The following is a 57,671-nucleotide window of genomic DNA, read 5'->3' on the forward strand; positions in this document are numbered from 1 at the left end:
TCTAGCTCTTCGTTGGTGGATTGGAGTTCTTCATAAGCCGTTTCCAGTTCCTGATTGGCGTGTACTAGATCGTTTTGTAACTGTTTAAACCGGGTAACATCGGTAAAGACGATTTTTACGCCTAATAACTCGTCGCTGCTGATATCAATTAGTGGTATGACGTGTACATCAAAATATCTGATTTCTTGTTCTGCAATTGACCACTCTATGTCTTTCAAAATTACAGTGCGACGATTGGTGCTAGCTTGGTCAATACGTGATCGCAACTCTACCGGACGGTAGGAAATTTCTAAATCTTGTAAGGGACGACCCAGATCCCTAGTATTAATATTAAATAAAGTGCGGGCTTGTTCGTTGGCTAGCGCTAGCGAGTTGTGAATATCTACTATTACCTGGGCGATCGGATCGATCTCGAAGGCGGCTTGATTAACGCGGCTCATCTTGTCAACCATATCAAAGCTGGATTGCTGGCTGCTCGTTTGAGTCATACTCAGCAACATATCGCGGCGATTGCCATTTGGCACTTTAGTAAATATACGTCGCCGCAAGTCTAGAGGTGCAAAAGAGTGGTTGCGTGCAAATAGCATTTCTGCTTTGCCTAAAAATAGAAAGCCGCTATCGTGCAGGGCAAAGTGAAAGCGATCAAGAATTCTAGCTTGAGTTTCAGAATTGAAATACATCAGAGTGTTGCGACACACCAGCAGATCAATTCTAGAAATGGGTGCATCCTGAACTAAATCGTGGCGACCAAAAATTACCCCGCGACGCAGTTCTTTTTGTACAGTGTAGCGACCGCCTGTTCGCTCGAAATATTTTTCTTGTAAATCTGGAGGAACGTTTTGGATCTCTTTCGGGGTGTAGTTTGCATGACGGGCGTAGTCCAAAGCCTCCGCATCCACATCGGTAGCAAAAACTTTTACTCGTGCGGTGTACTGTTCCATTCCCAACGCTTCGGCTAGCAACATGGCAATGGTGTACGTTTCTTCTCCAGAAGCGCATCCCGCACTCCATATCCGAATTGGTTGAGTAATAGGCTTGTTAGCAATTATCCGGGGAATGATTTCATTTGCTATGTACTCCCATGCCTCTGTATCACGGAAAAAGGCTGTGACGTTAATGAGGATGGTATTAAAAAGCTCAACAAACTCGTCCGGATGTACCTCTAAATAGTCTAAATATTCATTGTAATTTTCAATACTAAGTGTTTGCATCCGCCTGCGAATTCGACGGCTTAAACTCGTGCGTTTGTAGCCCCTAAAATCAAAACCACGGTTACGCTTGATGTATTCTAAAAGGTTTTCTAGTTCGGGATTGGCATCCGTGGTACTCATACTACTATGTAATAGTTACTCAATCAAATTCTTTTAGTAGAGATGTTAAAAATACTTGACAAATAGAAAATTTTAACAAATTAAATATGCGGCAATGTGAAAAATGGTATAGTTAAAAGTTTTTATAGACAGAATAATTGTATATAAAAAATCAAAATTATTTACTAACCAAGTTAAGTAATGTAGCGGCGATCGCATCCAAAGGCAAAATATAATCTACAACTCCGGTACGAATTGCGGCATCAGGCATACTGAAAAATTCTGAACTTGCCCGATCTTGGGCAATGACTGTACCGCCCATCTCTTTGACTGCCTGTACTCCTGCCGCGCCGTCACTATCTTTACCAGTCAGCACAACAGCGATCACCCCTTCTTGAAAACTTATGGCTGCGGACTTAAATAGCACATCCGCAGCCGGACGGACAAAGCGCACTTTTTGTGTATGAGTAAGAGACAAAGTGCCATCTAAATTGATCAGCAGGTGTTGATCGGGAGGAGCAATATACACTGTACCTGGTTCTAATTTGTCACCTGTTTGTGCCTCCTTGATTATTATCGAGCAGCGCCGACTCAGAATTTCCGCCAACATACTGGGATAATGTGGACTAAGGTGTTGTACTATGACAATGGGCGCGGGAAAATCTGGTGGCAAGCTTGACAAAACCTGACTCAAAGCTTTGAGTCCACCGGAAGATGACGCAAGTACAACTATGTGTTTATAGATCATCTAGATCGTAAATTATTGGTTGGCTTTCTGACTCAGAAGTGAAGCTTCCTTCTACCACGCCATCCTTTTTGCTCAGTACATCTCTAATTACGGCAGCACGTTTTTGGGCTTCATGGGCATCCTTCTCCAGTCGTTTCGCAGATAAATTATAATGGCGATCGCGCATTAGTTGAGCCATGCGAAGTGCCAAAGAGGATTTTTCCTCCAGCGCCCTCAAAGCACTCCATAAAGCATCTTCCAAAGCATCAGATTGCTCTGCCAAAAGGCTTTCAGAAGAGAAAGCATGTCCCGTGCGACAGCGAAATCGTAACAAATCTCCATCTTGAATTTCCCAGAGAGTACCACCGCATGACGGACAGGAAAAACTTGATGGTTCACCAGGTCTATTGCCATTTTCTACCGCGTCCATATCCAACTCCACTATGTCAGATTCATATTCCATTTCATCTGGTACAGAGTTATTTACTTCCTCTTCTACAGGGATCTCAGCTAGCTCTACCAAAGTAGATGGTATGTCCGCTAAGGGCAGAATATAGTCAATGTTGTCTACATTTTCAATCGCACTGCGTGGCATCCCGCTATACATAGCATCATCGGGATGTTGAACTACCGCCACACCACCACGCATTTTTACCGCCATTAGTCCTGCCGTACCATCGTCAAGTACACCCGTTAGTATGACACCAACCACTCGCCGTCCGTAGATTCGCGCTGCTGTACGAAACAACGGATCAACAGCCGGGCGATGGCTGTTCTCTGTTGCTCCTCGTGATAAGCTCAAGTATCCAGGCTTTACTAATAAGTGGTAGTTTGGCGGAGCAACATAAATTCGTCCTTGAACAATTGCGTCGCCATCTTGAGCATGAGATACTGGCAAACTTCCGGCTCTACTTAAGATGCGGGGTAAAACGCTCGTACCGTGAGCTGGAACATGAAGAACAATAAATATAGCAGCTTTGATATTTGCAGGTAAGTTTTTTACCAGATGAGTAAGCGCTTCAACTCCACCTGCTGATGCTCCGACAACGATGATATCGTGTCCAGCCATGTATTTCTCTTGATAAATTGTAAAGCAGCGCAAGTTAAAACACTGCTAATTTAAACCTAGCAAAATACAGACATTTACTTATATAACTTGGGAAGGGGAAAGAAGATATAAAGGGAACGGGGGTTAGGGACTAGGGGCTAGGGACTAGGGACTAGGGGCTAGGGGCTAGGGACGCTTGAAGAGGAGGGGGAGAGTGAGGGAGCGAGGGAGCGTGGGAGCGAGAGAATAAGAGTAAATACCCTCGTACCTTCCCTCTTTCATACCCTCACTCCTTCTGGGTGTCCCCTTGTCCTCTTCCCAATTTTGAATTTTGTAGACGTGGAGAGGCTTCCGCGTCTACGTTTTTTGTTATTGCTGCGTAATACCAATTTGAAAAAAGAATGCGACAAATAGACATTGTAGAGACGTGCCATGGCACGTCTCTACATCAGGATGTGTTGCAAACATTTTTTGAATCGGTATAAGTCCTATAACATAAGAAAAATGTGTAGAGACGCGAAATTTCGTGTCTCTACTTTATTTATCAACTAAATATTATTTCTGGTAACAGCATGGCAAATAAAAAATTGATATGGTGGCGAACAGCCTTTCAACTGAAAGGTTCAGTCATCACAGCTATTTATAAACGCGTCATTGGATGCGGTTGTTTTGGTGTTTTGGTTTCTTTACTATACTATTTTAAAATTCCTGTCTCGCAACCAATTTTAGGAAGTGTAATTCCCAGTATTGTTTTAGGTTTATTGCTTGTCTTTCGTACAAATACAGCTTATGAACGCTTTTGGGAAGGTAGAAAAAGTTGGGGTAGTATCGTCAACACCGTTCGGAATTTAGCGCGGCAGATTTGGGTATCAATTGAAGAAATATCTCCAGAAGACAAAAAAGATAAAATCGCAGCATTAAACTTATTGGTGGCATTTGCTGTAGCAACTAAATTACATCTACGTAGCGAACCTGTAAATCCAGAATTAGAAGACTTAATGCAGCATTCTAAATACACCAAATTAAAAATGATGAACAATCCACCCTTAGAGGTAGCTTTTTGGATTGATGATTATCTACAACAGCAGTACAACCGCAATTGTTTAAATAGTTATCAATTAACAGCAATGCGAGAATTATTAAATATGCTGGTAGATAATTTAGGTGCTTGCGAACGCATTTTAAAAACACCAATACCCCTTGCTTATGCAATTCATTTAAAGCAACTATTACTACTTTATTGTCTGTTACTACCTTTTCAAATTGTAGAAGAACTTGGTTGGTGGACAGGTGTAATTGTGGCTTTAATTAGTTTTACTTTATTTGGGATTGAAGCAATTGGTTTAGAAATAGAAAATCCCTTTGGTTACGATGCCAATGACTTACCTCTAGATACTATTTGTCATACAATGAAACGTAATATTAATGATTTAACAAGCTTAATCCCCAGTACGCGATCGCATCGAGAATCACAAAACTAATGCAAACACCAATTAAACCCCTCACACTAGCTGAATTTCTCAAACTTCCTATTCTCACAACCGCCGAATTCCAGTTTCCAAACCCTGACAAACACCCGTCAAAAAATCTAAATCCAAAGTCGCAATTGTATCGCTAGGTTTGTGATAGTTAGGATTCCGCATAAATGCCGTATCTGTCACCATGATTGCCGGGTAACCTGCATCCCAAAATGGCGCATGATCGCTGAGTCGTGTCTGGGGCACTATATGCCCTTGATTTGGTACTGGCAGCCACTGGCTGGGTACGCCGGCTTTGCGAATGCTGCGACTAATAGAAATTAAATCCCGTAATGTTCGCCAATTGCCAATTAAACCGATAAAATTGCCGCGATCAGGGTAAATGTACTGTAAAGGAGACGGGTAAGTTTGGGAACCAGGAGTAGAATCGCAATAACCCAACATTTCGAGCGACATCATTAAACGCAACGCTTGTTGTTCTTGCCGGAACTTAGTCACATATTCCGTACTACCCAACAAGCCGTATTCTTCCATATCGAAAGCCACCAATCGGAGCGGATATCTGATTGGTTGTGCAGCAAATATTCTTGCTAATTCCAACAACACCGCCACACCAGTGGCATTATCATCAGCGCCTGGCGTTCCTGGTACAGCATCATAATGGGCACCAATTAAAATTAACGGCAAATCTTCCTTTTGCGACTCAGCAGCAGGTAAATTTAAAATGAGATTTTTACAAGCTTTAGCACCTACGTAGAAGGTGTGGATATCCACACTCCCCCATTGTGCAAATGAAGCGCGAATGTATTCTTGGACAAAAAAATGTCCGCCACTTGCCAGATAAGGATCGCGATCGCGAGCTATTTGAGTAAGATGAGTTTCCAGTTGCGTCTTTAACACAATATTCTAACAGCTAACATTGGTTCACCGTGTATTTATCAAGTGCAAGATACAATAAATCAAGCATAAGTTCTAAACAAATAATTTATAAGACCAGTAGGAGAACAGCAACGCATGGGCAAGGTAGTCGGCATCGACTTGGGTACAACTAACTCTGTAGTCGCCGTCATGGAGGGAGGCAAGCCGGTGGTGATTGCCAATGCAGAAGGTATGCGCACAACTCCCTCCGTAGTTGGCTTCAGCAAAGACGGCGAACGCTTAGTCGGACAAATGGCGCGGCGGCAAACTGTGCTTAACCCCCAAAATACTTTTTTTGCAGTCAAACGCTTTATTGGGCGCAAGTATGCCGAACTTAGTCCAGAATCGAAGCGAATACCTTACACCATCCGTAAAGATGAAATAGGCAATATTAAAATAGTATGTCCTCGTTTAAATAAAGAGTTCGCCCCCGAAGAAATTTCGGCAATGGTTCTTAAAAAATTAGCAGAAGATGCCAGCAAATATCTAAATGAACCAGTTACGGGGGCAGTAATTACCGTTCCCGCTTATTTTAATGATTCCCAGCGACAGGCAACGCGGGATGCTGGCAGAATCGCTGGTTTAGAAGTGTTACGAATTCTCAATGAACCTACAGCCGCATCTTTGGCTTATGGTTTAGATCGCTCTGACAACCAAACCATTTTGGTATTTGATTTGGGCGGTGGCACCTTTGATGTATCAATCCTAGATATTGGTGATGGTGTGTTTGAAGTTAGAGCCACCAGCGGCGATACCCAATTAGGTGGAAATGAATTTGATAAAAAAATTGTCGATTGGTTGGCAGAAAAATTTTTAGAACAAGAAGGAGTAGATTTAAGACGTGAACGACAATCTTTACAGCGTCTGATGGAAGCTGCCGAAAAGGCAAAAATTGAACTTTCTTCAGTTAGCGTTACTGATATTAATTTACCCTTTATCGCTGCCACAGAAGAAGGGCCAGTACACCTGGAAACTCGTCTGACTCGTTCTCAATTTGAAGGGTTATGCGATGATTTGTTAGGGCGATTGCGCGTACCTGTGAAACGAGCGCTCAAAGATGCTGGCTTGACTCCTGCAGATATCGATGAAGTTGTGTTGGTAGGCGGTTCTACACGTATGCCAATGGTACAGCAACTTGTACGAGCGATGATTGGTAGAGAACCTAACCAGAATGTCAATCCCGATGAAGTTGTAGCAGTAGGTGCAGCCATTCAAGCGGGTATTCTCGCAGGCGAGATGAAAGATGTTTTGCTGCTAGATGTTACGCCTCTTTCTTTAGGATTGGAAACCATTGGTGGCGTGAGAAAAGTACTTATCCCTCGTAACACCACAATCCCCGTACGCCGTTCTGATATTTTTTCTACATCAGAAAATAACCAAAATACTGTAGAAATTCATGTAGTTCAAGGTGAACGGGAAATGGCGGCAGATAATAAATCTTTGGGGCGCTTTAAGCTATATGGTATTCCCCCCGCTCCTCGTGGTATACCGCAAATACAAGTATCATTTGATATTGATGCTAACGGGATTTTACAGGTAACAGCTCTGGATAGAACCACAGGCAGAGAGCAAAGTATCACTATTCAAGGTGCTTCTACCTTAAGTGAGGGAGAAATTCAGCAGGCAATTCGAGATGCAGAAAAATATGCAGATGTAGACAGACAGCGCAAAGAAAAAATAGAAAAACGTACTCGCTCTGAGGCTTTGATTTTACAAGCCGAAAGACAGCTTAGAGAAGTAGCGCTAGAATTTGGCATGGGATTTGCCCGCACTCGACGCCAACAAATTGATAACATCTGCCGAGAATTACGCGAAAGTTTACAGCAAAATGACGATCGCGGCATCGATCAAGCATACGCCGATCTGCAAGATGCTTTATCTGATCTCAGCCGGGAAGTGCGCCAGTATTACGCCGACGAGGAAGACGATGACTTGTTTGGTGCAATCAAGGACATCTTCACTGGCGGAGACAAAGAACGCGAATCTCCCAGGGAAACATTTCGCGATCGCGATTACTACGATAGAGACTATGACAGAGGCTATGGCAGAGACTACGACAGAGATAGAAGCTATGGCAGAGACTACGACAGGGATAGAAGCTATGGCAGAGACAGTCGTTCTCCCTACGAAGGCGGTGGTTCTTCACGCAGAAGTCGCCCCAGCTACCAGGATAATTGGGATGACGACGATGATTGGCTCTAAAGTGGGGACGGGTGCGTTCCCGTCCTTTAACTGTAAGAATAAATATATGTAGTTTGAAACAAGATCATGAAATAGATTCAGAATGTAGCTGTTGTTATTAGTAATTTGGGAATAAGGAAAAAGTTATTAGTTAGTAGAGGACGGGTTTTGTCGATTATCTTTGGGCTGAAACAGACAATTTATCTTCAAAACCGCACGGCAGTCGCTACAACGCTCTTAACCCGACGCCAGGTGCTACAACGGGGAGAACCCCCAAGGGCGCGCTGCCTCCCGTACTGGTGAGCTTGGTTAATTGCCGCTCGCAAAAGAAATACCCGGAAAAATCGGCTTACACGTTTAGTACTGGGAAAGAACTAACAAATAACCACCAACAAAATATATCTTCAAAAAATATCAAATCTAAAATCTAAAGTTAAACGACGGAACTTATGCAAAATTTGCGGAATTTTCGCGATTACTACGAAATTTTGGGAGTATCCAAAGAAGCCACTAATGAAGAAATTAAAAAGAATTATCGGCGTTTAGCAAGGCAGTATCATCCAGATTTAAACCCTGGAAATAAAGCTGCTGAGGAAAAATTTAAGGACATCGGTGAGGCTTATGAAATCCTTTCCGATTCAGAAAAGCGAGTTAAATACGACGAGTTTAGCCGTTACTGGAACCAACAAGGCTTTGGCAGCAAACAAGGGCAACGGACAAAACCCTGGGGAGGAGATAACCGTTCCAACGGGCGCACCACACAGGATGTTAATCCTGGTAACTATCCTGATTTTACTAGCTTTATCAATGAAGTTATCGGTGTAAAAACTAGCAGAAACGGCACTGCTGGGGCTACCAACACCACAACCGCCGATCCATTTCGTACACCTAGAACAAAAGTTTCATATTCGCCCAGCCAACGCCCCTCCCGTCGCGATATCGAAGCGAGATTATCCCTACCCTTGGAAAAAGCTTATCAAGGTGGATTGGAGAGGATTCGCTTGGAAGACGGGCGATCGCTAGAAGTAGGTATGCCCCCAGGTATGGTAACAGGACAAACCATCCGACTGCGAAATCAAGGCATTAATGGTGGCGATTTATACCTAAAGATTACTGTTGAACCTCATCCTATCTTTAAAATCGAAGGCACCGATGTTCAATGCCAAGTCCCCATTACTCCCAGTGAAGCAGTATTGGGAGGACAAGTAGAAGCACCTACCCTAGATGGCTTGGTAAAAATGACAATACCCCCCGGAGTTAGATCTGGGCAAAAATTGCGCCTCGTTGGCAAAGGCTATCCTAACGACAAAGGTAAACGCGGCGATCAATTAGTAGAAATTCAAATAGTTACTCCCAAAAATATTAGTCAAGAAGAAAGGGAACTGTACGAAAAAATCCGTCTGCTTGAAACATTTAAACCTCGTGCGGATTTATTTTCATAAATAGTTAATAGTTAGGAAAAGGGGATAAAAAGACACGGAGAGGGGGAGAGTGGGGACAAAGGGACAAGGGGAGTATTGAAGAAGAATACAGAATTCAGAATATTCTGGCTTCTGGCTTCTGGCTCCTGGCTTCTGTAGACGCGGAGCGGTGAGCCAGTCCGGTGGACGGGTTCCCCGGCATAAAGGAACTGGCGAACCCGGAGGGCTTCCCGCAGGGTATTCTATTTAAATAAACCACCAACCACTAACCAATGACAAATGATAAATAACCAATGACTACCTTTAAGGTTAGTAAGTTTAAAATATTAGAGGTTAGAGAAAAAGTTTGTCGCTAGGTGAACAAGACAGCCGTGAATCAGAACGGGGCAATGCCACAAAGCAGTGAATCCACCTCCACCTATTACACCCTGCTAGGACTGCATCCCGCAGCATCGCCAATCGAAATCCGTCGCGCTTATCGGGAATTGAGCAAACGCTATCATCCGGACACTACAAGTTTACCTACTGCTGTTGCCACTGCTAAATTTCAGCAACTCAACGAAGCCTACGCCACCTTAAGCAACCCCGAACGACGCTTAAGCTACGACTTGAAAATAGGCTATTCCCGCTTTGGAGTCATTCAAGCACCCCCCGATTTAAACCATCCTGTTTCTTATTCCTACGATTGGTCTAAATCAGCTTACCTTGACGCTAGCGATCGCCCTCTTTCGGCAGGCGAAATCTTTGCTTTGTTTATTTTAGGCTTAACATTTTTGGGTTGCTTGCTGCTTGCGATCGCCATTGGCTTAACTCGTGGTGAAGCTGCTTTCCAAACTCAGCTAGTGGAACCAACTCCTGTGATTGTGCAGCCACAAAATAACAAGCCCTCCCAACCTTCCCCTCAACAAGAGTGGGAGCAGAGGAGCACCAGGAAAACAACCAGCTACTAACCCTAACTACTGTACGGGCGGGTTTAGAAGATAAATTCTCGGTTTGAACGGTAAGATTATCAGCAAAACCCGCACGGCAGTCGCACTCGACGCGCTTAACCCGCAAGGGCGCGCTGCCTCCCCTACTAACCAATGACTAATAACTAATTAAAAATTAAAATTTAAAAATAATACTTAATAAAAGTTGACTTTTGACTTTTAACTTACTTATGTCGTTTCCTTCTGCTGATACACCGCTATACAACCATCCACTCCCTGATATAGAACAATGGCTAAAAGAACAAGGCTGTCAACAAGACGAAAACCAATTACACTGCTGGCACGTGCAGCGACCTAAATGGGAAGCTGAACTTTTACTTGATGTTGAGCAAATCATAGTCAGATATATTAATGCCGGTGAGAATGGGCAAGATATCCAAAGAGCATTTAAATATTCTCTTAGCCGACAAGATATTGAACAAGCAGTATTTTCTGGGCCGTAAATTAGGGACTAGGGACTAGCAAGACGAGGGGGGGAGGGGGAGAGGAGCCAGCGCCGTGGGCGGGTTCCCCGACTTGGGGCGACTGGCGTGGGGAGACAAGGGGAAAACCTTTCTCCTTGTCCCCACCTCCCTTCTTCCCAATCCCCGATACCGTTCGGCTGGCGCTCACGGCGGAAGCCCAATCCCCAATCCCCAGTCCCCAGTACCCAGCCCCTAATCTACACTTTCCCAAATCGCCGTTCTCGCTGTTGATAATCACACAACGCACGGTGAAATTCACTGCGATCAAAATCAGGCCAGAGAGTATCAGTAATGTAAATTTCTGAATAAGCTATTTGCCAGAGCAGGAAATTGGAAATTCGCATTTCCCCACTGGTACGAATTAACAAATCTGGATCGGAGATTCCAGTAGTATAAAGGTGGCGCTCAAAGGTTGCCTCATCTATTTCATCTGGCTGGAGTAATCCCTGCTGTACTTCAACAGCGATCGCTCGGCAAGCTTGGACTATTTCCTGTCTACCCCCATAATTGGTCGCCACTGTAAACCTAATGCTACGATTATTTTTAGTTTCTTCTACCGAACGGGAAATTTCTGCTTGTAGCGCCCGTGGCAAACTACTCAAATTCCCGACAAATCGAATTTGTACATTCTCCTCGACCATTTCCCGCAGTTCTTGACGCAAAACCCGCTGGAATAGAGTCATTAAGAAATCTACTTCTTCTTGGGGTCTGCCCCAATTTTCTGTTGAAAAAGCATAAGCAGTTAATGCTTCAATTCCCCAATCTTTACAACAACGGAGTAAATCCTTCAAAGCATCTACTCCCCTTTTATGACCCATAATTCGGGGTAATCCTTGACGCTTTGCCCATCGACCATTGCCATCCATAATTACTGCAACGTGCTTGGGCAGTAGTTCTCGTTTCAAGTCAGGGGGCAAATATTCAAGTTGAGTTTGTTGTGCTGTCATTTTTTGTCTCGCGAAGCGGTCGATGGTAGTCCGAGTAAACGTGAAACCAATGCTAATGCCTGACTGCGAATCCGACGACCCAAACTTAGCAAACCAGGAGCAACTGCTTCCCGATCTACAGTCGGCGAAAATCTAGCTTCCAGAGACTCTTTGAGCTTTGTGATGGTCAGCGGTCTGTTTAGGGTTCCCCTTTCCGCTAAAGAAATAGAACCTGTTTCTTCAGATACAACGACACAAATACAATTCTCAACCCGTTCAGTTATTCCCATCGCCGCCCGGTGGCGTGTTCCCAACTGACGCGAGGCTGTGCGTCCTGAAAGCGGTAAAATTATACCAGATGCTACAATCCGCGAACCTCGTATCAATGTAGCACCATCGTGTAAAAGAGTTTTTGGCTGAAAAATTGTCTGGATCAGTTCTTTGGATACTTCAGCGTTCAGTTTGACTCCTGGTACCGAAAAATCCCGCTCGTCAATCGGGCCGGAGGTTTCCAAAATTAATAGCGCACCAATCCGGTTTTTCGATAATTCTTTAACTGCTTCGACAATTTCATCAATTACACTATCAGACTTGGGAACCGCCAGACGGGATGGTTGAAACAACTGCCGGAACTCTCCACGTCCCAGTTGTTCTAAAAATCGGCGAAACTCTGACTGAAGAGCAACCGCCATTGCCACAGCACAGCCAATCACCAACTTTTCCAGCACAAAGTTTAGCAATTGCAGTTGCAATTTGCCACTAATCGCTGATGCCAGCATCAAGATAATAAATCCTCGCACCATCCAAAGTGTCCGGCGCTCACTGATAATAACTAGTATCATGTACGTCAGCGCCAGTACCAAAACAATATCCAGAGTCTCAAGCAGCAAGGGCCGAGACCATCCTTGGTTTATCAGCCATTGCCTCCATAAATTTCTCATGACATCTGGACTAAACCTTCTGCCTCTAAATCAAGTAAGTCAATAGTCAACAATTGACAGTCAATAGTCAATAGTTTTGAGCTAGCTAGTGGAAACCAGAGCCACCCTTACAGGAGGCAGCCCCGCTCTCCATTGAAGACGCTTTGAGGGCGTCTTTCGGGCGTTTACAAATCGAGTTGGTGTCGAGCCGATTAAGTGTGGGGTTTTTCTCCCCGTTGTGGACGCAAAAGACTTCTTTTGGTATAAACCTGGCATGAAAACCACCAATACTGGACTCGCTCGCCACAGCACTGCCTGCTAACGATTACTGACTAAGAAATGACTAACTCTTTAGTCTTTCTGGTAGGCAATCTTGTCGAATTACATCTTCATAAGTTTCGCGTTGCAAAATTAAATTTGCTTCGCCATTCGCCACTACAACAGCTGCCGGTCGGGGCAAGCGATTATAGTTAGATGCCATACTGTAATTGTAAGCACCAGTTGCCATGACTACGAGAATATCTCCAGGTTCTGTTTTAGGCAGCTGGGCATTTTTAATTAATATGTCTCCTGATTCACAATGCTTTCCAGCAATTGTAACTGTTTCTGTACAAGGAACCGACATTCGGTTGGCAACGACTGTACGATACACTGATTGATAAGTAATTGGGCGGGGATTATCAGACATACCCCCATCAACGGCAACGTAGGTACGAATATCGGGAATCACTTTGGATGAGCCGATAGTATAAGCTGTGACGCAAGCAGAAGCAATTAGCGATCGCCCAGGTTCGCACAGTAATTTTGGCAAAGGTAAGTTTTCTTGGGCACAAGCGGTTTGGATCACTTCACAAATCGGCTTTACCCATTCTTCAATGCTGGGAGGATCGTCTGATTCTATATACTTAACTCCTAAACCACCGCCGACATTTAATTCTGTAATCGACAGCCCATAGCCAGCAGCTTTACTCAACCACTGCACCATCACCGCAGCTAAATCCTGATGCGGTTGACGTTCAAAAATCTGGGAACCAATATGAGCGTGCAAACCTACGCAATTAAGGGCTGATTGATTACTGACAAAAGTAAACAATTCATCTAAATCGCCGGGATCAAAACCAAATTTACTATCTAAGTGTCCGGTACGAATATATTCGTGAGTGTGGCACTCAATTCCTGGAGTCAATCGCAGCATGATGCGAATAGGAGAACAAGAGTGGGAGAGTGGGAGAGTAAGGAAAAATTCTTCTCCTTGTCTGGTTGTCTCCTTGTCCCCTTCCCCAGCTAACTCCACCAGAGTCCGCAATTCATACCAGTTATCCACGACAATCGTGCAACCAGACTGAATTGCTAAAAGTAATTCTTGGCGTGATTTGTTATTTCCGTGGAAGTAAATCTTCTCTGGACTCAAGCCTGCACTCAGGGCAGTATAAAGCTCGCCTCCCGATACAACATCAATTCCCAAACCTTCTGATGCGACGATCGCACAAACGGCTAAACAACTCCATGCTTTGGAAGCATATAGTACCTGAGCTTCACCCTGATAGTAACGCTGGAAACTTTCCCGATACTGACGGCAAGCGGTTCGCAGGGTTTCTTCATCCAAAATATATAAGGGTGAGCCAAACTTTTGTACTAAAGTTGTTACATCGCAACCCCCTATTTCTAGATGGTCTTGATGATTAATTTTGGCACTCAGCGGTAACAGTCCTTGATTGGGTGAAAGATTTACTTTGTTAGTGCTTGTTTGCAATAAATACTGGCGACCAGAAAGTTGAACTCCAGCAGGCTGAGTCGATACCATAACTATTAAGAGTTGTCCTTGTTGTTTTAATTACAGGCTTAAGCGGGTCTCGTGATTCCCAGTTTACCGAATAACGTGCTTTTTCGCCCCTGCCTTTCGGCATTGAATAGGGGTATAGGTGAATTCATCTTTCTTACCCTTTAAACCCTTATCCCCTTATTCCTCATTATTTCCTTAAACCCTTACACCTTTTTTCGATTCTGTAGACTTAACCAAAAAGTGTGAGCAAATTCAAATTAGAACTGAAATCTTTAACAACAGCAGATTTAAGTGCTGTAATGGAACTCGACAAAGCCTGTTTTGGTGGTCTTTGGACATTGGAAGCATATCAAAGAGAGTTAGACAGCCCCAATAGCATTCTACTCGGTTTGTTTTCGCCTTTGTTTCCTCAGAAATTGCTGGCAATGGGGTGTTTTTGGTCAATTTTAGAGGAAGCCCACATTACAATCTTGGCAGTCCATCCCCAATACCAAAGCAAAGGTTTGGGGCAAGCTATGCTCTATTTTCTCCTCAAGTCAGCTTGTGATGGTGGAAGCGAGCGAGCTACCCTTGAAGTGAGAGCTTCTAACCAAGCTGCAATTGCTCTCTATCATAAATTTGGCTTCAAAACTGCTGGACGGCGGCGACGTTACTACAAAGATAACGATGAAGATGCGCTGATTCTGTGGCTGGGAGGTATGCAACTTCCGGAGTTTCAAGACGCTTTGCACAACTTACGCGCTCTGATTAGCGATCGCCTCAACAATTTTTCTTGGGATTTAGTCAATCTTTGGTAGAGATGCAACTAATCGTGTCCAGATCGCCGACAATAGTCAATAGGAATTAGTTACTATTAACTATGGACTGTTAATAAAAACCATAAAACATTGACCTACTATTCCAATGCTTTGCGGTTTAACAGTGAGTTATGAACTTTTTAACTCCACTTAAACTCTACTTAATTGTTATTTGTCCCCCTATGTCTTATAAAAAATTATAATAGTGTTCAAAAAGTGATTGACAAATGCAATTTTTTGTAGTATATACTTTTCTTTGGGATTGATTTTGCAGTCTCGCAAATCCAGAATTTTTGTTTGTAATTCATTTCCCGAAACACGGTAAATTCAAGCTCCTCAGTACACAGTTCACAAAAAATAATAAAAGCTAGCAGTTCCCATAAACCTGGGCGATCCCTGATTGAATGTCTATTTCTTTATACAGACATCCAATCGGTTTTGCTGTGCTAAAATCAGCGTACCGGCACGACGCAGGTGATGGGAAACAATGCCATGTTTGAACGCTTCACAGAAAAAGCCATTAAGGTAATCATGCTAGCCCAGGAAGAGGCACGCCGCCTGGGACACAATTTTGTGGGTACCGAGCAGATCCTCCTGGGTCTGATTGGAGAAGGTACCGGAGTGGCGGCCAAGGTGCTGAAATCTATGGGCGTTAATCTCAAAGACGCTCGGATTGAAGTAGAAAAAATCATAGGCCGGGGTTCAGGCTTTGTAGCCGTGGAAATTCCGTTTACGCCACGGGCAAAGCGAGTTCTGGAACTATCCTTGGAAGAAGCGCGCCAATTAGGGCATAACTATATAGGTACCGAGCATCTGCTGTTGGGCCTGATCCGAGAAGGGGAAGGTGTGGCAGCCAGGGTACTAGAAAACCTGGGCGTGGATCTCTCTAAGGTAAGGACTCAAGTGATTCGGATGTTGGGAGAAACCGCTGAGGTGAGTGCCGGTGGGCAACCTCGTGGCAACAAGACCCCGACATTGGATGAATTTGGCTCGAATTTGACCCAAATGGCCTTGGATGGCAAGCTCGATCCAGTGGTGGGACGAGCCAAAGAAATTGAGCGGGTGATTCAGATTTTGGGTCGCCGCACAAAAAATAATCCCGTATTAATTGGGGAACCAGGGGTTGGTAAGACCGCGATCGCTGAAGGTTTAGCACAGCGTATTGCCAACAAAGATGTCCCTGACATCCTGGAAGAGAAGCGCGTAGTTACTTTAGATATTGGTTTACTCGTAGCAGGAACAAAATATCGAGGTGAATTTGAAGAACGCCTGAAGAAAATCATGGATGAAATTCGGCAGGCGGGAAATGTAATTTTAGTAATAGACGAGGTACACACCCTAATTGGTGCGGGTGCGGCAGAAGGCGCGATTGATGCAGCAAATATCCTCAAGCCAGCTTTGGCAAGAGGCGAGTTGCAGTGTATCGGTGCCACAACCCTAGATGAATACCGCAAACATATTGAGCGGGATGCAGCACTAGAACGCCGTTTCCAACCAGTAATGGTCGGTGAACCTACGGTGGATGAAACTATAGAAATTTTACGCGGACTGCGCGATCGCTACGAGCAACACCACAAGCTGAAGATTTCCGACGAAGCTTTGATTGCAGCGGCGAAATTATCTGACCGTTACATCAGCGATCGCTATCTGCCAGATAAAGCGATCGACTTGATTGACGAAGCCGGAAGCCGGGTACGTTTGATTAACTCCCAACTGCCACCCGCAGCTAAGGAATTGGATAAAGAACTGCGCCAGATATTAAAGGAAAAAGACGATGCAGTTCGTGCCCAAGACTTTGACCGAGCCGGAGAACTGCGGGATCGGGAAATGGAAATCAAAGCCGAAATTCGGGCGATCGCTCAAAGCAAGTCTAATGGTGGTCGCAATGATGGTGATGAACCTGTCGTTAACGAAGAAGACATTGCCCACATTGTCGCTTCTTGGACAGGAGTCCCGGTAAACAAACTCACCGAATCCGAGTCCGAAAAGCTGCTGCACATGGAAGAAACCTTGCACCAGCGCCTAATTGGTCAAGAAGATGCAGTGAAGGCAGTTTCGCGGGCAATTCGTCGCGCTCGTGTCGGCTTGAAGAACCCCAACCGACCCATCGCTAGCTTTGTCTTCTCCGGGCCTACTGGTGTGGGTAAAACCGAATTAGCAAAAGCATTGGCATCTTACTTCTTCGGTTCTGAAGAAGCGATGATCCGCCTGGATATGTCCGAATACATGGAGCGTCACACCGTTTCCAAGTTAATTGGTTCGCCTCCAGGTTACGTCGGTTACAACGAAGGCGGTCAATTGACAGAAGCAGTACGCCGCCGTCCTTACACCGTGGTGCTGTTCGATGAAATCGAAAAAGCGCACCCCGATGTATTCAATATGCTGCTGCAAATTCTGGAAGACGGTCGCTTAACTGATGCCAAAGGTCGCACGGTAGACTTTAAGAACACCTTGCTGATTTTGACATCTAACATCGGTTCTAAGGTGATTGAAAAAGGTGGCGGCGGTATCGGCTTCGAGTTTGCTGAAGACCAAAGCGAACAGCAATACAACCGCATTAAGTCTTTGGTGAACGAAGAACTGAAACAGTACTTCCGTCCAGAATTCCTCAACCGTCTGGATGAAATTATCGTCTTCCGTCAACTGAGCAAGGAAGAGGTAATGCAAATTGCCGACATCATGCTCAAAGAAGTATTCGGTCGCCTCACCGAAAAAGGCATTACTCTGGAAGTGAGCGATCGCTTCAAGGAACGCCTGCTGCAAGAGGGTTATAACCCCAGCTACGGTGCAAGACCTTTACGTCGGGCAATTATGCGCTTGCTCGAAGATAGCTTGGCAGAAGAAATTCTCTCCGGTCGTGTTAAGGAAGGGGATACTGCTATTGTTGACGTGGATGAAAGCGGTACTGTGACGGTAAGGCCAGAACAGCGTCGAGAATTGATGACTCCAGGTGTGGAGTAAATTTTAGATTTTAAAATCTAGAATTTAAAATTTGAAAGCGGTAGAGGGTGAAAATCTTCTACCGTTTTTGTCATTCCTGGCGGGATGTAAAACTAATTGGCTTAAAAACTATTCGCGAATCGTCATCACCGATTTGCTGCAACTTTATCAAACTACATCCGCGACAGAACAGCAACCTTGGAAAGCTTGTCTTGATCCAGCCCTTTGAGTTCGTTCAGAGATAACCAGCCTTCCTTAATCAATTCAGCAAAGATAAAGAGCAGAACGGAGTATTGGTAGTCGTACTTACCCTCAATTTCATGCCTTTTTGCACTCAAGAAATCGTGTAATCGCCAGATATCATTCAAGTCCACGAGGGTACTTGCTTCTTTTTGAACTTGTTTAAGCAAAGCATCAATTTCTCTTTTGTAGGCTTGTTCAAAGGCAGTTCTAGCTATTTTCTTTTCGATATCCGTCCACTCAGTTTCACTTGCTTGCATTATTCAACCTGAAATTTTTGCGGTAGTTATTTGGTTAGAGTTATTCCGTTTTTTCCCAGAGCAATTGAGCGCTCTGTTAACCAAAAGCGCTCAATACGATCATCGGTAATTTACTTAATTTCTATTGTCTGCCTAGCGAACTAGGTTTAGAAGTTCTTTGGGAGAAGCCAACAAGTCAATGGCTACAAAAAATATCTTGCCTTCAGGATTGAGCAAGAACCGCCAAGCCATGTTCATGCCCACTGCTGCGCCAAACCAAGGGGTTTGAACTTTGCCCGTCACTTTCACTTGAGTATAGCCATCTTCCGCGGGTTCAGAGATACCCCGCTCTGGGAGCAAATTGAGGTTTTGGCATTCTTCTCGGAAGAACCGCAAGATCGCATCTTTGCCCACGATCGGTCTTTGAAAGGGAGGCTGCAAAGCACCGTCTGGTACGAACAGCTTGATCAGTTCATCAAAGTCATTTGCATTCAAGTTGTTCATGTAGCTCAACACAGTTGGGTTGTTGATACCTTGAATAGTGACTTGAGTACGTTGAGACTTTTCTTTAGGCGGAACTACAGGTTCAGAAATTTTGGTGTAGCTGCCTAGTTTATTTACATCAAACCCCATGTCCACAACGGAGTTCCGCAAGACAGTGATCTGTTGTCCTTGATCCAAAGCTTTGAGAGTTTCCAATACAGCTTTAGCATTAGCTGATAACTGATAGCCAGCTGGAATTGGCGCAACAATGCCTTGCTCCATCCATTCCCCAAGCTGATTCCAGAAACCTAGCTTAATATTAGGTGACCAAGTAGCATAGGTACGGCAAATGGGCGTATCTGCATGGTTTGCTAGATCGCACATAACCTGAGTTTGTTCAGGAAAAGTCATTTGCTTGATTTGGTTCAGGATTCCTTCTGCAAACTGCATACTAGCTGCACCAGGAGCCGCAACCGTGATGGTTTTACCCATTTCCAAGAAAGCGAACCATGTCCATGCCAGTTGATCTTCGGCGCTGAGTTGGTTGAATCGAGCAGTTAGAGCTGGTACGGCATCCGCCGACAGTGTGTTGGGGAAAATGCCACGGGCAGAGTCGATAGTAATTGCCATATAGAAAACTACCTCACTAATTTTTCAACTGACCCAACGTGGAGCGAGACATCTGTAGCTCACAGTTGTGCTCTCCAATCAAAATATCACAAATGTTTACAAAAAAATAAATTTCTTTACATTTGGCTCAGAAATCTAGTGCCATTGGAGGCTGCAATACCTAAAAAGTCTGCCAGAAACAAGGATTTGAGCTTAGAATCCTACGACTTCAATTCATGAGAGTATATCAATGTAAATATCAAGTCTTCTCAAAGAAATTAGTCTGAAGAGAGGTGTGCTTATTATTGAATTGTTACTAAATTTTAAGTATTTTCTAAGTAAACTACTATGTTTGATTTGCTAGTTCTGCTTGCTCAACAAACTACTACTGTTCAGGTAGGTATTAATATTAATGGCATCGTTGCTTTAATAGCAGGGATACTAATTCTCATACTTCCCAGGCTGCTTAACTACATTGTGGCGATATATTTAATAATTATTGGATTAGTACAGATTTTTAATTTTCGTATTTAAACTGGGTGAGTCAAATCAAAAATCAGATTGAAATAGCACTTAATATTACATATAAATACAAAAACAGCACAATCAATCATCGTATCTGCAACAGTCTGCAATAGATGCGATCGCTAAACTAAAGACTAGATAATGTGTTTATAGGCGTGTTTTCTGCAAAAACATACTACTCATACACTAAAAGCAAATTTCAAAACTTAATATGAAAAGTCCTTGGCGTCTCAGAGACTATGTATTTGCTGCCTTCATGACGATTGGCATGGTAATTGCTGTATTTATTGTCGGCCCATTCGCACCCCCTGGACTACAGCTTTTGTTTTGGGCACCTTTGGGAGGGATTTTCCTGACTTTGGGAATGGCACGTTTACAGCGTCGCGGCAGTGTAGCTTTGATGATTCTTCCTTTGGCAGTGCTACTAGGGCTGATTTCACCGATTATTTCTCTGTACCTAGCTGTCACTGTTTTAGTAACCGAATTAGTGATGTTCTTTTTGGGGAACTATCGACGCAAAATCAACCGTTTATGGGGAAATGTCCTCTTTTTTGCCAGCGCCAACTTAGGTGGTTTACTTCTTGGTGCCTATCTGATTAAAGGTTCGAGGGCAGATCCATTTGTGAAAATCGCGACGCAGCCTGGAGTACTTATCTTACTCACAGTACTGGCAGGCATAGCTGGTGTTGTTGGCTGGTGGTTAGGAGAGTCAGCAGTTAAACAATTACAAAGAGCGGGGAAAATGGATGTTGATGTTTAAAACTACGTCTGAGGTGAATGAAAACAGCAGGCAAAAATTATCTTTCTAAAATCGACCACAGATAAACACAGATGCACACCGATAAATTATCTGTGTTTATCTGTGTCCATCTGTGTTCGTTATACGTAAATTTATTTTCCACATGAGGAAGCGTAATTTCCTTACTCAGATTAATCCCCTACTCAAAATTATTGTTTGTATTACCATCCTGTTTGTAGCTCTGCTTTTGCACGATATCAAGGCAATTAGTGTCTTAGTAATTACCTTATTGACATTACTGCTAGTTTCCGTGCGAATCAACCTGAAAATTTTTGCGTATGTGGCGATCGCTCTACTTATATTCATGGCTATTTCCACCTGGTTGAGGGATTTCCACACTTCCGTTATTAGCAGCTTGCGTCTGATCGCGATTCTGTTGCCAACCCCACTCCTTGCTAGTACTACCTCACCATCCGATTTAGTGAGAGCAATTCAAGCCGCACGCTTACCCAATTTTATTGTTTTGAGTCTGATGCTGATTTGGAGATTTTTGCCTGTTATTCAGCAAGAAGCCCAGCGAATTATTGAAGCTAATTGGTTGCGGGGTGTAAATGTAGCACGTCAGCCAAGACAATGGTTTTCTGGCTTGTTAATGCCGTTGATTTTTCGGATTGTTGCCTACGCAGATGATGTTACCGTAGGCTTAGAAACCAGAGGTTACGATCCCCAGGCTCCACGCAGTAATAGCCAACCTTTGCGATGGCAATCAAAAGATACTATCTTTGCCGTCAGTGCTGCTGCAATTATGACAGTTGTGGGATATCTGGAATGGGTAGCTTGAGGAAACATGGCATCCAACCAACCGCTCGTTAAAGTAACAAACCTAACATTTACACATCCAGGAAAATCCCAGGCGACGATAGAGGATGTAAATTTTAATCTCTATCCTGGCGAGATTGTCTTAATTGCTGGAGCAACCGGAAGTGGCAAAAGTACTTTGTTAAATTGCTTGGCTGGAATTGCCCCCAGTCACACGGGTGGAAAATTAGATGGTAGTATTTTTTACCAAGGAATTGACTTAGCCGAGTGGTCAGTTCGGCAGCGATCGCAATATTTCTGTGTACTCCTGCAAAACGTAGAAACGCAAATCTTTACAGAGCGAGTTTGGGAAGAATTTGTATTCGGATTGGAAAACTGGAACGTACCGCCAAACCAAATACTGCAATTAGCTGATAATTCCCTACAAGAATTTGGTTTAGAAGTACAACGAAATTGGTTCATCCGCCAACTCTCAGCAGGGCAGAAGCAACGTCTGCTGATTGCCTGTCTTTTGGCAATTAGCCAACCCGTGATGCTGTTAGATGAACCTTTGGCTTACCTAGATGCTAAAGGCGTTGAACTGTTGCTGCAATTATTGAAGTCAAGAGCAGAAAAAGGTCAGTCTGTAATTATCGTTGAACATCGGATAGATGTAGTCAAAAAGATATGCGATCGCTCCTACTACTTTCAAAACGGTAAACTCATTGAATTGGAGAAATCTCTTCCCTCTCCCATTCTCCCACTCTCCCCTTCACCCACTCCCCTACTCCTCCCTTCTCCCATTCTCCTGAACACTCACGGGCTGAGTTGGGGCGGATATCCTCCCTTTCCGGATTTGCAAGTAGCGGCAGGGGAGACAATTTTACTCAAAGGAAATAATGGCTGTGGCAAGACGACGCTTTTGAAACTTTTGTGTGGTTTACTCAAGCCAGCGACAGGAAAACTGGAAATTTTGGGCAGAGATACAAGCAAACGCAGCGTTGTGCAAATTGCTAAAGATGTTGGTTTTGTACTTCAAAATCCCAATCACCAGTTATTTGCTGACAGTGTAAGAGCAGAAATTGAGCAACCAGGAGTCACAAAAGCGATCGCTGATTTGCTATTAGAACAACTGAATTTAAGCGATCGCGCCAACGAGCACCCCCAAGCACTTTCTCAGGGGCAAAAAAGGCGATTAGCGCTGGGTGCAGTCTTAGCTAGACAACCGAAGATTTGCCTTTTGGATGAAATTATGGTGGGACAAGATCCTAACTCTTTATCTTTAATGCTAAATGTTCTAAGCAACTTTACTCGGCAGGGAGGGGCGTTGATTCTTACCTCTCATGTTCCTTTGTCAGCAGAAGTACTGAATTCTCAAATTTTAGAACTCTAACATCTTTAAAAATTACTGATGTTTGTATGGATAGCAAATCCGGCTTGCTTGGAAATATACTTTTAGCGTCAAAATAATCAAGGTATGTGTTTCACTTCATTCTTAACTGGTTCTAAAATTCTATGATCCCTCGCGAAAGTGATGCAAAACAAGTGCCAGCTTCATCAAAGGGATGGCAAAGTTGGCGAGAAAATCTGACTCTAGTATTGATCGCCTTAGTTTTGGCGTTTTTAATTAGGACTTTTATTGCCGAACCTCGCTACATCCCCTCAGATTCAATGGTGCCAACCTTACATACAGGCGATCGCTTGGTAGTGGAAAAAGTTTCCTACTATTTCAATCCGCCACGCTTGGGTGATATAGTTGTTTTCCAGCCTCCCGATGAACTACAGCGACGGGGATATCCAAAAGACCAAGCTTTTATCAAGCGTGTGATTGGTGAACCAGGTAAGATAGTTACTATTAATTCAGGCAAAGTTTACATCAACGGACAACCTTTGCAAGAAAACTATATTGCCGAACCACCAAATCAGCCATTTGCGCCAGTGGTAGTTCCTGAAGAAGAGTTTTTTGTTATGGGAGATAACCGCAACGATAGTAATGATTCCCGTTACTGGGGCTTTTTACCAAGAAAAAATATTATCGGCAGAGCTGTGTTTCGCTTTTGGCCGCTTGAGCGAATAGGATTTATCTAAAGGGGATTGGGGATCGGGGAAGTTTTTCTCCTCAGCTCACGCCACGTGCTACAACGGAACGCCAGGTGCTACAACGCGCTTAACCCGCAAGGGCGCACTGGCTCCCCTGCTTTTTCCTAGTCCCTAGTCCCTAGTCCCTAGTCCCTAATCCCTAGCCCCTAGTCTCTAAATTTCTTGTAAAAACCAAAACTGCTTGTTCGCGAATCGCAAAATTATGTTAATTTATTATGAATAATCATAACAATCTCAAATAAATAAACTTTTAACTAGCCACTCTAGGGTATTTTTTTCTTCTTAATACCATTGATAGATATCTAGGCAGGGTAAGCGCGTTCTAAACAGCGTTTGTACGGGATTTTTCAAGCTTATAAGCCTGAGAAAGAGCAGAAATGGTATTAGCCACACTCTGGACACTATAGAGCGACAACTTCCTTTTATTTTTCTATCCACACACTTCCCGTCATGAACACAGCGGTGACCCTACCAACACAACAAGAGGATCAAACAGTAGAATCTCTGGGACAAATCAATCGCCAGATGATTGTGATTCTCGATTTTGGCTCTCAGTATTCGGAACTGATTGCCCGCAGAATTCGAGAAACCCAAGTTTATTCAGAAGTTCTTTCTTACAGAACTACAATCGAGCAATTAAGGCAACTCAATCCGAAAGGAATTATCCTTTCTGGTGGTCCCAATTCAGTTTACGACAAAGGTGCTCCTAAATGCGATCCAGAAATTTGGCATTTGGGAATTCCGATCCTGGGCGTATGCTACGGTATGCAGCTGATGGTACAGCAGCTAGGTGGGGAAGTAGCAAGAGCTGAACGGGGTGAATATGGTAAAGCGTCGCTATACATAGACGATCCTACAGATTTGCTCACCAATGTCGAGGATGGCACGACGATGTGGATGAGTCATGGTGACTCTGTCACGTCAATGCCACCTGGATTTGAATTACTGGCACACACAGAAAATACTCCCTGTGCTGCGATCGGCGATCACGAGCGGAAACTTTATGGCGTTCAGTTCCATCCCGAAGTAGTACATTCTGTTGGCGGTTTAGCATTAATCCGCAATTTTGTCTACCACATTTGTGAATGCGAACCCACTTGGACAACAGCTGCCTTTGTTGAAGACGCAATTCGCGAAATTCGCGCCAAAGTTGGTAACAAGCGCGTGTTGTTGGCGCTATCTGGAGGAGTGGATTCTTCTACTCTGGCTTTCTTACTACACAAAGCGATCGGTGATCAGTTGACTTGTGTCTTTATTGACCAAGGCTTTATGCGCAAGTATGAGCCAGAACGGTTGCTGAAGTTGTTCCAAGAACAGTTTCACATTCCTGTGGAATATGTCAATGCTCGCGATCGCTTTCTTACTGCTCTGGCTGGTGTCACCGATCCTGAAGAAAAACGACGTATTATTGGGCACGAATTCATCCGTGTATTTGAGGAAGAATCAAAACGTCTTGGGCCTTTTGATTATCTAGCACAAGGCACACTTTATCCAGATGTGATTGAATCCGCCGATACCAACGTCGATCCGCAAACGGGCGAAAGGGTAGCGGTGAAAATCAAAAGCCATCACAATGTTGGTGGTTTGCCTAAAGATTTGCGATTTAAATTGGTAGAACCACTGCGGAAGCTTTTTAAGGACGAAGTTCGCAAAGTCGGGCGTTCTATTGGTTTGCCAGAAGAAATTGTACAACGCCATCCGTTCCCCGGCCCTGGTTTGGCAATTCGGATTTTAGGTGAAATTACCGCCGAAAGGTTAAAGATTTTGCGAGATGCGGATTTGATTGTGCGGCAGGAAATTAATCAACGTGGCTTATATCACCAATACTGGCAAGCCTTTGCTGTATTGTTACCAATCAAGAGCGTTGGCGTCATGGGCGATCAGCGCACCTATGCTTACCCCATAGTTTTACGTATTATCACCAGTGAAGATGGCATGACTGCCGATTGGGCACGCGTACCTTATGATGTACTGGAAGTAATTTCCAACCGGATTGTCAATGAAGTTAAAGGTGTGAACCGTGTGGTTTACGATATCACCTCGAAGCCACCTGGAACTATAGAGTGGGAATAGAGGAAATTGTTAATGGCTAATAGCTAATAGCTATTAGCTGTTAATATTATTATCAGTAATTAGGATAGTTGTTTGTTGGGTTATAACCACCTAGTGATGTATCAGGAAGAACTACAATATCCAACCAATAAGTTAGGAAGCTGTGAAATGTTTGTTTTAACCTGTTAATGTCAATAGGCTTGATAATATAACTAGCAACACTACAGCGATAACATATCTCTACATCTCTAGGATTGGAAGAAGTAGTAAAAACTACAACAGGAATTTTCTTGAGATTCTGATCCTGCTTAATTTGTTCTAACACTTCTCGTCCATCAGTTCCTGGTAAATTCAAATCGAGAAGAATGAATGATGGGCGGGGGGCAAATTGAGGCTCTTGGTAAGCACCTGTGTGATAAAGAAAGTCGAGTGCATCATCGCCATCAGTACAGCGAAAGATAGGATTTACCACTTGTTGATGGCGCATCATTCGCTGCAAGGCTTCAAAATCTTCATCGCTATCTTCAATTACGAGTATGGGTTGAGTATTTTTGCCAATCATTTCAATTTACTTTTTGCAAGGTGAAATAAAATGTACTACCTTCACCGTAGGTTGACTCAACCCAAATTTTACCGCCATGTCGCTCCACAATCTTTTTGGCGATCGTTAATCCTGCACCAGTACCACCGCCATATTTGTTGGGGCTGTGCAGTCGTTTAAAAATCCGAAAAATTGCTTCAAAATGTTTTTCCCGAATACCAATGCCATTATCTTTGACATAAAATGTCACTGTTTCTGATGCTTCCGTATAGCCAATTTCAACCAATTTTTCGACTTTGTCGTTGTATTTAATGGCATTAGTAATCAAGTTACTAAATACTTCGCCTATTTGGATGCGATCGCAGTAAACTATTGGTAGCGGTCTATGTATATTAATTACTGCACCTGTCTCTTCAATACGGGCACTCAACAAATCTAAGATTCGCTGCAAAACAATATTCAAGTCAATTTGCTGTAATAGTAGATCCACCCTTCCTAATCGGGAAAATCGTAACAAAGAATCAATTAAATCTTCCATACGCTGGGTGAGGCGAATCAGCGTTCTGAGCTTTGCTTTGCCCTCCTCATTCAAAATTTCGCCATAATCTTCAATTAAGAAATTAGAGTAATTATGAATACCACGTAAAGGTTCTTTTAAATCGTGCGACGCAATATAAGCAAAAGCATCCAACTCTTGATTGCTGCGTTCTAATTCAATGTTGAGCTTTGCCAGCTCATCTATTTTTCGCAACACAACACTAATAATGGCACTGCGCAAATCCAGTGCCGCATTCACTTCCCAAGGTTGCCAAGGCAAAGACTTAAGGTGAACAGTTTGTTTCCATAGTTCAAAAGATTTGCGAGGCGACAGGCGCAAACTGCCATCTTCATTTACTTTTACAGATTCACTCGGATCGCCACCCCAATTAACAGTTTGCACTTCCTCTGGACGAAACCACAAAACATAGTTATTATGAGTTTTGGAAATAGAAAGTGCAATTAAACCACTAGCAACGTCTTTCAATTTTTCTGCTTCGGGATATATGCTTGATAAAGAGTCTGTGTAAAAAATTTCTTCGTTACAATTTTGGTTAATCCATTTGATTAAATTCTGAATTTGTTGTTTGTTTGGAGTGTTACCAACGAAATAAAATTCGTCTTCAAAACAAACTACAGCACCCTGAGCATTAACTAAATTGAGTATATTTGGTTGGTAGTTGATTAACCCATAAATAAAATTTTCCTCTGCCGACATATACTCCACTAACTTTGTCTGGACAGATTTAATTGTTATTTTGTATTTAGAGTCTTCATTCTCTTCTTTTGACACTAGTTCTAAAGATGTCATCTGTCCTAAAAATTCACAAGCATGACGAATTTCGTAAGGTACATATTTGGGTGTGTAATGATGGCAGGCAATTAATCCCCATAATTTATTGTTTCTAATCAGAGATATTGTCATTGTTGCCTTTACACCCATATTATGCAGATACTCAATATGACAAGGAGATACGCTCCTCAACACGGAGCGACTCAAATCTAGGGGTTCATTGGTTAACGGATGATGGGTGGGAATAATTGCAGCAGGTTGGTAATCAATATTCGGGATGAAACGAAGCCAGTTTTGGCTAAAAACCTTTCTAGCTAGTGGCGGAATATCTAAAGACGGGTAGTGCAAACCCAAATAGGAAGTGAGGTTTTCTGCTTTATCTTCTGCAATAACTATGCCATTGTTATCCTCATCAAATTTATATACCATTACTCTATCAAACTTGATAATTTTCCTTACTTCTTTGGCAATAATCTCACTGATTGAAGTGAAACTATTTGCTGTTTGCAGTTTTGATAAAGCTTGTTTTACTAAATTATAAAATTTAAAGTAAACATTATTTTTTTCTGGATTTGTTGGTTCTAATTCCAGAATTAGCACTTCCATTTGGCGATTAATTATACCATCAAAACTTAGATTTGCAGCGCTTTCAGACGATTGTAAAGTCAGTTCGATCGGATTAGCAATCTCTATGGTTTCTTGATGCAGACAATCAACCAAAAATTCTATCTGTTCAGAATCGAACAGTTTACTTAGTGGTTGATTTAGTAATTTTTCAGGAGAAAACCCTAGAAGATGTTGCGTATTATCACTAACTTGTAAAATTGTTAGTTCAGGTTCTTTTAGTGTTAAAAGTATCCCATGCGATTGAATAGAGCCAGGGACATGAATTGGCTCTTGCTCATGTTTGTTTAAATCTAATTGCAATAAATTGTAATTTTTACTGATGTTCACGTTCTAAAGAGTTAGGTAGAAGATATCAAATTCCGTATTGATAATAGATAGTAAAAGCTATATTGAGTGTACTTTGATTTGGTTGTGTTTTTGTCAAATAAGTTTTTATATCTTAGCAATATGCAAAATTTTTGATTGTAATTGCTTTAGATATTTTTAATAGATGGTAATATATCTAAAAGAATTCAGTTAAGTGAGTTTACATAATTCAACACAAAAATTATGGAAATTTTTAGTAGTTATAGTTCAAAAGTGTTTAGTAAAAAAATAGGACTAGGTGAGCATTTCAATAATTGGTGAAATATGAGTTATTTGCAAGGTATAAAAAAATACTATAGCGGGATGTTTGTCGTGTTTATCATGTCTATATAGAATGCCAAAAATGCTGCTAGGACTGTCTTTAATTAAGCATAATGAAGTTGTCAACTCTGTAATAAGATTTACGCAAAATATTTCTCCGCGCTTATTTACTAGCGTCTGAAGTGGTTTTATTCCTTCGTAACTCGTGCGTGATTTCTATGCAATTCTGTTCTGATGTTGCGGTGCTGCTTTTGAACGATCGCAAATTTGTGAATAAATATTACGACTAACTGGATGTACTGCGCAAGCCTTCTCAAAGTTAACCTAGCAAAGCCCTGTTTTATGAGCAGCCGTAGGAACTTTTTGTCACTTTTGTTGACAGTATGGTTTGACTGCATCACCTCTACACTAACACAGTAAAATTACTCAAGGAAACAGAGAACAAATGAGGGACAAGATCATGAAGGATTTTTCTCTTTCTTCCAATATTGACGGAGACTCTAGCCAGCCTTCTCTCCCTCTTACTAATTTTAAAATCCTCGTGGTAGATGATGATGAAGATAGCCGTTTTTATGTCTCTACTGTTTTAGAAGCAGATGGAGCTATTGTTACGACAGTTAAATCGGCAGCCCAAGCGCTAGAGGTGCTAACGCAATTACAACCTGATATCTTGGTTTGTGATATTGGTATGCCTGATGAGGATGGCTATAGTTTGATCCAGAAAGTGCGTGCTTTAGAGACAGAGAATTTAGCAAATGTACCTGCAGTTGCATTAACCGCCTATGCCGACAGTGAAGATCGGATACGTGCTCTCGAAGCTGGCTTTCAAAGTCATGTGACAAAACCCGTAGATCCAGCAGATTTAGTTGTGGCTGTAGTTAATTTATTAGCTTCCAGTCAGAGTTAATAATGTGGAGGTATGAATATAAAAATCCTAAACGATTTAAAAACAAAAGCATTTAACAGCTAATAGCTATTAGCCGTTAGCAGTCAAAACATTTTCACATTTTTAAAATGCAAAAAAATAAGACTAGATGTCGGCGAACTTCGATCGTTCTGATAGAGAGTTTAATCTCTCGTTGCTCGCAGCAAAGTGGAGGAAGCGACAAAAACTCCACAACCATCTAGGTATATTTGTTATTTTGCACTGTCTGCCTCTGTGACGTCGCTCTCCTTCTAGAGGCAGCAAAGGAACACAACGATAAAACTTCCTGCCAGTACTTTTTGTTATGAATTCAATTTACAAATTAATCTGATTGTCAAGCACCTATCTGAAGTGATAAAAAACATCTAACTAAAGATAGAAATTTAATTAATAGTTCATTCAATCAATTCATGACTTTGAATCAAGCCCAAAGCTAATTTGCTCAGACTGGTATTGTAATGGCTCAACGTGAATTACAATTCGGACAGGGTTAAAACGTTCCTCTAGTCGCATCTCAACCTCTTCGGTAATGCGATGAGCTGTTTCTAGATCTTGAGCATCTACTATTAAATGCATTTCAATGAAAACTTGCCGACCAACAATACCACGAGAAGCAATGTCATGGCAATTAATCACTCCAGGCACAGAAACAGCGATCGCATGAATTACTTCTGGAGCGATCGCCATTTGATCTACAAGCCAAGGCAAGTTTTCTTTTAAAACTGTCCACCCACTCCAAAATACCAACACAGCTACAGGGAAAGCTAACACTACATCTAACCACTGATAACCCAACCATACGCCAATCAAACCGCCAATCACAGAAATTGTTACCCAGATGTCGCTCATCGTGTGTTTGGCATCGGCAATCAAGATTGGGCTACCTACTTTCATACCTACGTGCCGTTCGTAAAACGCTACGAAAATATTCACACCCAATACAATCAATAACAACCATAACTCTGATGGTGAGATTTTGACTGGTTCACCACCATTGAGAATCCGCTCAATTGCTCCTTGGAGAATTTCAAAGCAGGCTATGCCCAGAAAAGCAGCTATTCCCAAGGCTCCGACTGCTTCAAATTTCAAATGTCCATAGGGATGTTCGCGATCGGGTTGTGGCGAAGAAAAGCTACTGGCAATTAATCCCAAAATATTGTTAGCACTGTCTGTCACGCTGTGCAATGCATCAGCTAGCAAACTAAGAGAACCTGTTAATTTTCCTACAACTGCCTTTAATCCCATCACGAATATATTTAGCAGTAGCGTAATAATTAAAACCTTTCTAACTTGACCACGATTATCCAAAGTCATAGATTTTTAAATAGTATGTTCTATGACTCTAAGTGTAGAAGTAAACACACCAATCAAATATATAAAACTCTTACACTGTGGGATTCTATCTTGCTAGAATCTCAAATATTATCCTAAATTATTGAAATATTTTTTAATTAATAACTGCTATAAACCTAATGCGAGCAAGATATGTATATTCTGAGGTAAAAAGATTTATTATCATTAGATAAAAAAACGGAACGTTATAACCTATCACCAGGAAAATAGTATTTGTACCAAAATGTTTTAACACTGTGCTCATGTCCGCAAATAACCTGACATTGAACCTAACAGAAGGTTCTATCTCCTTTAGCTTTTCACCCCAAGCAGCACGAGAATTAAAAGCAGCACTGGATCAATTGATGAATAGCCTCAAAGCTGTTGCCGCAAAAACCAGTGCAGGTGGCACTAAAGTTAGTCCCCAGCGCCCAATAGAATATCGTCATACAGGAGAAGTATTTTTAGAGATTTTCTGTAATCCTAATATCTGGGCGACTCCTTTTGCTGCAAAAGTTCTACTTACTGTCCGTGACGATAAAATTCGCTTAAGCACAGAAGCTGAACTGACTCGTGTGATTGAAGATGTCAACTTGTATTTAGAGCAAGTGGGGTAATGTTGTTTGTTGTCAGTTACTGAAAACCGATTTATCAAATCTCGATCTGGTGGGTTACAGCGCAAAAATCACATCAAACATCCCAAATACAGCTAACCCACCCAACTACTACAGAACAAAAAATTACCGGAGCAGTTACCAATGTTAAGCTACTCCGGCAAAATCAATAGTCTTGCTCAAAAAATGAAAGTTTCAGCCCCTATGCAAACAAATTTTAAAAATGACGTACAAACAACTGCAATACGCCTCATAATTCAAAAAATAGAGCATTAAAGATTTCAGATCGGGAAAAATCTATCAAAAGCAGAGATTATCCATGAGATTGAGTGTTGAATCTTTTGTTGTCACATTCAATACATCTAAATAAATAAGTTCCCAATCCAAAATCTAAAATCATCAATTTATTAGTCGTTTTCCCATTCTTCCCGACCAATCAGATCACCAATCCGATCGCGTAATAAAAAGTCACACTTTTCTAATTCACATTCAATACATACCCACTCCCGTGCGGGGATGTATTGACATAGTGTATATATTGGCTGTTGTCTGCTGACCACTCCTTTTTGTACTAGTCGTCGTGCTTCGTCTTGAATTATGTCCAAAGAGTAGTAGCTAATAGAAGGCACCGTATTCACACTCATGATCTTTGCTCACAAATTTATACGTAGATGACGTTCCCAAAAATAGCGATCAGGAACAAATATGGTAAGGAACAGGACTATCGCTGACAATTTGTAATTTCGTATACGGAACTATTTTCATTTTGACGCTACACATCCTCAAAAAATGTAAATAAATATTAAGAATATCAAAAAATCCTGACATTTTGTTTTAAGTCTATCAAACAACGAGACAGAATTGCTGATTGATAGCTAATATCGTTGTTTAATCTAACTCTGTTTACTCTCAAACCTAACGTTAACGACCTTCAGCTTGGTTTTAAGGAGAAAGATGGGTGAAAATCCAGAAAGTACATAAAGTACTTTCTTGAACTGCGGACACCTGTCTATAAGAAAACATCAAAGAAATAGCTCTTGGAATAAAAGGTATAAACTACTGCAAGTCATAGAGGCTACAATACAACACTTAGGATTGTAGAAACTTATTCGTTAACAATTTCTTAAATAAAGTTTCAGCTACTTGTGAAAGTCTAGCAATGCTGCATAAATGAAATCTTCTCAGGAATTATGTATGAGAATGTTGATACAAGCGATCTACCTCTAGATTAATTGCAAAGCTGATTTGAGGATTCCGCATTTGACTCGTATAATTACTGTATTTATCAGTATCATAATATTACCTTATAAGAATTTATAAACCCCAAACTTTGGTATGTATATTGTCTATACTTTTGTTTGTATTTCAATTGTTAAGTTTTGTTTAAATCATATTCTCTACTCATGCCCTTCCTTTGTCCTTCTATGTGCGATCTGCTCTTTGGGTACTCTACTTTGAAGCCACACTTTGCATGTCTATGACGAAAACCGCCTTTGGTGGGGGCTGCCTCACCATCTGCCATTTGCCTTTTTCAAATTCAGATATCAGTTATTAAGTCATATTGAAACAGACGCGATAACATCGCGTCTGTCACAGCCTTGTCTGATTTAATGGAGTTAATTGTTGTTGAAGTTACTTATTTGTCAAATTCATCATCCTCATAAGTACTGTTGTCTTCATTCTGATCTAGGTTTCCTGGTTGACGCTCTTGTTGGATTTGGTTCAATAGCGACAATACCTTATTACCACGTTCTATAGAACGATCCTCAATAAACATTACCTCTGGTGTGCGACGCAGGCGTACCCGTGCACCAAGCTCACTGCGGACATAACCCGTCGCCGACTTTAAGCCTGCCATTGTTTCTGCCTTGGCTTCTTCTGTGCCATAGATTGATACATAAATTTTGGCGTGTTGCAAATCACCAGAAACATCGACATCGGTAACGCTTACCATGCCAGTACCCACACGATCATCTTTAATACCGTTGAGCAACATTTGGCTAACTTCCCGTTTAATCAATTCAGCAACACGGGAAACACGGCGACTTGTAGCCATAAAAACCATGCCTCCTGACAGAGGTTGTACTATTTGAATGTGCCACAGCTGCAAGCCGTGGATTTTTTGATACAGACACTTCCCAGTCTAGCTGGATTCTTTGATTTCTCGAAATACTTTTTTGATTGTTGCAGCACAAAACTATTTTAGTCTCCAAGCTGTTAGCTGAATTTCAATCAAAAAATTTTAACTGCGACACACTTTGGGCATTTTTAATCATCCAGATTATACCATGGCTTTTTTAAAGCAAAGAGTACGATACTCCGCAAAATAGGGGCTAGGGACTAGAGAAGTTGTGAGTTTATTAAATGAACGTCTAGTTTAAGTTTAAATTGTACTTAAGCCCAGCATCGCACGCAGGGTGAGGCTAATAAACACTAGCCCGCCTACCAACAGCCCCAAAAGGGCGACTAAGGTAACAGGACGTTTTAATAACGGTGCCAATGGAGCAAATAGGCTTATCAAAGCACCCAGCAGGGTGGTAATGAAGTAGCGTTGGTAGCGAAAGACGTTATCCCAAAATCCATCAAACATCTGGTTTTAAACCGTTTAGTTATCAACTGTATGTTATTTATTCTGCCAGATTAATTCAATAGTATCTAATTTCAGCAGCGAGTAAATTAGTAAATTGATATAAAATATGTGTCACTAGCCTCTGTTTATATATTTAGTAGCTTAGTTTTAGTAAATGTTAAGTCAACTACCAAAGCAGATTTGCCCGCGCCCATTTTTAAAATGGGCTGGTGGTAAAAGTAAATTAATTCCTCAATATGTTCCCTTTTTCCCCACTAATTATAAGAATTATTATGAGCCGTTTTTGGGTGGCGGTGCTGTTTTCTTCTATCTTCAATACCTTCAACCTACTCCAGCTATTTTAACTGATATTAATGCAGAATTAATCACTACTTATCGTTGCGTACAGGAGAAAGTTGATGACTTAATTATTCTACTTAAAGAGCATCAACGCCAACACAATCGAGATTATTACTATAATATTAGGGCTAATCCTGTTCATTCTGAATTGGAGCAAGCCGCTCGTTTAATTTATTTAAATAGAACTTGTTTTAATGGACTTTATCGAGTTAACTCTCAAGGTAAATTTAACGTTCCTTTAGGTAGATACGATAATCCCAAGATTTGCCAAGAAGATTTGCTGCGTTTAGCTTCTGCCACTCTTGTTAAATCTGAAATTAAACAAGCAGATTTTGCAGATGTACTAAATTATGCCACAACTACTGAGGATTTTGTATTTTTTGATCCACCTTATTATCCTATCAGTAATACTAGCTATTTCACAGCTTATAGCCGTAATTCTTTTACTGAAAAAGACCAAAAACGTCTTAGAGACATTTGTGCAGAATTAGCCACTCGTGGTGTTAAAGTGATGGTATGCAACTCTGATTGTGAGTTTATTAAACAAATTTATATAGAAATAGGTTTTAATATACACCGTATAGAAGCAGCACGGTCTATTAACTCAAATACAAAAAAACGCGGCATAATTTATGAGTTGTTAATAACATCTTATTAAAGATGTTTGTTTGCCCAAGCAATAAATCTATCTAAGCTATGAACTGCTAGTAAATTGTGGTTATCAGTTTCTCTTTCTTTGAGCCAGTCTATAGCACCTTCTCTCATACCTTCACCACCAATAACGATAATAGTAGGTGCTGGATATGAGTATTGAATATTTAAGTTCAAGTAAGGAAACTTCTCATCTACAGAACCTTCACTTTCTTGCCATTTACATTCAATAATTAATCCAGATGGCATTGTTGATAAACCAACAACATAAAAATCAACATAAATATCTGTTTGATAAATGCCAGTTCCTATATAAACCTGTTTGGCATAACGTTTTGGTAATAAAGTAGAAGTTAAAATAAATTCTCGTCTCTGCTTTTTGGGAACATGAGAACAAACTTGAAAATATCCATGTGCCCTTAATGTAGTTTCCACATGATTTTCTAATATTTCACCAGACTTATTAGCCCGTGCGCCTTGAGTTCTAATCATCTGAATTCCTTTAGCTGCCATCCGCGCTTATTCTAGGATTTCATGGAAGTAGCAGTAAAGAGTCAGTTACTTAATATGAATTTTCAATAGGGAATAGGTGAGTGATTATAATCGTTATACTGGTACATTTGTATCCATTATTTAAATACATTTGTATTAAAAAGAAAAGCTGACAACAGTGTAATTATTATGAGGTGATTGAGAATAAAATTACCTCACGCTTTAGTTAATCTGAACTTTAGTAGTGGCATTGCGGATTTCCCATGCCAGTTCTAAAATTTGAGTCCAGCGTTTTTGTACTTGTTTAGGAGTGCATTTGAGGATTTTGGCGATCGCTTGATCGTTCACTTTAGCAATTTTCAGTTGCAATATTTGTCGTTGCGCTGCGGAAAGCTGACTCCAAAAATGTTTCCACTGCCCGGAAGAAAGTCCCAGCTTTTGGTCTAGACTAATACCCAACCATTGATGTACCAATTGCCACTGGTGAGTGCGAGCAAACTTTTCTACGTGGTACTTAAAACGCTGTTGCAGATAATCGCGTTGGCGGTTAGTTAAACCGAGAATTTGGTCAATTTCTAGTGGGGAAAGGTCTTGGAGCTTTAATACTAGATATTCTACACAGTCATGTTGACCTTGAGATTCCAAATATTTGACCAATTCAGAAATTACGCGATCGCGCTCGCTATCTTCAGCTAGATCGAAAGTTTGTTGGGCAATCATTTGCGATCGCAGCTGTTGTACAGCTGAGTGACGCAGATAAGATTCAGCTTCTTCAGTCTTGGCAGATTCTATTGCCATTTCAAAATCAACGCTGGTTTCTTGAGGTTGACGACGGGCAAAAGTTTGGGCACGCAATATAATTAACTGCTGATTTGCACCACCATGTAAATTAATACGACGTTTGGCATACTGTTCGGTGAACGCCATATATTCAGCTAGTTGCAATTGCGTGCGTGGCGTATAGTCTTCAGGCAATTCATTTTCCCGCCGAAAAACCTTAATAGCTTCGATATAGAATGCTTGCAGAAAATCTTCAATCAAGCTGTAACGAGCCTGAAACCCAACCTCAGAACCAGAAATGGAAATGTAACGATAAACCATAGCACCCAAACAGCTATGTAATTCCACACGCCCTTGTTTAGAACCTAGTTGATAGTAACGCAGGCATTTGTGCCAACGATGACGTGCTAAAGTAACTTGCCAGGAAATAATTTGTCCGGAGTTTTGAATGCGTTGGCTTTTATGGCAAATGCGTTCTACTTCTGTAGCTATACGCTTTGCTACAGCTTGTACACAGCCAGGCGCTGCTTTTACTTGTGCTTGTATTTCTTGACACAATAGCTCGATTAAAGTATCTGTGTGGGCGACAGAGGATTTGGCACTGACAAGGTGAGGATCGAAAGCGGTAGCGAGTTTCATGACTTTCCGTGTGAGTGGTTTTTGCACCTAAACTTTCATAGCAACAGATGCAAGCGTAAATCTCTCGATTTGCATATCTCAGGAGCGATCGCTTCTCTGCTGATATTTAAGAATGTAAGAAATTTCCTCTAGTTCCAGGGAAAGCTATGTGTCGGTTTTTCTAAAAGCATCCTGGCAAGGGGTAACACATGGATGTTTGCTCTCATCCCCAAGTAGACAAAATCCTTATGCTGTCAAGATTTAACTATAGCTTTGTCATAACTGCTTCTCGGCTTGCAACTATGACGATCGTTAAACTGGAGTGTTTTGATTTTTAATTTCCGAAATTCAAAGGCTAACTCGTGAAGTTATAGTGTTATACCCACACGGCTGCTTTTTCCCAACCCAAACCCTGCCTGAGGATATTTGGTTCATCCCCCGTTAAGTCCAAAATCGTAGACACTTCATAACTTGGTTCTTCACCAGTGTCTACAATCACATCAACTAAATTATCTAGGCGATCAAACAACTCCACTCGCGACACCATAGGTTCTGTTTCCATTCCCACAAATCCATCACCCGTCTCATCGGGTGGCAAATGGGCAGAAGTCGAAATAATCGGATTCCCCAGTGCTGCCAACAACGCCAAACACACAGTATGATCTGGTACTCTGATGCCAGTAGTTTTTCGCTTCGGATTTTGCACTAGACGCGGTACTAGTTTAGTAGCAGGTAGTAAAAAGGTGTATGGCCCCGGAATTAAATGTTTCATAATCCGATAGGCGCTGTCGCTGACAATCGCATAAGTTGCCACATTAGAAAGCGATGAACACAAAAACGTCAGTGGTTTATCATTAGCTAGTTGCTTGATGTTCCGTACTCGTTCTACTGCCGACTTCGCGTTTAGATCGCAGCCGATCGCATAGACTGTATCAGTAGGATAGAGCATGACTGCACCATCACAGAGTGCCGCCTTAATTTCTTCTATTCGGCGAGTTTGGGGATTATCAGGATGAATTGAGAAAATTTTTGCCATAGCTCGAAATGGGAAAAGTGGTTAATGGTTAATTGTTAATGGCTAATGGCTAGTGACGATTAACCATTAGTAATTAGCAATTAGCAACTAACTACTAAAACTATTGTATTTCGTATGAGTCAGCTTGCTTATCTTCAATGCCCAACAGGTATTTCCGGTGATATGTGCTTGGGAACATTGGTAAGTCTGGGTGTTCCGGTGGAATTTTTAATAGAAAAGCTCAATGGTTTGGGAATTGAGCATGAATATAAGTTATGGGCAGAACTTGTCTTGCATAACGGGCAGCAAGCAACAAAGGTTCATGTAGAGCTATTGCACAACCGCGATCGCCAACACAGTCACCATCACCATCACCCTCACCACCGTCACTTGGGCGAAATTGAAGAGATGATTCTTAAGGCAGAGTTGCCAGAAAGAGCAGAAACTTGGAGTTTGGCTGTATTTCGGCAATTAGCAATTGCAGAAGGAGCTGTGCATGGTATTGCTCCAGAAAAAGTTCACTTTCATGAGGTGGGTGCAGTTGATGCAATTGTAGACATTGTTGGTACTTGCTTGGGGTTAGATTGGTTGGGTATTGATAGTAATGAACAAGGATTGCCGTTACTTTACTGCTCCGCATTTCCGACTGGTGGAGGAACAGTGCGTGCAGCCCACGGACAAATGCCTGTACCAGTACCAGCAGTGTTGAAGTTATGGGAAATGCGCGGCTGTCCAGTTTATAGTAACGGTATCGAACGGGAACTAGTCACACCCACAGGAGCAGCGATCGCCACAACTCTAGCTCAAAGCTTTGGTGCGCCACCCCCGATGACGATTAAAAAAGTTGGGTTGGGAGCAGGTTCTTTGAGTTTACCAATTCCTAATATATTACGTCTGTGGTTGGGTGAAGCAGTTAAGCACGAACAGGTAAAAGGGAACAGGGAACGGGGAACGGGGAACAGGGATACATTGCCTCTAAACCCAACACATAAATTATCCGCTACAAACATCAATCCGACATTAGAAACTATTTCGGTACTGGAAACCCAAATAGATGATTTAAATCCCCAAGCGTTCGGTTATGTATTTGAAGCATTATTTGCTGCTGGGGCGGTGGATGTTTTTACTCAATCTATTGGCATGAAAAAATCTCGTCCAGGAATTTTGGTGACTGTAATTTGCCATCCAGAAAATTTACCTAATTGTGAAGCTGTTTTATTTCGCGAAACTACTACTTTAGGAATTCGGCGCTTTACTCAACAGCGGGCAATTTTAGAGCGAGAAATTCAATCAGTGGCAACAGAATATGGTGTGGTGCGTGTCAAAGTGGCATGGACGCAACAAGCAGAAAAGAGAATTATAAATAACGTACAGCCAGAGTACGAAGATTGTGCAGAATTAGCAAGAAAACATCAGATTTCTTTACGGGAGATTCAGCGGGTAGCGCTACAGAATTGGTATTTACAAAAGAGTTAACACTCAATAGTCATTATTCACTTATACTTTGATACTATATGTGCATGACTAAATTAAAGAAATTAGTAGAGCAATTTCTCAAGCACCCAACAGAAGTGCAGTTTGAGGATGTGCGCTATCTGCTCTAAGCTTTTTGGCTTTGAAGAAAAAAGGTCTAAAGGTAGCCATCATAGCTTTCGAGATTCACTCGGTAGAAAGATTACTATACCCAAAAAAGGCGGACAGAAAGTTAAAGGAGTATACGTACAGCAAATTGTAGAGCTATTAAATTTGGAAGAGTGGAGTGATGAAGACACTGAACCAGAAGAACAAGCAGATTAAGAAGCCGTCCTTAGAATATTATTTAAATCTTCAGTATCCAGTCACAATTTATCCCGATCTAGAAAGTGGATATGTAGCTCACATTAAAGACTTGCCAGGATGTCTCATCCAAGGCGAAACAATAGAAGAGACGATGGCAAACATTAATGAGGCGCGAGAATTGTGGATTGAGACAGCTTACGAAGCAGGAGATAATATTCCTCTACCCAGCACAGATGATAATTACAGTGGAAAATTACTTTTGCGAATGCCAAAATCTCTGCATCGAAGTTTGGCTGAAGCCGCAGAACAAGAAAATGTAAGTCTTAATCAGTATATTGTTTATTTGTTAAGTGCATCAATGTAGATGATATTTTAAGTAGGCGATCGCATTTTTACTGTTGCTAACGCCAAAATAAAAATAGATTGCTAAATATATATTGGAGGCACGACGAATACCTCTCTAATTGTCATTTGAAGTCAGGTATTGTCTGCCCTTGAAAACTTATGACTCAAGAATTTTTTCGTAACAAAAAACAACTATTTGACCACTGGGCACCAAGCTACGACTGGCTCTTTCCTTCAGTATTTTACCAAGCTATTCACAAGCGGCTACTGGAATATGTCAATTTACCACCCCAAGCAAATGTACTCGATTTAGGCTGTGGTACTGGACGTCTGCTAAATCGTCTGGCAGATCGCTTCCCAGACTTGCGTGGTACGGGATTGGATCTATCTTCCCAGATGTTGCGGGTTGCACGACGTAGTAACCGCCACCATCCGCGTTTAATTTACATTGAAGGCAAAGCCGAATCTCTTCCTTTTGCTGACGGGCAGTTTGATGCTGTTTTCAATACCATAAGCTTCTTGCATTATCCCGAACCAAAACAGGTTTTTGCTGAAGTAGCGCGGGTACTCAAAGAAGGTGGAAGCTTTTACTTAGCAGATACCAGCATCCCAAATCAAGCAGAACTCCAATTCAAACAAATAATTGGTGGTATTAGATTGTACAGCCAAAACAACCGCGAGCTTTTAGGCTCTTCTTGCGAACTTAAATGCGTAGCTCACCATTATTTACTTGGCCCTGTTTTACTTACAATTTTTACTAAATCCGTCTGATAAAGGTTACAGGTTACAGGTTACAGTTTTTACTATTCCCCCAACCCTGTTTCCTGTTCCTTATGCTGCATAAAAACCACAGGAACAACACGCAGCTTTCTCCCTAATTCCGATATTCTGAACTTATTTTGAAGCGATCGCGGTAAATCTCCCCAACAGACAGGTACAAAACCAAAGCGACTGTAAAACTTTGCCAGTCGCTTACCTAAACATTCCAGATACAGTGGTTGAGTGGCAGAGCTAATTAGATGCTGCGTCAGATAACTCCCCAAACCACCATTCTGCCAAGCTGGTGCTACAACTAAACTACCTAGTTCCTGGGCAGCAGTAAAATTACGTAGCTGCCCGCACGCTACTACTTTTCCGTTACACTCAATCACCCAAAATTGTTGCCAACGTATTTGTGTCGGATCGAGTTTTGCTGACAGCACTAACCAGCGAATTGACCAAATATCAGCAGATGTTGCTTTGCGGATTATACAAGCATCTGGCAGACATAAATTGTTATTTTTCATACAAGTTTTAGCCTGCTTTAGCTACTGAAGAGCCTTGTTTGAGAGGCTTTCTGTTATATCAAGTCCGTCTAATTAGTTATAATCAACACTCGTAAAAAATCTCTGCGCCTGGTGCGCCTTTGCGTGAGCTTTAATCATAACATCAACTTCCTAAAAGTTAGAGAATCCATTCTGCTGCCCTTTCACCTAAATCTAGAGGAATACTAACAGCTTTACCAAGGCGTGGGCGTTCCCGTGTTTGTTGGATATATTTTTGCACTTGAGTTGTTCCACCCAAGTAATTTAAATAACTCGCGATGCTATCTAGATGTTCTTGGTATTCTGCCTCATTGAGGGGAAAAGAAGCTTGCTCCAAGTATTTCCACATAATTTGTACAAATATCTTTCCCTGCGTCCGTCGTAGCTGGACATCATAAGAACGTCCCCACTTCTCAAGCAACAGCTGGCGTAATTCCTGTCCTGTCATGGCTCTTCTCAATTATATTTTACATTTGGTGATGATGTTAAGTTCGGTAACTCAAGTATGATAGGAATATAAAGAAATGTAATGCTATATAGATGAAAGATGCGAGACATTTCTTTGAAGAGATAATCTGGCATCTTCAACAGAGGCATCGGCATCTCGCCTCAGACAAGAGTTTCTCAGATACTAGAACTCAAGTCAAAAAAGTTAACAAAATACCCAAGAACGCGTAGATTATGGCTCAATTTTCGGAATCAATGGACGTGCCCGATATGGGGCGTCGTCAGTTCATGAATCTTCTCACTTTTGGGACTGTAACCGGAGTAGCCCTGGGGGCGTTGTATCCTGTTGTCAAATATTTCATTCCTCCTTCTGCGGGTGGAGTCGGTGGTGGTACAACTGCAAAAGACGAACTGGGTAACAATGTTAGCGTCAGTAAGTTTTTAGACAGCCATAATGTGGGCGATCGCGTTCTAGTTCAAGGACTTAAGGGCGATCCTACCTATATTGTGGTAGAAAGCAAAGAGGCAATTCGCGATTACGGTATTAACGCCGTTTGTACTCACTTAGGTTGTGTTGTACCTTGGAACGCTGCCGAGAACAAGTTTAAGTGCCCCTGTCATGGTTCCCAGTACGACGAGACAGGTAAGGTTGTTAGGGGGCCAGCACCGCTTTCTTTAGCTTTGTCTCATACAGCAGTACAAGACGACAATATTGTCCTCACCCCTTGGACTGAAACCGACTTCCGTACTGGCGAAGAACCCTGGTGGGCTTAAAAGTTTTGTCATTTGTGCTTTGTCATTTGTCTTTTGATAATGACCAATGACCGCTGACTAATGACTAATGACCAATGACCAAATTTATCAGAGAATCTTAGTCCTTAAGAGATGAGAAATTCTTGTACAACAGCGAGATTAAATAGCACTGCTAGAGCAATTGTAAAAACATTGCTCGTAGCGATCGCTACGATGACATTTTTCTTCACTAGCGATGTAGCTCTTCCCCAATCAGCCGCAGCTTATCCGTTTTGGGCACAGCAAACCTATCCAGAAACACCCCGCGAACCGACTGGAAGGATTGTGTGTGCTAACTGTCACCTAGCAGCAAAGCCTGCTGAGGTAGAAGTTCCCCAATCAGTTTTGCCTGACACGGTATTTAAAGCCGTGGTGAAAATTCCCTACGATACCAGCTTGCAGCAAGTAGGCGCTGATGGCTCCAAAGTTGGTTTGAACGTTGGCGCTGTATTAATGCTGCCAGAAGGCTTCAAGATTGCTCCTGAGGATCGCATTTCTGAAGAACTCAAGGAAGAAGTTGGTGATGTTTACTTCCAGCCTTACAAAGAAGGACAAGACAACGTCCTGCTTGTGGGGCCAATTCCTGGCGAACAATATCAAGAAATCGTCTTCCCAGTTCTTTCTCCCAGCCCCGCCACCGACAAGAACATTCACTTCGGCAAATATGCTGTTCACTTAGGTGCAAACCGGGGACGCGGACAAATTTATCCCACTGGTGAAAAGAGCAACAACGGTGTTTTTACCGCTTCTGCTGCTGGCACAATTACCAAGATTGCCAAAGAAGAAGATGAATACGGTAACGCCAAATATCAAGTCAGTATCCAAACTGACTCTGGAGAAACAGTTGTTGATACAATTCCAGCTGGCCCAGAATTAATTGTCTCTGAAGGACAAGCAGTTAAAGCTGGCGACGCTTTAACCAACAACCCTAACGTTGGTGGCTTTGGTCAAGACGATACAGAAATCGTACTACAAGATCCTAACAGAGTTGTATGGATGATTGCGTTCGTCTGTTTGGTGATGTTAGCTCAAGTGATGCTGATTCTGAAGAAGAAGCAAGTTGAGAAAGTCCAAGAAGCCGAGATGAATTTTTAAATTTTCTTTGGAATTATCAACTGATTTCGGGACAGGTATATCGCCTGTCTTTTTTTATTATTGGTAACTTATACCAATTCAAAATACCCTACGGGAAGCTGCCACTCTCCGAGAAGCCGCTCCGCGTCTACCGGACGTCTACAAAATTCAAAAAGTCAGATGCCATCTGGGTTTTAAGGTTTGCATCTGTTGTTTGATTTTAGCGAATTGGTATTGGCTGCAAAATTTTAAAGTACTTAAATAAAATGTAATACTGCTTATATGAATAATTTTTTATTTTAATGTTATAACTTATATTATAATATCATGCTAAGTTGTCAGGAATAATTTATATGGCTGGCAAAATTTATCCAATAGCTCATGCCAAGATAGGTACTCAAGACGGCTTTCGCTTACCGAGGGCATTTTCTAAAGACTACCCTCATTTAGTTAATCAGTCTGGTTACATTGAAGTATTATCTGACAATACTTTCTTAGTTCGGTTAAACACGGAAGAGACTGAGGACGCAGATGAAGCTGAATCACTAATGATGAGTTTATTCCTTGACTTTTTAATGAAGGATGCAATTCAAAATCCTTCCAAGCTAGTTCCTTATACACAGGAAATGAGCGATGAAATGGATAATTTACTAGCTGATGTAAATTTGGATTCATGAGTTCCTTCACTTGCAATGAATGGACAATCTTTTTCTATCCATTGTTTAATAAGCAATGGGTAGAATTATCTAATCGTGTTTATATTTTACAAACAAAGCTAGCTAAAGAAGAATTTATTAAACATCCAGATGTTAAGTTATTAAAGGCATTGGATATAGGAATAAAAGAAAAAATACCTCAAGATCCTTTTGCTTCTCACTTTGTTTTACAAAAGCCTTTACAAAAGTATGGCCGTCTCAAAAAAATGGGACTACCTGAGCGTTATCGGCTTTTCTTTAGAGCATTCAAACAAAAAAAAGTTATTATTATTCTTTGGTTAGGATTTCCTAGAAAAGAAGGAGATAAAAGCGATTGTTATCAAATTTTTTATAAAAGAGTTACTAATGGTGATTTTCCTGAAAGTTTAGATGAACTGATTGCTGAATGTGAAGTAGAAGATTCTGATGCTTTCCAACAAGATTAACTATAGTGAATGTTAATTGCTATAAAATTGTTTATGAATATGATTTTATTCTGTCAAAATTCAAATTGTTATCAGGATAATTTCAATGCAAAAACTATTAATATTAGTATTAACCATGTTCTTGCTGTTAACAAGTATTTTTACCCCAAGTGCTAGTGCAGCAGATACAACTAATGGCGCACAAATTTTTAGTATTCACTGTGCTGGTTGTCATATCAACGGTGGCAATATCATCAGGCGGGGTAAGACATTGAAAGCAAAAGCACTTAAGAAAAATGGTATGGATTCAATTGAGGCGATCGCATCCATTGTTACTAATGGTAAAAATAATATGTCAGCCTACAAAGACCGTCTCACTGCCCAAGAAATTCAAGATGTTTCTGCTTACGTTCTAGAACAAGCTCAAAAAGGCTGGCAGTAAACAATTAAAAATTAAAAATTAAAAATGGTTTTACCAAAAACAAGCTATCTACAATTCACCCCTGATTTAAACATTTGCCGGATATTAAACGGAATGTGGCAAGTTTCTGGTGGACACGGACGTATAGATCCTAAAGCCGCGATTGAGTCCATGTTCAAATATGTCGATGCAGGCTTTACTACTTGGGATTTAGCAGATCATTATGGTTCCGCAGAAGATTTGATTGGTGAGTTTCGCCGTCAACTTCTGGCTACCCGCGGCAAAGAAGCTTTATCTAACATCCAAGCCTTTACAAAATGGGTGCCTCGTCCCGGTAAAATGACTAGAAAAATTGTCGAGGAAAATATTAATATCTCCCTGAGAAGAATGGATGTAGAATCCTTGGATTTGATGCAATTTCATTGGTGGGAATATCGAGATAAAAACTACCTAGATGCCCTCAAATATATGGCAGAACTTCAAACTGAGGGTAAAATCAAACATTTAGCTTTGACAAATTTTGATACCGAACACTTGGAAATCATTATTAAAGCAGGTATCAATATAATTTCTAACCAAGTGCAATTTTCTCTGGTTGATCGCCGTCCGGAAGTTAATATGATTCAGTTTTGCCAACAGCACAACATCAAACTTTTTACTTACGGCACCCTATGCGGCGGTTTTTTATCAGAAAAGTATTTGGGCAAACCCGAACCACGAGGCTTTGATTTGGCTACCGTGAGTCTCAGAAAATATAAAAATATGATTGATGCTTGGGGTGGTTGGGGATTATTTCAACAGTTGCTTTCTACCCTCAAACAAATAGCAGATAAGCATGGAGTAAGTATCTCTAATGTCGCGGTACGTTACATTTTAGATAAACCCGCCGTAGGTGGTGTAATTGTTGGTGCCAGGCTTGGCATATCTGAACATCTAGAAGATAACGCCAAAGTATTTGATTTGACTCTTGATACTGAAGATTTGCAGTTGATAGATAGCGTATCTCGACAGTCAAGAGATTTATACCAGTTAATCGGCGACTGTGGTGATGAATATCGTCGATGACAGATAATTGTTTACGCTCCCCAAAGTGAGCGATCGCATTTTTAGGTTGATTATCTTTCGCGATTGGAAACTTAGTGTTTATGCACCTAAACTATCTAAAATTTTGTTGAATTGGTAAACTGAATTTTCTAGCTCATCTGTTTTTCTGGCTTCAGGGAAAGGTTGAAAGCATGAGTTAATTCCATCTCTAACTTCTGCTTCACACGTGGTTAAAGGCAGTCCAAAATCTAATTGTGCTGCGGCAAGTTGTGCCTGTTGTTCGTAGAATTCTTTAATATCAGAGCTATTCTGCATTGTCCTTCCCCAATGGTTACACAGTTTATACCAACCTAGTTGGGTGAAAAGAGTGATTATTTGGCTAATCAACTCATTTTCAGATATAGAACGAGTTCACTATGTAGTCTACTACACAAATTTTTGCTATCTTTGGTAATCTTCCCAATTTAATTTTTCTTTACTAATACCGATTCAAAAAATGTTTGCAACACATCTTGACGTAGAGACGTGCCATGGCACGTCTCTACAATGTCTCATGCCACCAGGAACTTCAGAGATTAGACACTATCATCAGCGATCGCGTCAGTTTTTCTTTGTTTTATCCGGTGAAGCCACCATAGAAATTGCTGGCAAGCGTCAAGTTTTACGCCAACATGAAGGGGTGGAAGTTTCACCAGGTATTCCCCATCAGATATTTAATAAATCAGGACAGGATTTGGAATTTCTAGTGGCGTGACCAGGCTAATTTGATGTAATGATTTTTGTAGGTTGGGTCGAAGCATGAGACCCAACAAGCTTATCAATTAGCTCAACTTGATTTTGATAGAGTCATCTCATTTAACTCTGCATCACGCCGTCTGGGTATTTCATAAATCATAAAATCATAAGCCATATTTGTATTGGGAAAGATAGCACGGGCTTCTTGAAGTAGATCCCCTAACTCTATAGAATTTCCAGGAGCATAGCGGGGGCTAAAATGAGTCATAAGTAAATGATGCGCCCCAGCAGCTAAAGCTGTTTGCGCTGCCATTGTAGATGTAGAGTGCAGCCGTTGAAAAGCCAGTTCTGCATCTTGATGAGAAAAAGTTGCTTCGTGAATTAACACATCTGCATCCCGTGCTAATTCCACTGCATTCTCACAATAAATGGTGTCCGTGCAATAAGCAATTTTGCGCCCAATTTCTGTCGGGCCGCAAAATTGAGCGCCATGAAAAACTCGCCCATCTGGTAGCGTTACCGTTTCACCACGTTTGAGTTGACCGTAAACACGACCTGGTGGAATTTGCATTTCCTTTGCTTTCTCGATATCAAAGCGTCCTGGCCGATCTTTTTCAGCTACGCGATAACCGAAGGTTGTAATGCGGTGATGCAAGGGAGCGCAGGTAACAATAAATTCATCGTCTTCGTAAATTACCCCAGGACGAATAGCATGAACTTTGACAGGGTAGGAAAAATGGGTGTGAGAATAACGCAGGGCTGACTGTAGGTATTCGTTTAATCCAGGTGGCCCGTAAATATCAATACGTTCCACATTGCCTGCCAAGCCACAACTAGCAAGCAAACCCATCAAGCCAAAGATATGATCGCCGTGCATGTGGGTGATAAAAATTCGGGAGAGTTGGCTACTTTTAAGATCGCTTCGTAAAAGTTGGTGCTGAGTACCTTCACCACAGTCAAACAACCACACCTCTGCTCTTTGTGGTAATCTCAGGGCGACACTAGAAACATTGCGCGATCGCGTTGGTACACCGGAACTCGTCCCTAAGAATGTTATCTGCACAGTGTTAAGTTTGCCTCCGTCTTGCTGAAAATTTTGCGCTCTATTTTATATAGTGGCACGGAAGCCAGAAAAATACTCTCTCAGCAATATTCACCTGAAAATAGGGGCTAGAGACGCTTAGGCTAGGGGTTAGAGAAAAGAGATTTTCATTCCCTTGTTGTGGGCTATTGCCCGCGGGTGTCTAATATGAAATTGTGTTTCACTAGTCTTTAGTGAAACCAATGATTTCATCGCTCGGTTCATCAAGCATTTCCGGTACCACAGCCTGATTATTTTTAAGTTCCTCTGGCGGCAAATCCCTTAATACATCGTCCATTTTTGGAGGATGCTTAATCTTGTCCAGCATTTCGGGACTAAGCTGAGTTTCATCGCCTTGTGGGTTCGTCTTTTCGGCTTGATTAGGAACAGTTTCTTTATTCATGGCTATTTCTCCAACTGACAAGCCAAGCTTAAAAAATACTATTCTTTGCTACACACTATCTGAGGACTGAGATTACTATTCTCGCGAGTGAAAAGCCTGGAGACAGCAGCCCACAAATCCTCGTTACCAGGTTGAACCTGGTAACGAAAATGGGCTTTAAACCCATTTACTTCTCGGCACGACCACTAATCAATTCCTGCGCCCTAATCCATGCTCGTGTTGCAACTTGACGACCAAGATTTCTGCCCCTCAAGTCTCCATCGGCAAAATGAATTCCACCGTAGCGACGTGAGATGCCTGCTTCGTCGGCAGCATCTGTGAAGGTAGACCAAAACAAGGTGATATCTTGTGTGGGTGCAGGGGGATTTTGCGGTTGTACACGAAATGGCACACCAGCCTTCTGGGTAACAGAGGAGTTAAAAGTGTCTGTACCAGTAAACCGCTTCAAGATTTCTGCACCAGCCGCACTAAATGTACTATGACCAGAAACAAACTCTGGGAATGGGGGTGTCACTACCGTATCTTTTTGATAAGGTAGCCACTCTTCTCCTCGTACAGAACCTCGCCAATCTGCAATTACTTGTCCCTTGTATAAATACCGAATAGCGGTAATTGGACGTACATAATCGTAGTTCCTCTTTGCATCCCAAGCAGCAACGCTAGCATCAAACAGTGCATTGGATAAGGCAAAGAACATTTTCACGTCATCATCTAGGATATGGCGATCGCGCTTAGAAACACATTGCCCAAACAGATGCCAGTGTCCTGGAGGAAGTTCAGAACCTGGGCCGTCTGCCCAGTATTCGGTAATCATTTTTTGCTGAGGGGTTAACCTAGCTGCTAAACCAATCAATTCATCAGCCTGAGACTTGTAGCCTGGTGTTTCAAAATCATGAGTTTTGCCAACCGAAGAGCGAAATTCCGATGCTGTTTTGAGTGCAAAGGGAATTACTAAATACCAATGAGGTGTGGCAAATTTCTGAGGGGAAGTTTTACTACCTTGCCCGTCAGAGACAATCAGAGGCTGCCAACGGTTGGGATCGAGCACAGTGGAGTAAATGCTGTTGGGATCGAATACATCAAGAGGAAGGTTAGTTGGTTTGTAACCTGTATAGTCAGAGTAAGCTCCTGGTGCTAGATTGCCTAACTGGTTCGCTCCGTCTTGATGGCGGAATTTTAGTAGAGCTTGGGAGGTAACGTTACCAATACCAATGGCAGTTTTAGTATTTGTTGAAGTGTTGTTGGCATCATACCCCAACGTAACCATCAAATCATCAAAGATGGATTTCTGCGTTGGAAATAGATCTACCAAAACTCGATAAGCAGCATAACTAACTGCTGTGTTTTTGTTAGCCAAAGTTTGTTCTGAGCCTGGACGACGCAGTTTGTCGCCAAACCGAGTTCCGTCGGCTACTGGATCGTAGGCTGACCAAGCATCATAAATCGCTGTGTTTAAGATGGCAAGCGATCGCGCCACTACCGTCGGGGCTGGCTTGCTATTCCTAATTGCTAGCAATGCAGCATTATTCCACTGAATCAAGTAGTTGTCTGTTGGAGAGGGTTGAATATCTCCTAGCCCAGCACAGTTAAATTCATACTCTTCCCTTGCTTGAGCAATTACTTTTGGCTGTATGGTTACAAATGGAGTAATTGTAGTTAGTCCAAGCACTATACTTGTTTGAATTGTAAAAATACGCAAACTAAGTTTCATTGATTTAATTTTTGAAGAATTATTAATTGAGGAAAAATGTTAGTCACCAAAGGCTCAAGTTTTTTCACAAAGGCAATCAAGAATAAAAACTCTGATTATCTCCTTGAAATAGGGTGAAGCTTTATTCGTTTTGTGAAAAAGAAAATAGCTATACTGCTAAACTTCGGTTTTCCAGAACCTATCTACAAAGTCTTTGAACTAAACAGGCATGAAGATATGAGTACTAGATAAAATCAAGTACTCAATATATTTATTATTCAGGCCAATTAATTAGCTCAAAGTCTCCCAATATAAATGAGAAAAACTTTTACCTTTGCTTAATTCCTTAATTTTTCTGACTTTTTCCCCTATCCAAAAAAGCCAGTTAGATAAATATGCAATTATTTAAATTCGGTTTTCTAAGCTTATGATTTTATCGCTAGTTCTTCTCAAGATTTCAAAACAATTGAGAATGAACTACTACAGGTAAGCAAATTTGAGACGTATCGATAAATATCAAATCGGTAGTATCTCTTAAATTTCAGTTTTAGAGATAGACTAATGATACACTGCTTTAAGAAATATTTGTATATCTATCTTTAGATAGATTTGTGATATATTCTGCTAGTTCTCTGCAAATCTTTAAGTATATTAACGTAGGGGCTTTCTAGATATTCTGGGCGGCAGAGAAGTCCAGATATAATTCTCACCCTCTAAGCGAAGCGTAATTGGTAGAGTAATTGAATATTTTAAATGCAACACTTTTTCATAAATGAGCAAAATGAAAGAATATCTGCAAGTAACTGAAGTGATTGACTGGCAACATAGTACAGTTTTGGAACTTGCGAAAAAAATTGCATTCAAACATCAAACATTGGAAGCGATCGCCAAAGCGTGTTTTGAGTGGGTGCGAGATGAAATTTATCATAGCAGCGACTATCAAATGAATCCTGTAACTTGTCGAGCGTCAGATGTACTCAAATACAAAACAGGTTATTGCTATGCAAAAAGTCATTTGCTAGCGGCACTACTCAGAGCCAATAACATTCCAACAGGCTTTTGCTATCAAAGATTGAGCATTAATGACAACGGTGAACCATATTGCTTACATGGTTTGAATGCAGTTTACTTACCTGAAATAGGTTGGTATCGTGTTGATGCCAGGGGAAATCGTAGCGGCATTGATGCTCAATTTGTTCCTCCAAAAGAACAATTGGCTTATAAAATTCAATTGCCAGGAGAAGCCGATTTTCAAAATATTTTATCTGAGCCACTTCTACTAGTTGTAGAGGCTTTAAAAGCTTCCAGCACATGGGATAGTTTGCTTTTAAATCTTCCAGATATTTCTTTAGAATTATTTGACAGTATGGTCTAATTTTGTGATTTAAGAAATGTTTCTCTTAAAATTATTAACTGAATTTTTGCTAGTTATTTATCACCTCTTAAACAATAACTTATTACAAGAGATTTATTAGCTATTTTTGTTTCGGTAGTGGATAAAAGTTTAGACTTTTCATGGTCAGCCAGAAAAGGACAGGATGTGCTAAAATCATAACAAATTATGGCAATTATTCAGGCTTATTTAGGAATAATTTTGCTTGTTTTCGCTTTAATTGCTGAAACTAATCGTTCTTGGAGTTTTTTAGGTTATGGCAACCTCTCAGGAGAGGATTATCCCCACGGATCTACGGAACGAAATGTCCAGGTCTTACCTGGAATACGCGATGAGCGTAATTGTGGGTCGGGCGCTGCCAGATGCCAGGGATGGTCTGAAACCTGTACATAGGCGGATTCTCTACGCTATGCACGAGTTGGGGTTGACCTCAGATCGCCCCTTCCGTAAATGTGCGCGTGTGGTGGGGGAGGTTCTCGGTAAATATCACCCCCACGGCGATACGGCTGTGTACGATGCCTTGGTGCGGATGGCGCAGAATTTTTCCATGCGATCGCCCTTAATCGCGGGGCATGGTAACTTCGGCTCTGTGGATAACGATCCGCCTGCGGCAATGCGTTACACCGAATGTCGCTTAGAAGCTTTGACTAGCGACGCTCTTTTGCAAGATATCGAGTCAGAAACCGTAGATTTTGTTAACAACTTCGACGGTTCCCAGCAAGAACCAACTGTGCTGCCAGCAAGGATTCCGCAGTTATTGTTAAACGGTTCTTCTGGAATTGCTGTGGGGATGGCAACCAACATTCCACCCCACAATTTAGGCGAATTAATTGATGGGTTGGTAGCACTGATTGGAAACCCGGAAATAACCGATACCCAATTAATGCAGTATGTTCACGGCCCAGACTTTCCCACGGGAGGTCAAGTTCTCGGTACTGCGGCAATTAGAGAAGCTTTCACCACAGGGCGCGGCTCCATCACCATGCGTGGTGTCGCAAACATTGAAACAATCCAACAACGAGGACGCCCGGAACGAGAAGCGATCATAATTACCGAATTACCTTATCAAACTAACAAGGCAGCGTTGATTGAGAAAATTGCCGAGTTAGTAAATGAAAAGAGAATCGAAGGTATAGCTGATATTCGGGATGAAAGCGATCGCGATGGGATGCGAATAGTCATTGAACTCAAGCGCGATGCCTATCCCAAAGTAGTGCTCAATAACCTTTACAAACAAACACCACTACAAGCCAACTTTGGGGCGAATATGCTGGCGTTGGTAAATGGCGAACCCCAAATACTAACGCTGAAAAACTTTTTACAAGTGTTTCTGGATTTTCGGATCGAATCGATTACCAGACGCACTCAGTATGAGTTGCGTAAAGCCGAGGAACGCGATCATATTCTGCAAGGATTATTGATTGCCCTTGCCCATCTTGATGCAATTATTGCCCTCATTCGTCATGCCGCCGATACACCCTCGGCAAAGGGAGAATTAATCACGACTTATGGACTTTCGGAAGCACAAGCCGATGCCATCTTACAGATGCAACTGCGACGGTTAACTGCCCTAGAAGCTGATAAAATTCGTCAGGAACACGAGGAATTGCAAGCGCAGATTGCTGACTTGAACGATATATTGGCACGGCGGGAACGGATACTGGAAATTATTGAAACCGAAGTTAAGCAAATTAAAGCAAAATTTGCTACTCCACGCCGCACGATCATTCTGCACGGAGAAGGAGAATTAGGAGACACAGACTTAATTGCCAATGAAAAAGCTGTAATTTTGTTAACTGAGCAAGGTTACATTAAGCGTATGCCAGTTAACACCTTTGAGGCGCAAAGCCGTGCGACTAGAGGTAAAGCCGCAGCTAAGGTAAAAGAAGATGATGGTGTTGAGCATTTCTTAACTTGCTGCGATCACGACAGCCTGCTATTTTTTAGCGAACGTGGTGTTGTCTACTGTCTGAAAGCTTATCAACTTCCTGTGGGTTCCCGTACCAGTCGCGGCACACCAATTGTACAGATGCTGCCCATTCCTAAAGAGGAAAAAATCACTTCGATCGTACCTGTGAGTGAGTTTACTAGCGATGAATATCTAGTTATGCTCACAAAAGGCGGTAATATCAAGAAAACTGACTTAACAGCGTTTAGTCACATTCGTGCCAATGGTTTAATTGCCATTTCTTTAGAAGAAGGCGATCAATTGCGCTGGGTACGACGGGCAAGAGTGGAAGATAGTGTGCTTATTGGTTCCCGGCAAGGCATGGCAATTCATTTTCGCTGCGATCATGAGCAATTGCGTCCTTTAGGACGTGCTACCCGTGGTGTGAAAGCTATGAAACTGCGGGCTGGCGATGAACTAGTAGGTATGGATATTCTCCCCGCTGCGATTCTTGATAATTTGACCCCAATTTCAGAAGCGGAAATCGAAGAAATTGAAACCGAAGATATCGAGAATGAGGAATCAACAGAAGTACCGGGCAACGGTCATCACGGCCCTTGGGTGCTGGTGATTACAATGGGAGGATACGGTAAGCGCGTACCAGTAGCTCAGTTCCGCTTGCAAAATCGTGCTGGTCAAGGTTTAATGGCAACCAAATTCAAAAACAGAAAAATTAAAGACCAACTAGCAACTTTGCACATCGTCAACAACGATGACGAGATCATGATGGTCACTAGCCGCGGTATTATCATTCGGCAGGCAGTCAATGCTATTTCTGTTCAATCGCGTTCTGCAACTGGGGTACGCGTACAACGCTTAGACGAAGATGACGTAATTACAGGAGTTGCCATAGTTCCTCCTGATTCTGGTGATGCGGCAGAAGCAGAGTAAAAAAGGACAGGGGGAAATAAGAGGACGCGGGAACGCGGAGACAAACAGACGCGGAGACTTCTTTCTCCGCGCCATGATTGCCTTGGGAAGCGGTATTTTGATGGGGCTTACCGTTGCACCAGTAAACGCCTGGTTTCTTGCTTGGTTTGCCCTTGCTCCCCTGTGGATTCTAATAATAAAGAATGAAAAATTAAAAATTAGAAATAACAGAGAAAATCCTTTATTTTTAATTTTTAATTCTCAATTTTTAATTGGCGTAGCCTGGGGTATTGGTTATCACGGCATAGCCTTATCTTGGATTACGGGCATTCACCCCATGACGTGGATGGGAGTACCTTGGCTGGCAAGTCTAGGAATTGCCCTTTTCTGCTGGATATTTATTACTCTTTGGGGAGCGGCACTAGTTGCTATTTGGGCTACTTGTTTTTCATGGATTGTGTCGCAAGAAGGCAGAAGGGATGTTCTGAATTCTCCTCTAACTCGCGTTCTTATTGGCACAGCCCTTTGGTGCGGTTTAGAAACTCTTTGGAGTACTGGCCCCTTATGGTGGAGTTCTCTTTCTTACACTCAAACTCCGCATAATCTCGTAATTTTACACCTCGGCCAACTTTCCGGGTCTAGTGCTGTCACAGCAGCAATTGTAGCAGTTAATGGCTTGATTGCAGAAGCTTGGATAAACCGCCAAGAAGTGAAGTACACAAAGAATTCTTCGCGTCCTTTGTGTCCTTTGTGGTTCGTTTATTTAGGATCTGCCACTGCACTACTAATTTCCTTACACCTCATTGGTTTTAGCTTATACACTCGCCCTCTAACTCAACCACCACAAGCAGCATTGCAAGTGGGAATTATTCAAGGCAATATTCCTAACCAAATCAAGCTTTATCCAGAAGGATTGCGTCGCGCGATCGCAGGTTACACTAGCGGATATCTAACTCTAGTAGATAAAGGTGTGGATGCAGTACTAACACCAGAAGGAGCCTTGCCTTTTTTCCAGCGTGACATTATGCGTGGCTCTTTGGTAGCAGCAGTACGAGAAAAAGGTGTTGTGGCTTGGATCGGCGGTTTTGGAGAAAAAGGGCGCAGCTATACCAATAGTTTGTTTACCGTTACAGGTGACGGTAATATTTTTAGCCGTTATGACAAGTCAAAGTTAGTGCCAATTGGCGAGTATGTTCCCTTTGAGGAATTTTTAGGCGGTATCATTAGCCGATTGTCACCCTTAGATGAACATCAGGTTCCAGGTTCACCAAATCAAGTATTTGACACGCCTTTTGGTAGAGCGATCGTTGGTATTTGTTATGAATCTGCTTTTTCTGATTTATTTCGCCGTCAAGCAGCAGCGGGTGGACAGTTTATACTCAGTGCCTCTAACGATGCTCATTACAGTGCATCCATGCCAGCCCAGCACCATGCTCAGGATATCATGCGAGCAATTGAAACTGATAGATGGGCAGTTCGAGCAACAAATACAGGATATTCAGCTTTTGTAGATCCCCACGGCAGAACTTTGTGGATATCTGGACATAATACCTACGAAATTCATGCCGAAACCATTTACCGACGCCAAACGCAAACTTTGTACGTGCGTTGGGGTGACTGGCTGACACCATTACTGTTGATATTTGCTGGAGGAATTTGGTTAGTTAATTTACGAAGATGACTTTGGATCTCTCACACAAGAAGTAGGGCCGCCAGAATCAGGGTAAATTGCTAAAGTGTGATAATCAGGAATACCATCACTATAGAGAATTCGGAAGGTATACAATTTGTTTTGCCCTTGCCGTTCAGTAACTACTGTTAAAAGTGTATTTTCAGCGTTAGGGATGCCAGGGATTTTTAGCTTTTTAATGCGTCTAAGTTGAATGACATTTGCTCCTGAGTTCTTGCAATCTCCAACATTAGCGTTAGGCTGTGAACCGAACTGCATACACATCGGCCCGTCAAAGTCCATAATTACTTGTGTTGGATCGTTTAACCAAACTTTTTTAATTATTTCTCCAGCCGGAATAAAGCTTAAGTTTGTCCCTTGCTGATAGGAAACAGTGATAGTAGGCACTGCTCCTCCTAAGCCCTGTGCTTGACAGGAAAACATGGAACGCAAAACAGCGTTATTGGCTAAAGCACGACTTGCTAGTAGTAAGATGGCTGCCGAGAAACTCAAGGAAGCAAAATGCTGGAAATGAGAGCTACCTAAAGTACGAGCTATGAAGTTGATTTTGTGTTTCATGAGGGCAGACTACTTCTATAACTGCAGGGATTGATTGATGTACACTTCAACTTCTGTACCTGCTGGTAAAAACCAAACATTAGTGCGTTGCATCATTTGGGAGATTGCTTGTTGATTGCGCTGGGTAATTTGGGGAACCACTGTTCTCACACCGCCTTCTAAAATTCCAGCCCAAATGTTGCGTCGGGGATTTCGATTAGAAACAACAGTGCCTGTGGCAGTTGTAATCACTTCTGATTCTGTGCGATTAAATAATTCTGCTGCTTTCCCAATGCCTCCCAAAACAAATTGTCCGGCATCCCTACTCATAAGAGATCCTTTTTTGGAGAATTGATTGGCAACTAGAGGTTTACCTTGAGAACCGTTAATCAGCATGGCACTTTCTGGTAAGCTTCTCTCCGTCAGGTTGCCATCCTTTTGAATAATCGCTTTTACTACATTGAGCTGCAACAAACCTTGATCGGAAAGAGAACGAATTTCAGTTAATAACTCAGTTTTTGCAGGCAATACAACAGAACCATCTGCTGCTTTTAATGGTTCTTTCAAACGCACCACAAATACGTTTTTCCTACTTTCGTTCCTGCTGCTATTTGTCGCTCTCGAAGTTTCCCCAAATACACCTGTTGCCAAAACGGCTTTAGCACTAGTTCCTACGGGTATAGATTTCGAGCTTCCCGATGAGGCTTGGCTCACCACAGGAGTTGGTGTTTCCTCCCTTGGCTGATATCTGGTATTTGTTCGGGGCGATGGCGTTCTATTAGTTCTAGTATTTACTATAGGTTCTGGAGTATCATTTTGAACTGTGCTGG

At 41.8% G+C, this 57,671-nt stretch carries 57 protein-coding genes (2 of these 57 cut by a window edge); 30 read left to right on the forward strand and 27 right to left on the reverse strand.

Annotation, left to right across the window (positions count from 1 at the left end):
- From UYC_RS0119610 to UYC_RS0119620, 3 genes are all read right to left on the reverse strand, one after another.
- Positions 1-1,331, reverse strand: the 5' portion of a protein-coding gene (locus UYC_RS0119610) for a CheR family methyltransferase (RefSeq protein WP_016875615.1). It extends 535 nt beyond the left edge of the window; 1,331 of the gene's 1,866 nt are visible here — the first part of the coding sequence; it begins with the start codon at positions 1,329-1,331; the stop codon falls past the left edge of the window.
- A gap of 157 nt (positions 1,332-1,488) precedes the next feature.
- Entirely contained in the window at positions 1,489-2,058 is a 570-nt protein-coding gene (locus UYC_RS0119615; protein ID WP_016875614.1) for a chemotaxis protein CheB, read from the reverse strand.
- Positions 2,048-3,106, reverse strand: a complete 1,059-nt coding sequence (locus UYC_RS0119620; protein WP_016875613.1) for a chemotaxis protein CheB — start codon at positions 3,104-3,106, stop codon at positions 2,048-2,050. The genes UYC_RS0119615 and UYC_RS0119620 overlap by 11 nt, the downstream gene beginning before the upstream one ends.
- A 551-nt stretch (positions 3,107-3,657) precedes the next feature.
- On the opposite strand from UYC_RS0119620, the gene UYC_RS0119625 reads away from it, so the two are divergent.
- Positions 3,658-4,566, forward strand: coding sequence for a bestrophin family protein (locus tag UYC_RS0119625; protein WP_016875612.1), 909 nt, complete (start codon positions 3,658-3,660; stop codon positions 4,564-4,566).
- 54 nt (positions 4,567-4,620) lie between these two features.
- Here UYC_RS0119625 and UYC_RS0119630 read toward each other — a convergent pair whose 3' ends face one another.
- On the reverse strand, positions 4,621-5,466 hold the full coding sequence (locus UYC_RS0119630; protein ID WP_026087518.1) for a M28 family peptidase: 846 nt from the start codon (positions 5,464-5,466) through the stop codon (positions 4,621-4,623).
- A gap of 111 nt (positions 5,467-5,577) precedes the next feature.
- On the opposite strand from UYC_RS0119630, the gene dnaK reads away from it, so the two are divergent.
- The 4 genes from dnaK to UYC_RS0119650 all read left to right on the forward strand — a co-directional run bounded on the left by dnaK (position 5,578) and on the right by UYC_RS0119650 (position 10,515).
- On the forward strand, positions 5,578-7,683 hold the full coding sequence (gene dnaK, locus UYC_RS0119635) for a molecular chaperone DnaK (RefSeq protein ID WP_016875610.1): 2,106 nt from the start codon (positions 5,578-5,580) through the stop codon (positions 7,681-7,683).
- Positions 7,684-8,111: 428 nt separating this feature from the next.
- Complete coding sequence (locus UYC_RS0119640) at positions 8,112-9,104, forward strand: DnaJ C-terminal domain-containing protein (RefSeq protein ID WP_016875609.1); 993 nt, start codon at positions 8,112-8,114, stop codon at positions 9,102-9,104.
- Between the two features lie 368 nt (positions 9,105-9,472).
- Positions 9,473-10,033 carry a J domain-containing protein gene (locus UYC_RS0119645; RefSeq protein ID WP_016875608.1) on the forward strand — a complete coding sequence of 187 codons (561 nt, stop codon included), beginning with the start codon at positions 9,473-9,475 and terminating at the stop codon, positions 10,031-10,033.
- 209 nt (positions 10,034-10,242) lie between these two features.
- On the forward strand, positions 10,243-10,515 hold the full coding sequence (locus tag UYC_RS0119650) for a DUF3143 domain-containing protein (protein ID WP_016875607.1): 273 nt from the start codon (positions 10,243-10,245) through the stop codon (positions 10,513-10,515).
- A gap of 218 nt (positions 10,516-10,733) precedes the next feature.
- On the opposite strand, the gene uppS is transcribed toward UYC_RS0119650, so the two are convergent.
- The 4 genes from uppS to lysA form a co-directional block, all read right to left on the reverse strand.
- Complete coding sequence (gene uppS, locus UYC_RS0119655; protein WP_016875606.1) at positions 10,734-11,483, reverse strand: polyprenyl diphosphate synthase; 750 nt, start codon at positions 11,481-11,483, stop codon at positions 10,734-10,736.
- Complete coding sequence (gene cdaA, locus UYC_RS0119660) at positions 11,480-12,403, reverse strand: diadenylate cyclase CdaA (protein ID WP_016875605.1); 924 nt, start codon at positions 12,401-12,403, stop codon at positions 11,480-11,482. Before cdaA ends, uppS begins: the two co-directional genes overlap by 4 nt.
- Before the next feature lie 85 nt (positions 12,404-12,488).
- Positions 12,489-12,689 (reverse strand): hypothetical protein, encoded by a 201-nt coding sequence (locus UYC_RS37950; protein ID WP_127011297.1) that lies wholly within the window; start codon positions 12,687-12,689, stop codon positions 12,489-12,491.
- A gap of 36 nt (positions 12,690-12,725) precedes the next feature.
- The gene (gene lysA, locus UYC_RS0119665; RefSeq protein ID WP_016875604.1) at positions 12,726-14,186 is read right to left on the reverse strand and encodes a diaminopimelate decarboxylase; all 1,461 of its coding nucleotides are present in this window, start codon (positions 14,184-14,186) and stop codon (positions 12,726-12,728) included.
- A gap of 221 nt (positions 14,187-14,407) precedes the next feature.
- Between lysA and rimI the strand changes: the two genes are divergently transcribed.
- Positions 14,408-14,962 carry a ribosomal protein S18-alanine N-acetyltransferase gene (rimI, locus tag UYC_RS0119670; protein ID WP_016875603.1) on the forward strand — a complete coding sequence of 185 codons (555 nt, stop codon included), beginning with the start codon at positions 14,408-14,410 and terminating at the stop codon, positions 14,960-14,962.
- A 492-nt stretch (positions 14,963-15,454) separates the two neighbouring features.
- Positions 15,455-17,923 (forward strand): ATP-dependent Clp protease ATP-binding subunit, encoded by a 2,469-nt coding sequence (locus UYC_RS0119675; RefSeq protein ID WP_016879619.1) that lies wholly within the window; start codon positions 15,455-15,457, stop codon positions 17,921-17,923.
- Between the two features lie 152 nt (positions 17,924-18,075).
- Here the strand turns inward: UYC_RS0119675 and UYC_RS0119680 are convergent, their stop codons facing one another.
- Together UYC_RS0119680 and UYC_RS0119685 are read right to left on the reverse strand one after the other, a co-directional pair.
- Positions 18,076-18,402, reverse strand: a complete 327-nt coding sequence (locus UYC_RS0119680; protein WP_016875601.1) for a hypothetical protein — start codon at positions 18,400-18,402, stop codon at positions 18,076-18,078.
- Positions 18,403-18,534: 132 nt separating this feature from the next.
- The gene (locus UYC_RS0119685) at positions 18,535-19,494 is read right to left on the reverse strand and encodes an orange carotenoid-binding protein (protein ID WP_016875600.1); all 960 of its coding nucleotides are present in this window, start codon (positions 19,492-19,494) and stop codon (positions 18,535-18,537) included.
- Positions 19,495-19,821: 327 nt separating this feature from the next.
- Between UYC_RS0119685 and UYC_RS35650 the strand changes: the two genes are divergently transcribed.
- The 6 genes from UYC_RS35650 to guaA all read left to right on the forward strand — a co-directional run bounded on the left by UYC_RS35650 (position 19,822) and on the right by guaA (position 25,708).
- The gene (locus tag UYC_RS35650) at positions 19,822-20,007 is read left to right on the forward strand and encodes a DUF3096 domain-containing protein (protein WP_016875599.1); all 186 of its coding nucleotides are present in this window, start codon (positions 19,822-19,824) and stop codon (positions 20,005-20,007) included.
- 202 nt (positions 20,008-20,209) lie between these two features.
- The gene (locus UYC_RS0119695; RefSeq protein ID WP_016875598.1) at positions 20,210-20,758 is read left to right on the forward strand and encodes a hypothetical protein; all 549 of its coding nucleotides are present in this window, start codon (positions 20,210-20,212) and stop codon (positions 20,756-20,758) included.
- A gap of 142 nt (positions 20,759-20,900) precedes the next feature.
- On the forward strand, positions 20,901-21,578 hold the full coding sequence (locus UYC_RS0119700; RefSeq protein WP_016875597.1) for an energy-coupling factor transporter transmembrane component T family protein: 678 nt from the start codon (positions 20,901-20,903) through the stop codon (positions 21,576-21,578).
- A 6-nt stretch (positions 21,579-21,584) separates the two neighbouring features.
- On the forward strand, positions 21,585-22,928 hold the full coding sequence (locus UYC_RS0119705) for an ABC transporter ATP-binding protein (RefSeq protein ID WP_016875596.1): 1,344 nt from the start codon (positions 21,585-21,587) through the stop codon (positions 22,926-22,928).
- Positions 22,929-23,050: 122 nt separating this feature from the next.
- The gene (lepB, locus tag UYC_RS0119710; protein WP_016875595.1) at positions 23,051-23,623 is read left to right on the forward strand and encodes a signal peptidase I; all 573 of its coding nucleotides are present in this window, start codon (positions 23,051-23,053) and stop codon (positions 23,621-23,623) included.
- Between the two features lie 462 nt (positions 23,624-24,085).
- Positions 24,086-25,708: a glutamine-hydrolyzing GMP synthase gene (guaA, locus tag UYC_RS0119715; protein ID WP_016875594.1), complete on the forward strand. Its 1,623-nt coding sequence runs from the start codon at positions 24,086-24,088 to the stop codon at positions 25,706-25,708.
- A 52-nt stretch (positions 25,709-25,760) separates the two neighbouring features.
- Here guaA and UYC_RS0119720 read toward each other — a convergent pair whose 3' ends face one another.
- Positions 25,761-26,249, reverse strand: a complete 489-nt coding sequence (locus UYC_RS0119720; protein ID WP_016875593.1) for a response regulator — start codon at positions 26,247-26,249, stop codon at positions 25,761-25,763.
- A gap of 1 nt (position 26,250) precedes the next feature.
- Positions 26,251-28,512, reverse strand: coding sequence for an ATP-binding protein (locus UYC_RS0119725; protein ID WP_016875592.1), 2,262 nt, complete (start codon positions 28,510-28,512; stop codon positions 26,251-26,253).
- Positions 28,513-29,272: 760 nt separating this feature from the next.
- Here UYC_RS0119725 and UYC_RS0119730 point away from each other — a divergent pair.
- Positions 29,273-29,719, forward strand: a complete 447-nt coding sequence (locus tag UYC_RS0119730) for a response regulator (RefSeq protein WP_016875591.1) — start codon at positions 29,273-29,275, stop codon at positions 29,717-29,719.
- Between the two features lie 426 nt (positions 29,720-30,145).
- Here the strand turns inward: UYC_RS0119730 and cdf31 are convergent, their stop codons facing one another.
- Complete coding sequence (cdf31, locus tag UYC_RS0119735; RefSeq protein WP_016875590.1) at positions 30,146-31,051, reverse strand: CDF family zinc efflux transporter Cdf31; 906 nt, start codon at positions 31,049-31,051, stop codon at positions 30,146-30,148.
- A 281-nt stretch (positions 31,052-31,332) separates the two neighbouring features.
- Here cdf31 and UYC_RS0119740 point away from each other — a divergent pair, with 281 nt between their 5' ends.
- Positions 31,333-31,686, forward strand: a complete 354-nt coding sequence (locus tag UYC_RS0119740) for a hypothetical protein (protein WP_016875589.1) — start codon at positions 31,333-31,335, stop codon at positions 31,684-31,686.
- Positions 31,687-32,090: 404 nt separating this feature from the next.
- On the opposite strand, the gene UYC_RS0119750 is transcribed toward UYC_RS0119740, so the two are convergent.
- The 3 genes from UYC_RS0119750 to UYC_RS0119765 form a co-directional block, all read right to left on the reverse strand.
- Positions 32,091-32,327 (reverse strand): DUF4327 family protein, encoded by a 237-nt coding sequence (locus UYC_RS0119750; RefSeq protein ID WP_016875587.1) that lies wholly within the window; start codon positions 32,325-32,327, stop codon positions 32,091-32,093.
- Between the two features lie 992 nt (positions 32,328-33,319).
- Complete coding sequence (gene rbfA, locus UYC_RS0119760) at positions 33,320-33,739, reverse strand: 30S ribosome-binding factor RbfA (protein WP_016875585.1); 420 nt, start codon at positions 33,737-33,739, stop codon at positions 33,320-33,322.
- 327 nt (positions 33,740-34,066) lie between these two features.
- Entirely contained in the window at positions 34,067-34,273 is a 207-nt protein-coding gene (locus tag UYC_RS0119765; RefSeq protein WP_016875584.1) for a DUF751 family protein, read from the reverse strand.
- A gap of 154 nt (positions 34,274-34,427) precedes the next feature.
- Here UYC_RS0119765 and UYC_RS0119770 point away from each other — a divergent pair, with 154 nt between their 5' ends.
- Positions 34,428-35,270: a DNA adenine methylase gene (locus tag UYC_RS0119770; RefSeq protein WP_016875583.1), complete on the forward strand. Its 843-nt coding sequence runs from the start codon at positions 34,428-34,430 to the stop codon at positions 35,268-35,270.
- Here the strand turns inward: UYC_RS0119770 and UYC_RS0119775 are convergent.
- The 3 genes from UYC_RS0119775 to UYC_RS0119785 form a co-directional block, all read right to left on the reverse strand.
- Complete coding sequence (locus tag UYC_RS0119775) at positions 35,267-35,776, reverse strand: PD-(D/E)XK nuclease superfamily protein (RefSeq protein WP_016875582.1); 510 nt, start codon at positions 35,774-35,776, stop codon at positions 35,267-35,269. The genes UYC_RS0119770 and UYC_RS0119775 overlap by 4 nt on opposite strands.
- A 201-nt stretch (positions 35,777-35,977) precedes the next feature.
- Entirely contained in the window at positions 35,978-37,174 is a 1,197-nt protein-coding gene (locus UYC_RS0119780) for a HetZ-related protein (protein WP_016875581.1), read from the reverse strand.
- A gap of 355 nt (positions 37,175-37,529) precedes the next feature.
- Positions 37,530-38,189 carry an L-threonylcarbamoyladenylate synthase gene (locus UYC_RS0119785; RefSeq protein ID WP_016875580.1) on the reverse strand — a complete coding sequence of 220 codons (660 nt, stop codon included), beginning with the start codon at positions 38,187-38,189 and terminating at the stop codon, positions 37,530-37,532.
- A 114-nt stretch (positions 38,190-38,303) separates the two neighbouring features.
- On the opposite strand from UYC_RS0119785, the gene larC reads away from it, so the two are divergent.
- The 4 genes from larC (at position 38,304) to UYC_RS0119805 (ending at position 41,063) form a co-directional block, all read left to right on the forward strand.
- Positions 38,304-39,644: a nickel pincer cofactor biosynthesis protein LarC gene (gene larC, locus UYC_RS0119790; protein WP_016875579.1), complete on the forward strand. Its 1,341-nt coding sequence runs from the start codon at positions 38,304-38,306 to the stop codon at positions 39,642-39,644.
- A 108-nt stretch (positions 39,645-39,752) separates the two neighbouring features.
- A complete protein-coding gene (locus UYC_RS0119795; protein ID WP_016875578.1) occupies positions 39,753-39,965 on the forward strand; it encodes a type II toxin-antitoxin system HicA family toxin in 213 nt (70 codons plus the stop codon).
- A complete protein-coding gene (locus tag UYC_RS0119800; protein WP_016875577.1) occupies positions 39,931-40,311 on the forward strand; it encodes a toxin-antitoxin system HicB family antitoxin in 381 nt (126 codons plus the stop codon). Before UYC_RS0119795 ends, UYC_RS0119800 begins: the two co-directional genes overlap by 35 nt.
- 140 nt (positions 40,312-40,451) lie before the next feature.
- Positions 40,452-41,063: a class I SAM-dependent methyltransferase gene (locus tag UYC_RS0119805; protein WP_016875576.1), complete on the forward strand. Its 612-nt coding sequence runs from the start codon at positions 40,452-40,454 to the stop codon at positions 41,061-41,063.
- Between the two features lie 32 nt (positions 41,064-41,095).
- Here UYC_RS0119805 and UYC_RS0119810 read toward each other — a convergent pair whose 3' ends face one another.
- Both UYC_RS0119810 and UYC_RS0119815 read right to left on the reverse strand, forming a co-directional pair.
- The gene (locus tag UYC_RS0119810) at positions 41,096-41,578 is read right to left on the reverse strand and encodes a GNAT family N-acetyltransferase (RefSeq protein WP_016875575.1); all 483 of its coding nucleotides are present in this window, start codon (positions 41,576-41,578) and stop codon (positions 41,096-41,098) included.
- Between the two features lie 157 nt (positions 41,579-41,735).
- Positions 41,736-42,044, reverse strand: coding sequence for a DUF3067 family protein (locus UYC_RS0119815; protein ID WP_016875574.1), 309 nt, complete (start codon positions 42,042-42,044; stop codon positions 41,736-41,738).
- A 233-nt stretch (positions 42,045-42,277) separates the two neighbouring features.
- Between UYC_RS0119815 and petC the strand changes: the two genes are divergently transcribed.
- The 6 genes from petC (at position 42,278) to UYC_RS0119845 (ending at position 46,515) form a co-directional block, all read left to right on the forward strand.
- On the forward strand, positions 42,278-42,817 hold the full coding sequence (gene petC, locus UYC_RS0119820; protein WP_016875573.1) for a cytochrome b6-f complex iron-sulfur subunit: 540 nt from the start codon (positions 42,278-42,280) through the stop codon (positions 42,815-42,817).
- A gap of 111 nt (positions 42,818-42,928) precedes the next feature.
- A complete protein-coding gene (petA, locus tag UYC_RS0119825) occupies positions 42,929-43,930 on the forward strand; it encodes a cytochrome f (RefSeq protein WP_016875572.1) in 1,002 nt (333 codons plus the stop codon).
- Between the two features lie 332 nt (positions 43,931-44,262).
- The gene (locus UYC_RS0119830) at positions 44,263-44,586 is read left to right on the forward strand and encodes an AbrB/MazE/SpoVT family DNA-binding domain-containing protein (RefSeq protein ID WP_016875571.1); all 324 of its coding nucleotides are present in this window, start codon (positions 44,263-44,265) and stop codon (positions 44,584-44,586) included.
- Positions 44,583-45,050, forward strand: a complete 468-nt coding sequence (locus UYC_RS0119835) for a type II toxin-antitoxin system YhaV family toxin (RefSeq protein WP_016875570.1) — start codon at positions 44,583-44,585, stop codon at positions 45,048-45,050. Before UYC_RS0119830 ends, UYC_RS0119835 begins: the two co-directional genes overlap by 4 nt.
- A gap of 85 nt (positions 45,051-45,135) precedes the next feature.
- A complete protein-coding gene (gene petJ / locus UYC_RS0119840; protein ID WP_016875569.1) occupies positions 45,136-45,471 on the forward strand; it encodes a cytochrome c6 PetJ in 336 nt (111 codons plus the stop codon).
- A gap of 24 nt (positions 45,472-45,495) precedes the next feature.
- Complete coding sequence (locus UYC_RS0119845) at positions 45,496-46,515, forward strand: aldo/keto reductase (RefSeq protein WP_016875568.1); 1,020 nt, start codon at positions 45,496-45,498, stop codon at positions 46,513-46,515.
- Positions 46,516-46,593: 78 nt separating this feature from the next.
- Here the strand turns inward: UYC_RS0119845 and UYC_RS0119850 are convergent, their stop codons facing one another.
- Positions 46,594-46,809: a hypothetical protein gene (locus tag UYC_RS0119850; protein ID WP_016875567.1), complete on the reverse strand. Its 216-nt coding sequence runs from the start codon at positions 46,807-46,809 to the stop codon at positions 46,594-46,596.
- A gap of 181 nt (positions 46,810-46,990) precedes the next feature.
- Here UYC_RS0119850 and UYC_RS35655 point away from each other — a divergent pair, with 181 nt between their 5' ends.
- On the forward strand, positions 46,991-47,248 hold the full coding sequence (locus tag UYC_RS35655; RefSeq protein WP_051039354.1) for a cupin domain-containing protein: 258 nt from the start codon (positions 46,991-46,993) through the stop codon (positions 47,246-47,248).
- A gap of 72 nt (positions 47,249-47,320) precedes the next feature.
- Here the strand turns inward: UYC_RS35655 and UYC_RS0119860 are convergent, their stop codons facing one another.
- From UYC_RS0119860 to UYC_RS0119870, 3 genes are all read right to left on the reverse strand, one after another.
- Entirely contained in the window at positions 47,321-48,292 is a 972-nt protein-coding gene (locus UYC_RS0119860; protein WP_026087516.1) for a ribonuclease Z, read from the reverse strand.
- A gap of 202 nt (positions 48,293-48,494) precedes the next feature.
- Positions 48,495-48,713, reverse strand: coding sequence for a hypothetical protein (locus tag UYC_RS0119865; protein WP_016875564.1), 219 nt, complete (start codon positions 48,711-48,713; stop codon positions 48,495-48,497).
- 166 nt (positions 48,714-48,879) lie between these two features.
- Positions 48,880-50,424 carry a vanadium-dependent haloperoxidase gene (locus UYC_RS0119870; protein ID WP_016875563.1) on the reverse strand — a complete coding sequence of 515 codons (1,545 nt, stop codon included), beginning with the start codon at positions 50,422-50,424 and terminating at the stop codon, positions 48,880-48,882.
- A 751-nt stretch (positions 50,425-51,175) separates the two neighbouring features.
- Between UYC_RS0119870 and UYC_RS0119875 the strand changes: the two genes are divergently transcribed.
- The 3 genes from UYC_RS0119875 to lnt all read left to right on the forward strand — a co-directional run bounded on the left by UYC_RS0119875 (position 51,176) and on the right by lnt (position 56,295).
- Entirely contained in the window at positions 51,176-51,778 is a 603-nt protein-coding gene (locus UYC_RS0119875; RefSeq protein ID WP_016875562.1) for a transglutaminase-like domain-containing protein, read from the forward strand.
- Positions 51,779-52,052: 274 nt separating this feature from the next.
- Positions 52,053-54,635, forward strand: coding sequence for a DNA gyrase subunit A (gene gyrA / locus UYC_RS0119880; RefSeq protein WP_071588447.1), 2,583 nt, complete (start codon positions 52,053-52,055; stop codon positions 54,633-54,635).
- A 73-nt stretch (positions 54,636-54,708) separates the two neighbouring features.
- Positions 54,709-56,295: an apolipoprotein N-acyltransferase gene (gene lnt / locus UYC_RS0119885; protein WP_016875559.1), complete on the forward strand. Its 1,587-nt coding sequence runs from the start codon at positions 54,709-54,711 to the stop codon at positions 56,293-56,295.
- On the opposite strand, the gene UYC_RS0119890 is transcribed toward lnt, so the two are convergent.
- Entirely contained in the window at positions 56,284-56,862 is a 579-nt protein-coding gene (locus UYC_RS0119890; protein ID WP_016875558.1) for a hypothetical protein, read from the reverse strand. The two genes, lnt and UYC_RS0119890, sit on opposite strands and share 12 nt — an antisense overlap.
- A gap of 15 nt (positions 56,863-56,877) precedes the next feature.
- On the reverse strand, positions 56,878-57,671 hold the end of the coding sequence (locus UYC_RS0119895) for a TrbI/VirB10 family protein (RefSeq protein WP_016875557.1). 829 nt of this gene lie beyond the right edge of the window; only the last 794 of its 1,623 coding nucleotides appear in the window; its start codon lies beyond the right edge, outside the window — the gene reads right to left on this strand; its stop codon occupies positions 56,878-56,880.

The organism is Chlorogloeopsis fritschii PCC 6912, from assembly GCF_000317285.1.
In the GTDB taxonomy this organism is placed as follows: Bacteria; Cyanobacteriota; Cyanobacteriia; order Cyanobacteriales; family Nostocaceae; genus Chlorogloeopsis; species Chlorogloeopsis fritschii.

Excerpts from the sequence above, each read along its gene's own strand:
- UYC_RS0119865 (WP_016875564.1), bottom strand. The coding sequence starts at position 48,713 with ATGAATAAAGAAACTGTTCCTAATCAAGCCGAAAAGACGAACCCACAA.
- dnaK (WP_016875610.1), top strand. The coding sequence starts at position 5,578 with ATGGGCAAGGTAGTCGGCATCGACTTGGGTACAACTAACTCTGTAGTC.
- UYC_RS0119615 (WP_016875614.1), bottom strand. The coding sequence starts at position 2,058 with ATGATCTATAAACACATAGTTGTACTTGCGTCATCTTCCGGTGGACTC.
- UYC_RS0119890 (WP_016875558.1), bottom strand. The coding sequence starts at position 56,862 with ATGAAACACAAAATCAACTTCATAGCTCGTACTTTAGGTAGCTCTCAT.
- UYC_RS0119720 (WP_016875593.1), bottom strand. The coding sequence starts at position 26,249 with ATGATTGGCAAAAATACTCAACCCATACTCGTAATTGAAGATAGCGAT.
- UYC_RS0119705 (WP_016875596.1), top strand. The coding sequence starts at position 21,585 with ATGGCATCCAACCAACCGCTCGTTAAAGTAACAAACCTAACATTTACA.
- cdaA (WP_016875605.1), bottom strand. The coding sequence starts at position 12,403 with ATGAGAAATTTATGGAGGCAATGGCTGATAAACCAAGGATGGTCTCGG.
- UYC_RS0119650 (WP_016875607.1), top strand. The coding sequence starts at position 10,243 with ATGTCGTTTCCTTCTGCTGATACACCGCTATACAACCATCCACTCCCT.
- UYC_RS0119870 (WP_016875563.1), bottom strand. The coding sequence starts at position 50,424 with ATGAAACTTAGTTTGCGTATTTTTACAATTCAAACAAGTATAGTGCTT.
- petC (WP_016875573.1), top strand. The coding sequence starts at position 42,278 with ATGGCTCAATTTTCGGAATCAATGGACGTGCCCGATATGGGGCGTCGT.
- UYC_RS0119685 (WP_016875600.1), bottom strand. The coding sequence starts at position 19,494 with ATGGCAATTACTATCGACTCTGCCCGTGGCATTTTCCCCAACACACTG.
- lepB (WP_016875595.1), top strand. The coding sequence starts at position 23,051 with ATGATCCCTCGCGAAAGTGATGCAAAACAAGTGCCAGCTTCATCAAAG.
- UYC_RS0119625 (WP_016875612.1), top strand. The coding sequence starts at position 3,658 with ATGGCAAATAAAAAATTGATATGGTGGCGAACAGCCTTTCAACTGAAA.
- petJ (WP_016875569.1), top strand. The coding sequence starts at position 45,136 with ATGCAAAAACTATTAATATTAGTATTAACCATGTTCTTGCTGTTAACA.
- cdf31 (WP_016875590.1), bottom strand. The coding sequence starts at position 31,051 with ATGACTTTGGATAATCGTGGTCAAGTTAGAAAGGTTTTAATTATTACG.
- UYC_RS0119805 (WP_016875576.1), top strand. The coding sequence starts at position 40,452 with ATGACTCAAGAATTTTTTCGTAACAAAAAACAACTATTTGACCACTGG.
- lysA (WP_016875604.1), bottom strand. The coding sequence starts at position 14,186 with ATGGTATCGACTCAGCCTGCTGGAGTTCAACTTTCTGGTCGCCAGTAT.
- UYC_RS0119620 (WP_016875613.1), bottom strand. The coding sequence starts at position 3,106 with ATGGCTGGACACGATATCATCGTTGTCGGAGCATCAGCAGGTGGAGTT.
- UYC_RS0119810 (WP_016875575.1), bottom strand. The coding sequence starts at position 41,578 with ATGAAAAATAACAATTTATGTCTGCCAGATGCTTGTATAATCCGCAAA.
- UYC_RS0119845 (WP_016875568.1), top strand. The coding sequence starts at position 45,496 with ATGGTTTTACCAAAAACAAGCTATCTACAATTCACCCCTGATTTAAAC.
- UYC_RS0119675 (WP_016879619.1), top strand. The coding sequence starts at position 15,455 with ATGTTTGAACGCTTCACAGAAAAAGCCATTAAGGTAATCATGCTAGCC.
- UYC_RS0119700 (WP_016875597.1), top strand. The coding sequence starts at position 20,901 with ATGAGGAAGCGTAATTTCCTTACTCAGATTAATCCCCTACTCAAAATT.
- UYC_RS0119780 (WP_016875581.1), bottom strand. The coding sequence starts at position 37,174 with ATGAAACTCGCTACCGCTTTCGATCCTCACCTTGTCAGTGCCAAATCC.
- UYC_RS0119680 (WP_016875601.1), bottom strand. The coding sequence starts at position 18,402 with ATGCAAGCAAGTGAAACTGAGTGGACGGATATCGAAAAGAAAATAGCT.
- UYC_RS0119830 (WP_016875571.1), top strand. The coding sequence starts at position 44,263 with ATGGCTGGCAAAATTTATCCAATAGCTCATGCCAAGATAGGTACTCAA.
- UYC_RS0119645 (WP_016875608.1), top strand. The coding sequence starts at position 9,473 with ATGCCACAAAGCAGTGAATCCACCTCCACCTATTACACCCTGCTAGGA.
- UYC_RS0119815 (WP_016875574.1), bottom strand. The coding sequence starts at position 42,044 with ATGACAGGACAGGAATTACGCCAGCTGTTGCTTGAGAAGTGGGGACGT.
- UYC_RS0119775 (WP_016875582.1), bottom strand. The coding sequence starts at position 35,776 with ATGGCAGCTAAAGGAATTCAGATGATTAGAACTCAAGGCGCACGGGCT.
- UYC_RS0119750 (WP_016875587.1), bottom strand. The coding sequence starts at position 32,327 with ATGAGTGTGAATACGGTGCCTTCTATTAGCTACTACTCTTTGGACATA.
- UYC_RS0119800 (WP_016875577.1), top strand. The coding sequence starts at position 39,931 with ATGAAGACACTGAACCAGAAGAACAAGCAGATTAAGAAGCCGTCCTTA.
- UYC_RS0119770 (WP_016875583.1), top strand. The coding sequence starts at position 34,428 with ATGTTAAGTCAACTACCAAAGCAGATTTGCCCGCGCCCATTTTTAAAA.
- UYC_RS35655 (WP_051039354.1), top strand. The coding sequence starts at position 46,991 with ATGTTTGCAACACATCTTGACGTAGAGACGTGCCATGGCACGTCTCTA.
- UYC_RS35650 (WP_016875599.1), top strand. The coding sequence starts at position 19,822 with ATGTTTGATTTGCTAGTTCTGCTTGCTCAACAAACTACTACTGTTCAG.
- petA (WP_016875572.1), top strand. The coding sequence starts at position 42,929 with ATGAGAAATTCTTGTACAACAGCGAGATTAAATAGCACTGCTAGAGCA.
- UYC_RS0119640 (WP_016875609.1), top strand. The coding sequence starts at position 8,112 with ATGCAAAATTTGCGGAATTTTCGCGATTACTACGAAATTTTGGGAGTA.
- rbfA (WP_016875585.1), bottom strand. The coding sequence starts at position 33,739 with ATGGCTACAAGTCGCCGTGTTTCCCGTGTTGCTGAATTGATTAAACGG.
- UYC_RS0119695 (WP_016875598.1), top strand. The coding sequence starts at position 20,210 with ATGAAAAGTCCTTGGCGTCTCAGAGACTATGTATTTGCTGCCTTCATG.
- UYC_RS0119785 (WP_016875580.1), bottom strand. The coding sequence starts at position 38,189 with ATGGCAAAAATTTTCTCAATTCATCCTGATAATCCCCAAACTCGCCGA.
- gyrA (WP_071588447.1), top strand. The coding sequence starts at position 52,053 with ATGGCAACCTCTCAGGAGAGGATTATCCCCACGGATCTACGGAACGAA.
- guaA (WP_016875594.1), top strand. The coding sequence starts at position 24,086 with ATGAACACAGCGGTGACCCTACCAACACAACAAGAGGATCAAACAGTA.
- uppS (WP_016875606.1), bottom strand. The coding sequence starts at position 11,483 with ATGACAGCACAACAAACTCAACTTGAATATTTGCCCCCTGACTTGAAA.
- UYC_RS0119795 (WP_016875578.1), top strand. The coding sequence starts at position 39,753 with ATGTGCGCTATCTGCTCTAAGCTTTTTGGCTTTGAAGAAAAAAGGTCT.
- UYC_RS0119730 (WP_016875591.1), top strand. The coding sequence starts at position 29,273 with ATGAAGGATTTTTCTCTTTCTTCCAATATTGACGGAGACTCTAGCCAG.
- UYC_RS0119835 (WP_016875570.1), top strand. The coding sequence starts at position 44,583 with ATGAGTTCCTTCACTTGCAATGAATGGACAATCTTTTTCTATCCATTG.
- UYC_RS0119875 (WP_016875562.1), top strand. The coding sequence starts at position 51,176 with ATGAGCAAAATGAAAGAATATCTGCAAGTAACTGAAGTGATTGACTGG.
- larC (WP_016875579.1), top strand. The coding sequence starts at position 38,304 with ATGAGTCAGCTTGCTTATCTTCAATGCCCAACAGGTATTTCCGGTGAT.
- UYC_RS0119765 (WP_016875584.1), bottom strand. The coding sequence starts at position 34,273 with ATGTTTGATGGATTTTGGGATAACGTCTTTCGCTACCAACGCTACTTC.
- UYC_RS0119740 (WP_016875589.1), top strand. The coding sequence starts at position 31,333 with ATGTCCGCAAATAACCTGACATTGAACCTAACAGAAGGTTCTATCTCC.
- lnt (WP_016875559.1), top strand. The coding sequence starts at position 54,709 with ATGATTGCCTTGGGAAGCGGTATTTTGATGGGGCTTACCGTTGCACCA.
- UYC_RS0119850 (WP_016875567.1), bottom strand. The coding sequence starts at position 46,809 with ATGCAGAATAGCTCTGATATTAAAGAATTCTACGAACAACAGGCACAA.